The sequence below is a fragment of the Chryseobacterium salviniae genome, from assembly GCF_035819015.1.
GTDB lineage: Bacteria > Bacteroidota > Bacteroidia > Flavobacteriales > Weeksellaceae > Chryseobacterium > Chryseobacterium salviniae.
Genome location: NZ_JAYLAA010000048.1, coordinates 1 through 57,325 on the forward strand (window position 1 = coordinate 1; position 57,325 = coordinate 57,325).

Genomic DNA, 57,325 nt, shown 5'->3' on the forward strand with positions numbered 1-57,325 from the left:
TTGGGGGGGGGCGGCAGCTTCGCTGCCCCCGCCCCAAATTCTTATCCTTTCAAAGCAGCAATTTCATCCCTTAATTTTGCGGCTTTAATAAAATCCAGATTTTTCGCAGCGGATTCCATTTCTTTTTGCTTCTGCGCAATTACCTTTTCCATATCTTCGCTTGTATAGCTGGCTTTTGCTTCAGCAACTTTCTGAAGAATCTCTTTTTGAGTATATTTTTCGTCCGGGAAATCTTTCGTTCTTCCCACTAAGCTTTCAGATATTTTCTTATTTAAAGCAACAGGAACTTTACCGTGCTGTTTATTATATTCCATCTGTTTGGCCCTACGGTATTCGGTTTCATCCAGAGTGGCCTGCATAGATTTGGTAATCTTATCGGCATACATGATGGCTCGACCGTTAAGGTTTCTTGCGGCACGGCCCACCGTTTGAATCATGGATCTTCGGCTTCTTAGCATACCTTCTTTGTCAGCATCCAGAATGGCCACTAATGAAACTTCCGGTAAATCCAGACCTTCCCTTAATAAATTTACTCCAATTAAAACATCAAAAAGCCCCACTCTCAGATCCTGCATAATCTGGATACGCTCCAGCGTTTCAACATCAGAGTGAATATATCGTGTTCTGATTCCGAATTTTGTAAAATATTTAGTTAATTCTTCTGCCATTTTTTTGGTAAGAGTCGTTACCAGAACCCTTTCATCCAAATCTGCCCTTTTCTGAATTTCCTCCATTAAATCATCAATCTGATTGATCGTGGGCCTGATTTCTATAATCGGATCTAACAGACCGGTCGGACGGATGATCTGCTCAATATACGCTCCCCCGGTTTTTTCCAGCTCATAATCTGCAGGAGTAGCCGAAACATAAATAACCTGATTTTGGATTGCTTCAAACTCTTCAAATTTTAAAGGCCGGTTGTCCATTGCAGCGGGAAGCCTGAACCCAAATTCAACCAGAGATTCTTTTCTGCTTCGGTCGCCGCCATACATGGCATGAACCTGCGGAACCGTAACATGGCTCTCATCAATTACCATTAAATAATCTTTAGGAAAATAATCGAGAAGGCAGAAAGGCCTTGTGCCTGGCAACCTTCCGTCAAGATATCTCGAATAGTTTTCAATTCCTGAACAATACCCTAATTCCTTAATCATTTCAAGATCAAGCTCAGTTCTTTCCTGTAATCTTTTGGCTTCCAGGGGTTTTTCTATTGAATTGAAAAAATCAACCTGCTTTACCAGGTCATCCTGTATATTCCGGATAGCGCCATTCAATGTTTCTTTTGAGGTGACGAAAAGATTGGCAGGATAAATCTGAATCTGTTCAAAACTGGAAGTTACATTTCCGGAAACGGGATCAAAGCTCTGAATCTTTTCAATTTCATCTCCGAAAAACTGAATTCTCACCGCATTATCAGCATACGCCGGAAAAACATCAATAACATCTCCTTTTACGCGGAACGTTCCTCTTTGAAATTCATTTAGTGTCCTGGAGTATAAAGCGTTAACCAAAGAATGCAGCAGGGCTGTACGCGTTACTTTTTCCCCTATCGCTATGGAAATAAGAGATTTGTGAAACTCCGTGGGATTTCCGATACCGTAAATGCAGGAAACCGAAGCTACTATTAAAACATCTCTTCTTCCCGAAAGCAAACTTGCCGTAGCAGAGAGTCTTAGCTTTTCGACTTCTTCATTGATGCTGAGGTCTTTCTCAATATAAGTTCCGGTTGTGGCAATATAAGCTTCCGGCTGGTAATAGTCGTAATAACTTACAAAATATTCAACGGCATTTTCAGGAAAAAATTCCTTGAATTCCATGAAGAGCTGCGCAGCCAACGTTTTGTTGTGGGCCAGAACCAGCGTTGGCTTCTGAACATTCTGAACAACATTGGCTACCGTAAACGTTTTCCCTGATCCGGTAACTCCCATAAGGGTCTGGTATTTTTCACCAATTTTAATACCCTCAGTAAGCTTTTCAATAGCTTGTGGCTGGTCTCCGGTAGGTTTATATTCTGATTGAAGTTTGAATTGCATAGAAATTTGTGATCTTATTATAACAAAAATACGAAAGATATATTTGTTATTGAAAAGTATTCAATACCTCAAACTACTTATGGATGTAAATATTTCAGTAAATAAAATGCAATGAATGATAAATTAAGTATATTGATTCCATTGGCATTATTTTTCCATTCATTAGCAAAATCATTTAATCATAAAAATATGAAAATCAATAAATTTTACATTTCTGTGGTCAGCCTTTTCCTGATATTTTCTTCATGCAAAGAGAGCAAGGTTAATGCACAGCAGATGGGAAGTGACGGAAGCGTTGAAACAAAAGCGCCAAATTCTCCGGAATACAAACCTGCCTTTGCCGGACAGACAAGAATAAAGGCTGTAAAAACTTCAACGCCTTATCAGATTGAAATTTTAAGCAAGGATTTAGGAAAGCCTTGGGGAATCATCAATCTGCCTGACGGTAGACTTTTGATTACAGACAAAAGAGGTTATATGAACATTGTTTCCATTGACGGGAAACAAATCTCAAAAATTGAGGGTTTTCCAAAAGTTGATTCCAAAGGTCAGGGTGGAATGCTTGATGTAGCGTTAGATCCGGATTTTGCAACCAACAATATGATTTACTTTAGTTTCTCAGAACCTTATGAAAAAGGAAATCATACAGCGGTAGGAAAAGGAAAACTGTCTTCTGATTTCAAAACTATCTCTGATGTGAAAGTTATATTCAGAGCAACTCCAACATACGACGGCGATAAGCATTACGGCAGCAGGCTGGCTTTTGATAAAGATGGGAATTTATTTGTAAGCACAGGAGAAAGATCTGATAAGGAAACAAGAGTGTATGCCCAAAGAACGGATAATTATTTAGGGAAAATTTTAAAAATTACGAAAGACGGAAAACCGGCACCCGGAAATCCATTTATGGGCAAAGCAGGATTTAAGCCTGAAATTTATGCATATGGAATCAGAAATCCTCAAGGAATGGCTATTGACCCGAACGGAAATCTTTGGGATGTAGAAATGGGACCAAGAGGCGGTGATGAAATTAATTTAATCAAAGCCGGAAAAAATTACGGTTGGGGAGATGTCACTTACGGAATTGAATATTCAGGTGAAAAAATAAACTACGGAACTACCCAAAAAGCAGGAACCGAGCAGCCTGTTTATTACTGGGATCCGGTAATCTCTCCAAGCGGTGTCACTTTTTATACAGGTAATATTGATGAATGGAAGGGAAACCTGATGATCGGTTGCCTCAGCGGAGAGCATATCAACCGGATTGTGATGAAAGACAATAAAGTGGTTGGTGAAGAAAGGCTTTTATCAGATGAAAAAGAGCGTTTCAGGGATGTGCTGAATGGTAGTGACGGCAATCTATATGCTGTAACCGACAGCGGAAAATTATACAGAATTTCTAAAAAATAATCTTATGTAGTCTTTTATATAAAGGTTCGGGCTCAAAACGAAGTTTTGAGCCCGAACCGCTTTTAAGCTTCTTCAAGCTGAACCGTGAAATGTCTTAACAGATCCGGTTCCCAGGTTATTTTGTAACCTTTGGCAATTTCATCGCGTCTTTCATATACATTTCTGATAGCTGCTGCAATATAATCCATATGATTATTCGTATAGGTCCTTCTTGGGATCGCAAGACGTACTAATTCCAATTTTGGATAGCGGTTTTGTCTTGTTTCAGGATCTCTGTCAGCCAATAATGTCCCGATTTCTACGGTTCTGATTCCGGCTTCTTTATAGATTTCAAGTCCCAATGTTTGTGCAGGATATTCCGAGCGGTCAACTTTTGGAAGGAAATTCAGGGAATCAATGAAAACAGCATGTCCTCCGATGGGTTTCTGAACCGGAATTCCATATTCGATTAATTTATTTCCAAGATATTCTACCTGGGAAATTCTGCTTTCCAGATAAGCAAACTCAGTCGCTTCATCAAGACCAACTGCCAAAGCCGCCATATCTCTTCCGGCCATTCCTCCATACGTAATGAAACCTTCATAAATAATCGTAAAATTAGAAGCTTTTCTGAAAACTTCTTCGTTATTTAAAGCAATAAAACCTCCGATGTTTACCAGTCCGTCTTTTTTAGAACTCATCGTCATCCCGTCTCCGTAAGAGAAAATTTCCTTGCAAATTTCCTTGATGCTTCTGTTTTCCTGTCCGGCTTCTCTTTTCTTGATAAAATAAGCGTTTTCCGCAAATCTTGCTGAATCAAAAAATACTGGAATGCCATATCGGTCAGAAAGTTCTTTTACCGCCTTCATATTTTCTAGAGAAACAGGTTGACCGCCGGATGAGTTGCAGGTTATTGTGATCAGGCAGAAAGGGATATTTTCTTTAGGATACGTTTTATAAACTTCCTCCAATTTTTCAATATTGATATTTCCTTTAAAAGGATGAAGATCATTGATATCAAAAGCTTCATCTATCGTACAGTCGATAGCGTGGGCTTTTCTGAATTCAATATGTCCTTTTGTAGTGTCAAAATGAGAGTTTCCGGGCACAACATCCCCTTCTTTTACCAAAACGGAAAATAGTACATTTTCTGCAGCTCGTCCCTGGTGAGTCGGCAATAGATATTTAAAACCTGTGATCTTCTGAACGGTCTGGTGAAGCTGCTCAAAAGAACGGGAGCCTGCATAGCTTTCATCACCCATCATCAAAGCACCCCACTGTCTGTCGGACATTGCTCCGGTTCCGGAGTCGGTAAGGAGGTCAATGAAAACCTGTGAAGATTTAAGGTTAAATAAATTATAGTTTGCTTCCTTAAGCCATTGCTCTCTTTCTTCTCTTGTTGACTGGCGGATTTCCTCAATCATTTTAATGCGGAAAGGTTCCGCGTACGGTAAGTTCATGATAGTATTTTATTAGATTGTTTTGTAAGAAATTTTTATTTGAAATAATTTCAAATTCATCAAAAAGTAATGTGCTTTAAAGCCTTACTATTCAGGAGCTTTAAAGATATTGTCATCCGAGTGGAATCCTGCAACACCGCCGCTTACTGCAAATTTCATTGCAGAAGCCGCCGTCATACCCACTACCGGTTTGATGTTTTTTTCTTCCGTAACAATTACCCATCCTGAAATAGCGTAAGAATGGGGAAGGTAAACCGCAACATAATTGTGCTTTTCAACATCTGCCATTTCTTTCTGGGTGAGAAAACCGATTCTCCATATTTCAGGACTTTCGTTGGTTTTTACCCAGACAGGATGATTGAACTTTTTCTTATCTCCGACGAAGGACGACATAACGTCTTTTGTAGGAGTATAAATGTGCTTTACACCAGGGGTTTTTTCAAGAAGGCGATCCATGGCATCGAAAAAGAACCTTCCGACTACAAATTTATTTCCTAAATATCCTAAAACTGCTGTACATAAAATAGTTGAAATGAAAACAAGCCCGGGAATTTCTTTGGCTAACGACGGAATGATATTATCAATAGATGTAACCACATACCAGATTACAAACATTGTCAGTCCGATAGGGCCAATGATTACTAATCCCTGAAAAAAATTCTTCAGGAACGAATTGGCAATATTTTCAAACGTCAGCTTTTTCAATTCAAAATATAATTTATCCGTGAATGGTTTCTCCTTTTCCGTATGATTGGATGATTTTGGCTTCGTATTCCAGCCATTCTTCCCAGCGGGTATTTACTTTTTCCGGATCTCCAAGCTGTCTTGCAAATCCTATGAATGTGGTATAATGATTGGCTTCCGAAATCATTAACTCTCTGTAGAAGGTTTTAAGCTCTTCATCTTTGATGTTTTCGGTAAGTACTTTGAATCGCTCACAGCTTCTGGCTTCAATCATGGCTGCAAAAAGCATTTTATCTACAATAAGATCGTCTCTGTTGCCTCCTTTCTGGATGAATTGCACCAATTCATTGACATAATCATCCTTTCTGGTTCGTCCGAAAGTGTAGCCTCTTTTTTTAATGATTTCATGAACCTGTCTGAAATGCTCAAGCTCTTCCTGCGCAATGGCAAGAAGTTCGGTAACGATTTCAGGATATTCAGGAAGCATTGTGATCAGCCCGATGGCGTTGGTTGCCGCTTTTTGCTCGCACCAGGCGTGATCTGTTAAAATTTCTTCAATGTTTCCCTCTGCGATATTTGCCCACCTTGGGTCGGTAGGAAGTTTCAACTTAAACATAGTTTAAAATTTTGTGTAAAATTAAAATATTTTAGGATATGACAGAAGTTTATTTTCGTTGAAGATTTTCAATTAAATTCATCTTTTTTATATAAAATCTAAATTTGATGGTACTTTTTTTGTTATTGTTTTAAAACCAATTAAAAATATAAACATTATGGAAACAATCACAGCGATTAAAAGTAGAATGAGTTCTTTTCTTGCATTCGTATTTTCAGTATTTATTTCTTTTTATTCTTTTGCCCAGGATACTGCGGGAGGAGTAGTTACTACGGAAAATACAACAACTACTACTACAGAATGGTATGCTAACCCGGTTTATATTATCGGAGGGGCTATTGTTCTCATCATCATTATTGCATTAATTGCGAGAAGCGGAAAGAGAGACTAAAAACAATAAAACTGCTATTCAATAGCAGTTTTTTTTCTTATTATTTCAAGGATATTCCATCCGAAGCGGTCTATTTTCTTTAATATAATGGAAATTCCGAATGCCAGGATAATATTAATGATATAAATTAAAATCATAAGAAGCCACCAAAAGATTTTTTCTTTAAGGGGAACAACAAGAAAATATACCAGTGAAGAGCTTATACCCTGAGCGAAATAAAAAAATATGGCATTCTTACCTATATACGTCACAAAACTTTCAGAAGAAATTTTTAAACGGTTGTAAAACACAAAAAGCGTTACCAACGAAAATAACGTCCAGATAATGTATGGAATTTTCGGCGGGAATTTATTTCTGTTGATCTTATAAAATATTTCACTTCCGTAGTACCAGAACATCCAGATTAATGCAGCAGCAACACATCCATAAAGAACCGGAATCATTTTCCCGGATATTTTTTTACCCTTCATTCTGTTTCCGACCAAGAATACAGCCAGATAAAAAGCTACATATCCCACTTGTCCGTTAGGATACATTTCAGGGAAAATATTAAAAAGAAGCGTTAAAACAACGCATAATGCAATAAACCAATGGATATGTTTTGGGAAAAACTTCAAAATGAGCACTCCGAAAACCGTAAGGATAAAATAGACTTTCAGATACCAAAAGCTTCCCATCACTACAGGAAAAGTATCGGCATTGGTATATTGATGGAGATACCAGTTTCCCAGGTTTTCCCATTGTGGAACAGTGGAAATATTGTTAATTGTATATTTTGATCCGAATGTGGAATAGAAATTCTGAAGCCATTCTAAGGAAAAAAAGTTCAGCCCGAAAGTTTTAAAAAAATAATCAAGGAAAAACAGAAAAGTAACGAATATCATATATGTAATCTGCAGTTTCAGCAATCGGTACAATGTTTTTTCGATGTTTGAGCCTGAAGTAATTCCACTCAAAGCATAAAAAAGAGCCACATCAAAAACCAGAGAAAATACCCTTACTTCTGCCGGAATATAAAACTGCCCGGACCAGAAAGCCGTATGGATAAAGATGATGGATAAAGTTGCCAGTCCTTTTGCAAAATCAATATAAAGATCTCTTTTCATTCATATATTTTAATGTTTCAAAAGTAAATAAAGTTTATGAATAATCTTAAAAGAAAAGAGGCCGGAACGTGGCCTGCCTCTAAAAAAGATATATCGAAAATGAATGTTATTTTAAATTCCTGAATTCTTCAGCGGAGATTTCTCCCGTCTGTATTTTCTTCAGCTCATCAAGATACTGGCTCATGTACGCATCAAGCTCCGGAAAACGTGAGTTTTTAGCAGTTTTGTAGGTTCCGTTTAAAACTCCCTGATAATAATAAAAGAAATTATAATCGAAATCAGCAGCTGATAGGTCATACTGTCCTAAAAGAAACCCTAAACGCACAGCTGATCTTCTTTGTGGTGGTGTTCCGTGGTGTCCCGGACTATTCGTCTGATAATCGCCGATGCTTTGGGCAAACTCATATGCTGCTGCGATTTGTGTAAAGCTTGTCTGGTTGTAACCGTTTGGCCTTCTTAAATAATATCCTGCAAATCCGTCTGCTTCCAGCTCGTTTGGCCTGGCCGTAGATTCGTTTACTGAAGGAAGTCCAAAAATATATTGCAATTGGTGGCCATATTCATGGGCTAAGATCATGGCATTAACAATATCCCCGCCTTTTGATTTGGCATCATAATAAATCGCATAACCGTAATAAATTTTTCCGGTAGAATAAGACATGGCATTATACGTCGAGTTATAATTGGAAGGATCGTTTACAAAACGAAGTACGGGATTGCTTCTTCCCCACAGGCCCGCAATTTTTGTCATCTGCGAATTCATAAAATTGGTGTCTGTAGAATTTTGTAAATACGTAAGTAAAACAGCTGAAGGACTCCAATATTGATCTACATAATAACACACTTTTTCGAGTGCATTGGGTTGCTCAATTTTCAGGCTTTCGGTTTGCAGTTCCGGTTGTACAGGAGTTTCCAATGTGTCGTCGTTACAGGCTGATAAAAATAGTGCAGCCATTGCTCCCGCAAGGATGCGGAAATTAAAGTTTCTTTTCATATAAAATATTTTGGTTTGGCTAAGTTATATTATTTAACGCAAAATAATATCACTTTATTGTGATAAATTATTCAAAACATAGTTAAAATTTTAATTAAAAAGATTGGATTGAATTTGAGAAGATTAGAAAATAATTCTTATATTTGCACCTCGAAATAACTAAAAATATTATAAACAATGTTTGCAATTGTAGAAATAGCAGGGCTTCAATACAAAGTTGAGCAAGACCAGAAGTTGTTTGTAAACCGTTTAGCAGGAGACAAAGGAGGTAAAGTATCTTTCGATAAAGTACTTCTTACTGTAAACGGAGCAATCACTGTAGGCGCCCCAGCTGTAAGCGGAATCACTGTAGAAGCAGAGATCCTAGACCACGTAAAAGCTGATAAAGTAATCGTTTTCAAAAAGAAAAGAAGGAAAGGTTACAAAGTGAAAAACGGTCACAGACAATCATTAACTCAGATTCAGATTACTGGTATTACAGGATTTGAAGGAGCTAAAAAAGCAGAGAAACCTGCTAAGAAAACAACAAAAAAGGCAGATGCTGAAGCTGCTGAAAGTGCAGAATAATTGTTAAACCAAAAAACCTTAAAATAAAATGGCACATAAGAAAGGAGTTGGTAGTTCCAAAAACGGTAGAGAATCTCACTCCAAAAGATTAGGGGTAAAGATTTTCGGTGGTCAGGAAGCTATTGCCGGAAACATTATTGTTAGACAAAGAGGTACACAACACCACCCGGGTGCAAACGTGGGAATTGGTAAAGACCACACTTTGTTCGCTCTAGTAGACGGTAAAGTAGTTTTCAGAAAAAAAGCAAATAACAGATCTTATGTATCTGTAGAAACAAACGCATAATTTCAGCGTTTTATAAAAATCGGCCTCAGCAATTTTGCTGAGGTTTTTTTGTTATAATTATTAAAGAGTTATTTTTTTTCTTTAATTATTCAATTTTATGGGAAATATTTATATATTTGATAGCTAATGAAATACATTGCGTAAGCCGAAAAGCAAATAGAGTAGGCAACAAATTAAACAAATCTAATATGAAAAATCTCAAAAAATTAACAAAAAAGCAGCTGAGAACAATCGCTGGCGGAGAAGTATGTCCCGGAATAGCTACCTGGTGTTTCGAATGGTGTACATGGACGCCGTGGCAAAAAGCAAACTGCCGAAATGCTGTTATTGACACACCTTGCTCTTGCTAAATTTGATTAGGTAAAACTTCTAAGTTGATAAAATCAATTTCCTATGAAAAATTTAAAGAAAATCACAAGACAGGATCTTAAAGAATTAACAGGAGGTATTGCCCCTGTAAAAGAATGCTTACCATGCAATATTTATTGCAGTATTCCGGAAGGAGAAAGGCCACCGTGTAATATCGTCTATATTGTAGCGCATTGCAATGGCTGTAAAAATTATCCCGCCGAGTATTAATCAACAAAAAATCTCCTTTTAATAAGGAGATTTGTTTTTTAAAAGTTTACCTGGAAACCGGCCTTCACACCAAAGGTTGAAATGTCAGGACGGTCAAGGTAATTCCCCCGCCAGTTAAAATCTACCCTGAAAATCCTCAGGTTTCCGAAACCGATGTTTTCAATTCCGAAACCATATTCATAATAGATATGATCGGTAGGGGCAGAATATTTAAATCCTTCCACGTTAATCGCTTTGGATGCGTCGCTCAGTGTTCCGTAAGCACCCCTTATAAAAGCAATTTCCCTTAATTTCAATTTCTTGATTAACGGGATGAAAGAAAGGATTTTACCGTTAAAATGATGCTCCAGATGAAGCGTGGTGTAGGTGTCTGCTACAAATTCATAATAATTAAGCTGGGCAAAAGTATTCTGGGCAAGACTGTACGACTGGTTTCCCGGAATGATATTCTGTAAAGCCAGCGGAACGGTATCGAAGTTCTTTCCTGCCTCAAAATTAACCTGCAATTTTCCAAGATTTCCGATTAAAAATGGTTTATAGAAAAGGAACTGCAGTTTGTTATAATTAAAATCAGATCCGAATAACCCTTCAACACCTCTCGTGTATTTTAACACGATTGTAGGGGCTAATGTTCCATGTTCATAACGGTCGATTCCGGTTTGGGAAAACTTTGCGCCCGGTCTTGCGATCAAGCTTAACGTAAAATGTGAATCATTGGTTGTTTTTCTTAATGCGCCATCCTTATAATACATCAGGCTAAAACCGTCCGGATTGGCAGATTTAATGCTTTGCATCGTTCCGTCAAGCCTGATCTGGAAGTTTTTCCACGGTTCAATAGAAGTAAAAAGATTTGTCTGGTTCAGGGAACTCAATGAAGCGTTGTCTCCTCTCGCAAAAATGGTTGAAGAAGCAAAAGTTCTTGCCATAATTCCGTCATCATTCGTTAGCTGTACTCCCAATTGAAGAACATCCCTCCGGGTTCCTGCTCCAACGGTAAAACGGTTGACCCGGTTGAACATAAATCTTGCTTCCGCTCCGTATTTGATTTGCTGGTCTTTAAACCCGTAAGCTGTATAAAATTGTACCCTCCACGGATCATTTCTTGTAAAATAGGTTCTTGCGCCCAAACGTATCCGGTCTCCTTCCACCTCATTTTTACCGTAAACAGAGAAGATCGGACCTATGTCAATGCCCAATTTTTTTACATTGTAATAACCGGAACCCAATGTTTCGTATAGCTTTACAATCCTGTTGAATTTCGGGGTCTGCTCAAGCTTGCCAAGCATTTCATAAATTCCTTTTTCGCTTTTGGATAAAGAATCCGGTCTGGCTTTTACCCAATACTCATCGTCTTTATCAGTGAAACTATCGGAGTATTCTTCTTCTGTACGTTTAAAAATCTTATCTTCCAAAGGTTTGTTAAATTCATATTCGGAATAATCGACCGAGCGTTTGGCGATAATGCTTTTTGCGGTTTTTTTCTTTGAAAACGGAGTCATTTCAATTTCGGTAACAAACTTTCTCGGTAAAAAAGTATTTTCATCGGGATTGTCATATTCCAGTTCGGTAGAAATTCCGTTGACGAAATTAACGTTGATTTTCTGTGTTGATTTTAAAGTGGCTCCTAATACGGCATAGCTGTCTGTGTCGATATACAGATATCCCTGAAAAGCCAATACTTCCGTTCTTTTCGGAAGATATCTGATCTTGAAAGCATTTTCTCCACGTATGGAAATGGTATCTACTAAATTATAATCATAGGTGCTAAAACCCGTTTCTCCCACAGGACTGGGAAACCCGATGTCGAAATAATTCAGCGTATTGTCGTAAATATTAATGTCGCGATATAGGTTTTTTGCCGTGAGTGTCACGATTTGGTTATCCTGAAACCCGGATGTTTTCTGCGCCACCAAAAGTCTTTTTGTTCTTTTGGATGGTCTGTTTTCGCCGTAGTTTTCGTAGACGGCTTCATTCAGAAATACGGGAAGTCCTATTTTTCCGCTTGCGGTGGAATCTTTATAATCGAAAATAAATTCAAGCTTATTGAAAATTTTTCTATTCATGAAGGCGCTGTCCAGGTTGTTGGCATCAAACTGGATTTTCTCGTATTCTTTGTACGTATAGGTATCGAACTTATCCAGTCCGTTATTTCTTTTCCTGGCCCAGACTTTCTGCATGATCGCATACGCCGGGTTTTCCTTTTTGTTTTTATATTTCGGTCTTTCGTTGTGAATTACCACTTCCTGGATATCGCTTACTTTTTCCTGTGAAAGTTTTACGAAAATATTGGTGGCATTCTCAGGAGTAACATCTAAGGTTTCGAGAGCGTAATTTTTTCTAAGAAATTTTAATTTATAAATAATACTGTCCGACTGAACCATAAAACTACCGGAAGTCGTCGTAAGTGCCGGCTTATTGCTGTCGTTGATGAAAATATCAACGCCGCTGATTTCTTTATTCGTTTTGGCGTCTGTAATTTTTCCGCTGGCTGCATTTTGGGCATATACAAAATGGGAAAGGAGGAGAAATATAAAAAAGGGATAATATCGCGGTCTGTTAATTAACATTTGTTGTTTCTTCAAGCTATTGCATAAACAAAAAGTATGCAGATTTATTGTAACGGTTCAATAATATTTAAAATTTTATGTATTTAAATACAAAACTGCAAATGTAAGGAAATAATGATGTTGATCAACAATTGCATTATTATTATTTATTAAAGTGACTACTGTTGAATAAAACAAAAAAAGACCTACATTTCTGTAAGTCTTTTAGCTCCTCCTGCTGGGCTCGAACCAGCGACCCTCTGATTAACAGTCAGATGCTCTAACCAACTGAGCTAAGGAGGAATTTTCCTATTGTTTTAGTGATGCAAATATAACAGGAATATTAATATCAAACAAATTTTTGATTTAAAAATAAAGAGAATTTTCCCGTGTTGATGGGTGACGAAAGCTATATAATTATTTTTCAGGAAATTAAATTGATCTTATCCAAAATTTTATTTTCAGAATAGATAAATAAAAAAAGACCTACATTTCTGTAAGTCTTTTTGCTCCTCCTGCTGGGCTCGAACCAGCGACCCTCTGATTAACAGTCAGATGCTCTAACCAACTGAGCTAAGGAGGAATGTCCTTTGTTTTAAGTGGTGCAAATATAGGACGAATATTTATACCCTGCAAATATTTTTTTTAAAATTTTAGATTTTACAATTTCCCCGCAAAAATCTTGAAGATATCGCTTCCGAAAATCAGGATCATTAAGCCTAAAAGGAAGATCACACCGATCATCTGGGCGTTTTCAAGAACCTTCTGAGGAACAGGTTTTCCAACAATGATTTCATATAACGTGAAAAGAACATGGCCGCCATCCAGTCCCGGAATCGGAATTAAATTCAGGAAGGCCAGCCAAACTGAAAACATGGCCGTAAAGCCCCAGAATGCAGCCCAGTTTACAGAAAAATTACCTTTTGCATCTTTGTCAACGGGCATATTTTTCACGATGGCAATCGGTCCGCCCACGTTTTTATATCCCTGGATTTTGGAATTAAACATGATTTTAAACTGCTTCACCTGCATGGTAAGCGCTTCAATCGTTCTTACAAAACCTCTCGGAATTGCTTCCCCGAAAGAATATTTTTTATTGGTAACAACATTTAAAAGAACTTTTTGATCAGTTAAGATCCCTAATTTCCCGTTTTTATCAACCGCCGCTGAAAACGTTTCAGGTTTTCCGTTTCTCAGAACTTCAACAGTTACTTTTTTTCCTTTATTCTGATTTAAAACAGTTCCCACTTCATCAAAATATTGTGTCGGCTGTCCGTTGATAGCAATTACTTTATCGCCTTTCGCAAGCCCGGAAGCTTTTGACGATGGACTTGCCAATGAATCTACAATCATCGGGAATCTTGGTGTAATATATAATCTGGCTTCTTTCTGTTTCAGAACATCTGCAACACCGTCTTTATTAATCGGGAAAGTCGTTTCTTTTCCGTTTCTTAAAACCGTTACCTGATCTCCCAATAAAATATTGATGGAAGCATTTTCCAGTCTGTCGGCAGGTTTTCCGTCGATGCTCACAATTTTATCGCCATTTTGAAAGCCCATTTTTTTCCCTGCTTCCGTTACCCCGATTCCGTTGTCGAATTTTGTAAGGTCGGTGTAGGTTTCACCATTAAAAAGAGAAAGACAGGTGTAAATGAACCACGCCAGGAAAAAATTCACAGTTACCCCTCCCAGCATGATAATCAGTCTCTGCCATGCCGGCTTAGACCTGAATTCCCAAGGTTGCGCCGGTTTCTTCAGCTGTTCGATATCCATGCTTTCATCAACCATTCCGGCGATTTTCACATATCCGCCGAAAGGAAGCCAGCCGATACCGTATTTGGTCTGTTCGGGATGTTTTCTCCAGTCATTGTCCGGAAGCTTTGAAATGTCGATGGGAATTTCTTTCTTTTCGCCATTCGCTTCAATGATTTCGGTGTCCGGAAGATTTTTGGAGAGAATTTTATATTCCCATTTCCCATTAATTTTTTTCATTGAAAAAATAGAGAACCACGGATCAAAAAACAGGAAAAATTTCTCTGCTCTGGTTTTAAACCACTTTGCGGGTAAGAAATGCCCAAGCTCATGAAGAAGGACTAAGATAGAAATGCTCAATATAAATTGAAACAGTTTGATTGCTATTTCCATTAATGCTTTTGTATGTTAATTTGCAAAGGTAACAATTCTCAAAACTATGCCAAATAAAAAAGCCTCCCGAAACGAGAAGCTTTGTCATATAATGTGATGATTGTTTACAAATTAATGGAAACGCCGAGGCTGCCATTGTTGCCGACTTCTGCAAAAACCCCGATTCTCTCCGTAAAAAAGTACCGGGCTCCGATATGCGCTCCAAGACCGAAATCTTTTCCGACAACACCTACATCAATTCCGGGATAGATATCCAGTTTTTCAGGCAGCTGTAACGCATCTTTTAAATGAAAATTCAGCCTTCCGAAAACAAAAACACTGTTGTCGTTATCATTATCCTTATAATTGCTGAAATAACCATTGATTCCGGCTCCAACGGAAATAAGCTGATTCAGACCGTAATCGTAGGTTCCCGTAATTCCCGTTCCGTAACCCCATGCGCTGATTCCTGCATTGATTTTCTGATCTCCTTTTCCTGTCCAGGCCTGCGCGCTGGCTGTTGCTCCTGCAAAAATAAGCATCAGCATAAAAACCAATTTCTTCATAAAGTATACTTTTATGTTATTGTTAAAAAAATATCTGCAACAAAGATAGAACCGAAATCATCTGAAAATCGTATTTTTAATGAAGTTTTTAACATAGTTTATGAAAGTTACAGCGCTGAATTTAGATATTGTCTGGAAAAATAAAGAAGAGAATTTTAAGATCATCGAAAATGAACTGCATCTTCAGGAAGCAGATCTTTTTCTTTTACCGGAAATGTTTTCTACAGGATTCTGTATGGATGCTTCAGAAGTGGCAGACAGGAATCAGGAATCTCTTGCATTCCTGAAAGAAATGGCAAAGAATAAAAATGCGGCTTTCTGTGGAAGTGCTCCTGTGGAAGAAGATGGCAAGTTTTATAACAGGATGTATTTTGTTCATCCAGACGGGAATGTTGATTTTTACGACAAACGCCATCTGTTTTCATTTTCAGGAGAAGATAAAGTTTACTCACCCGGAAAGAAACGGGTGATTGTAAATTATAAAGGTTTCCGGATTTTACTGCAGGTGTGCTATGATCTCCGTTTTCCCGTTTTTTCAAGGAATAATGACGATTACGATATGATTCTGTATGTTGCCAACTGGCCGGAAAAAAGAGTAGCCGCCTGGGAGCACCTGCTGAAAGCAAGGGCTATTGAAAATCTTTCGTATGTTTTCGGACTGAACAGAATAGGAACGGACGGGAATAGCCTCTTTTACCAGGAAAGTTCCCATTGTTTTTTTGCAGACGGAAAAGAAATTTCTCAAAAAGAAGGAAATCTGGTTAAAGCTGAAATGCATTTAGAAGAATTAAAAAATTTCAGGAACCATTTTCAGTTTCTGAATGACCGAGATTCTTTTGAGATTATATTATAAAAATTGAGGTTAAGGCTAAGATTCTCAAACTCAGCCTTAGCCTCAACCTATTATTAAGCGTATTGTTTTAAAAGCTGGGTTAATGTATTAACATCATGAACGCCGCTTTCTTTCCAGAGCATTTCTCCGTTTTTGAAAACGGCCAGCGTAGGAACACCGCGCACTCCGTACTGTGCTGCCAATGCAGGATACTGGTCTACATCTACTTTAATGATCCTTGCGCTTTCGCCTACATTTTCTTTAACGGTATTAAGAACAGAAGACTGTACTTTGCAGGGTTGACACCATGTTGCAAAAAAATCTATTAAAACAGGTCTTTCAGAATTGATGATTTCCTGGAATTTTTGTGACATTGTTTTGGTTTTATTTAATTTAAATCTGAATTATTTTTCGTCCTGAATGGCTTTTACATTCTTCCAGGTTGTGCCGTCATAGGCTTCAATGCCTTCTTTCTTTAAGATTTCCATCACCTGATCCGCCTGGATTCCTTTGTTGCAGAAAACGACTACTTTTTTACCTTTCAGTGATTCCGTTTTTTCAGGCAGCTCCGCTAAAGGAATATTAATGGCGTTTTTTGCCGTACCTTCTGCATACTGCTCCGGAATTCTTACATCAACAAGAACGACATCCTGACTGTTCACTACTTCTTTAATATTTCTGCCAGGAAGTGTTGCTGATGAATGGGTTTTGCATGAATTAAGCATCAGTGCTAAAGCAACAAAAAGCCCGTAAAATTTAGTCATTATTTATATTGTTTTAGACTGGCATACAAAATCGGAAGTCGGAAGTTTTCCTGTTTTTTTAATTCCGTTGAATCCACCTTCTACCTCGGTAAAATTTCTGATTCCGTGGGAATTAAGGATGCTTGCGGCAATCATGCTTCGGTATCCTCCCGCACAGTGCAGGAAAAAATGCTCGGAATCATCAATCGTGTTTACCCATTCGCTGATTTCATCCAACGGCCTGTTGTAGGCATTGTCAATATGTTCGGCAGAATATTCTGAGATTTTACGGACATCAATTACTTTAGAAGTTTTACCAAACTGACCGGCGAATTCTTCAGGAGAAATTCTTTTGATTTCATCGGTTTCTTTACCGCTGTTTTTCCAGGCTTCAAAGCTTCCTTTCAGGTATCCGACAACATGATCAAAACCAACCCTGCTTAATCGGGTGATGGCTTCTTCTTCAGTGCCTTTGTCTGCAACCAGTAAAATAGGATGCTTTACGTCAACAATTAAGGCTCCCACCCACGGTGCAAAATCTCCTTTCAGTCCGATGTTGATGGAATTGGGAATAAATCCTTTATGGAATTCTGTGGGACTTCTTGTATCTAAAATCAGTGCACCGGTTTCTTCGGCGTAATTTTCAAAATCTTCAGCGAAAATTTCTGTCAATCCTTTATCCATCACAACATCCAGGCTTTCATAGCCGCCTTTATTCATGGCAACATTCATCCCGAAATATTTGGGAGGCGCTGTGAGTCCGTCCAGAACTTCTTTTACGAAAGATTCCTTGTCCGGCTGATTGAGTGCGTAATTTGTTTTTTTCTGATTTCCTAATAGATCAACGGTTTCTTTCTGCATGTTTTTTCCACAGGCAGAACCTGCTCCGTGTGCAGGATACACGGTAATACTGTCGTCAAGTGGCATGATCTTCGTTTGCAGGCTGTCATATAAAATTCCTGCAAGATCTTCCTGGGTAAGGTTAGTTGCTTTCTGGGCGAGATCCGGTCTGCCGACATCTCCCAAAAATAAAGTATCTCCGGTGAAAATAGCCGTTTCAACCCCGTTTTCGTCAATTAGGAGATAGGTGGTGCTTTCCATGGTGTGGCCGGGTGTATGAAGCACTTTTATTTTTACTTTCCCAATTTCAAAAATCTGATGATCTTCCGCAATAATAGCGTCGAATTCAGGTTGTGCAGTTGGTCCGTACACAATTGGGGCGCCTGTTTTTTTGCTAAGATCCAGATGTCCCGAAACGAAATCTGCATGGAAATGCGTTTCAAAAATATATTTTAATGTTACATGGTCTTTTTCCAGGCGATCAAGATAGGGCTTTACTTCTCTTAATGGATCAATAATTGCCGCCTCGTTTTCGGATACGATATAATAAGCTCCCTGGGCCAGACATCCGGTATATATTTGTTCGACTTTCATTTTAATTTTGTTATCGTTCTGCAAAAATCGGATATTATTTTTAAAAAATGCTATAATAATTAAAACTGTTATGATAGAGTCAATCTATATCAAAAAACTTATTCTAAAGTGTAAAAAATCTTATAGAAATATTCATTGGTATTTTCTGAAATATCATGGTCAATTTTAAATTGTATATAATTTGCTTTTTGTGATTCACCTTCCGGGTAATCAATGATATAATGAAATTTTTCATAGATATGGTCTTTGGTTTTTTTATTTTCCACAATCTTTATCATTTCATTAAAATATTTTTCAGTTTCCGGTTGCATTGGCCACTCATTCTTGTGGAGTTTATAAAACTCAACCATTTTTTCTATAGCATGCACTTCGGAATCAATTTTCATGTCATTAAATCCTGTAGATATTTCTTTTTTATCCAAATTATTCTTCAACCATTCAATTTTAGATTTTGCAGCAGCAATAGTAGCTTTCGTCATCATAGAATCTCTTTGTACAGCAGAAGAAAGCACAATATCAGGTTCATTTTTGTAAGGGAATGGTTTAATGGCTGCAATAGTAAGAATATTAAAATAGGCCTCTGTTTTTTGTTTTAATTCCAACAGCTGATCTTTCGTCATATCATCGCTTGTTATTCTGATTTTAACGTTCCATCCGCCGCATTCGTAAATTGCCAGCAGAGATTGCTTGTCAATATATTTTACACCTTTAAAAAAATCCGCCTGTCCCATTGAATTAGAAAACACCGAATAAATATAGTTCACTTTAAGCGAGTCATTAGAAAGGCTTCCGAATAAAGGCTTTAATTCAACGGCAGATCCGGAATTTTGGTTGAGAGCATAATCATAGCTAAGAAACTGATCTCTGAGAGTTTGGTTATTGATTTCTTTTTGAGGATAAATATAAATTGTAAATACCGTTTTCTTTTTTTTCGAAAGCTGCTGAATGTAGCTGATGCCAACATTCTGATTTTTTGAGTCATAAGAATGGACATTTTGTCTTTGAAATCCCGACCATAAAGAAGGAAAAACAGTTTTAGTCCATAAATGTGTGTAATCACCTGAAATGTTTAAATCTTTTGATTTATTTGTTTGAGAAAAAAAAGGCAGGGAAAAAAGATAAATAATAATGAATGCGCTTCTATACGTCATAACTGGATGTTGTTGAAAGTTATTTTTTTATTAATGTAATCAATGTTCTAAATTTAAAAATAATTAATTGAATAAAAACAGGAAACATTATTGCATATTCTCTAAAAATTTTATCTTTAATTTTAAAAAAATCAAATGGCAGATAAAACGAAATTTATTCAGGAACTTAATGCAAAATATACCCCCAAAGGAGAATATATTATTTTAGGTAAAGGAATGCTTAACGGCGAAATTATACCCGAAGTAAATGTCACCATTCCCTTGAAAACCATCAACCGGCATGGCTTAATTGCCGGAGCAACCGGAACCGGGAAAACAAAAACCTTACAGGTATTTGCAGAACAGCTTTCCCACGCAGGAATTCCATCCCTGGTTCTTGATATTAAAGGAGATTTCTCGGGGATTGCAGAGGCGGGAAAAGAAAATCCTGTCATCCAGGAACGTTATGCAAAAACACAGCTTCCGTACCATCCGCAGGCTTTCCCGGTGGAATTAATGACGATTTCAGGAGAAAGAGGCGTAAAATTACGCGCTACCGTTACAGAATTCGGGCCGATGTTGTTAAGTAAGATCTTACAGCTGAACGAAACCCAGCAAAGCATTATGGCAATTATTTTCAAATATTGCGACGATAAAGGCCTTCCTTTAATTGATTTGAATGATCTTAAAAAGGTACTTCAATACGTCACGGAAAATCCAAACGGCAAAGCGGAGCTTTCTGCGGACTATGGTTCAATCGCTTCCTCGTCATTAGGTGCAATTCTTAGATCAATCGTTGCGCTGGAACAGCAGGGCGCTTCTAAGTTTTTCGGAGAATTAAGTTTCGATGTGCATGATTTGCTGCAGACCAGAGACGGAAAAGGCGTGATTAATATTTTAAGAGTAGCGGATATCCAAAGCAAGCCTCAATTGTTTTCCACTTTTATGCTTTCATTATTTGCCGAAATTTATATGACATTCCCGGAAGAGGGCGACAGTGGCAAACCGAAACTGGTGCTGTTTATAGATGAGGCGCACCTTATTTTTGATGAATCTTCCAAAGCACTGGTTTCCCAGATCGAAACCATGGTGAAACTCATCCGTTCAAAAGGAGTAGGAATTTATTTTATTACCCAAATACCTGGAGATGTTCCGGAGGCAGTGCTTTCTCAGTTGGGATTAAAAATTCAGCATGCGCTGAGAGGCTTTACGGCAAAAGATAAAAAAGAAATCTCGAAGGCAGTAGAAAATTATCCGACCACAGAATTTTATGATGCGGCTACTTTAATCCAGAACCTTGGAATTGGGGAAGCTTTCATAACAGCGTTGGACGAAAAAGGAATTCCTACACCTTTGGTGCACACCTATTTAATTTCACCTGAATCAAGAATGGATGTGCTTAACGATGCGGAAATTTCGGAGCTCACCGGTAAATCTGCGTTAGTTGCTAAATATGAAAAGATTGTAGATAAAGATTCGGCCTACGAAATGCTGGTAAGAAGAATGGAGCAGGCTGCGGCTGCGGCAGAAGCTCCTGCAAATCAAAAAACAAAACCAGCAAAAGAAGAGCCGGGAATGGTTGAGCAGATTCTTCAAAGTAAAGCAGCCCGTACTTTTACCGGGACGCTGATGCGGGAAGGTGCAAAAGCGATTTTGGGAATGCTGGGCCTGGGTGGAAGAAGGAGATAATCTTCAGATTTTAAATGTCAATGCAGAGGATTCACATGCAACCTGATAAGATTGGCGGAATTTTTCCTATTTTAGCAGGATTGTCTTAATGAAGATATGGCATGTGTTATGTAGTTAAGATAAGTACAGTCTGTACACATTATAATTTAATCTAAAAGAAAAAGTTGTATAAAGTTTAAATGTATTCAATTATTGATATAGAAAGCAATGGTGCAGGTTACAGAAAAGAATGCATTATAGATATTGCTATTTACCGGTATGATGGGCAGAAAATTATTGACCAGTTCATCTCCCTTGTAAATCCTGAAAGTGATATCACGCCTTTTGTGCAGAAACTCACCAATATTACCCCCAAAATGGTAAAAACGGCTCCGAAATTCCACGAAATTGCACGCAGGATTGTAGAAATTACGGCTAATACTACTTTGGTGGGGCATAATATCGATTTTGATTACAGAATGCTGCGCCAGTCGTTTCAAAGGCTGGGTTACGATTTTAAAATCAATACGTTAGATACGATTCCGCTGGCTAAAAAGCTCATTCCGGATGAGGTAAGCTATTCGCTTGGAAAACTGGTTAAATCCCTCGGAATCCCTCTTACGAACCATCACAGAGCGGATGGAGATGCCCGTGCAACGCTGGAGCTTTTCAAGCTTTTAATTTCAAAAGACACGGAAAACGAAATTATTCAGAAGCAGCATGAAGAATCTAATGCTAAAACCTATATTAATAAGATAAAGGTGCTTACCCAGGATCTTCCGAATGAAAAGGGCTTTGTTTATTTCCAGAAAGAAGAAGGTAAAATTATCTTCTCAGACCACGTTCAGGATATCAACAAGTTTTCTAAAAAGGTTTTCAACTCCAAATCCAAAAAATGGGAAGAGATACAGAAGGCCGTTGAGCAGATCAATTATGAACTTACCGGAACTGATATTATTGCCAAGCTGATTCTTAACTCAAAAGGCATCAGGAAAAAAGAAATTTTACCGTTTGGCCTTTATTACCGCAATCAAAAATATATCGTCGAAAAAAATAAGCTCAATAAAGCTGAAAAGCCCATCCTGAAATTCAGGTCTTTTACCCAGGGAGCAAAAGCTGTTGAATTCATCAATAAACTGGAACAATACGCAGATGTTGAGATTTTTAAAAATAAAATTGAATTTAAAAAGCGCAGTGAGCTTTGGCTCGGGCAAGGCAGAAAACTGGGGGAAAAACTTTTTATCGTTGTCGAGAATGGGAAGGCCGTTTCATACGGATTTTACGAACTGTTCACACAAATCCAGACCCTGAGTAAAATTTCGAAATTAAAGATCGATTTACAGTACCAATCGGGTGATTTGGTGAATGAGCTTCAGCTTGCACTTCTTCGGGGTGATTTTGAAACCCTGCCATTGCCTAAATAACTGATTTTTATTAATCAACAATTTTATCCATTTTTAGAAGTAAGAAGATAAAGTATATTTTCTTCTGATAGAAAGGCTTTCAAGAGTATTGCAGCTTTTCTGCTGCCTGATTTTTTCAATAAGATATTTTAAAATTCAGTTTTTGTTAAAGTTAAAAATACTTTTTTATAAAAGGTTGGAAGATTTTTATGCTTAAAAAATTAAAATAAAAGAATAATGTTCTATGTATTTGATTTTAAATGGTAAACAATTTCTTCTTACCTTTGTATTCTTTAAATAACACAAATACGTTTTACTTTAATTAATTATGAATCCAAAAGAATTACTAAAGATTGCCAATGAATTTGGCACACCGGTGTACGTTTACGATGCTGAATCAATCAAAACCCAATACGAAAAACTTACATCATCTTTTCTTAAACACACCAAGTTCTTCTATGCTGCTAAGGCGTTGACTAATATCAATATCCTTAAATATGTTAAGAACCTGGGTGCTTCTTTGGATTGTGTATCCATTAATGAAGTAAAGCTTGGGCTAAAGGCAGGCTTTCCCAAAGAAAAAATATTGTTCACTCCCAATTGTGTAGATCTTGCAGAAATTGAAGAAGCAATGACTTTCGGAGTGCATATTAATATAGATAACATCTCCATTCTTGAACAGTTCGGAAATAAGTACGGAAATACCTATCCTATTTTAGTAAGAATCAATCCGCATATTTTCGCCGGAGGAAACTATAAGATTTCAACGGGACATATCGACAGCAAGTTCGGGATTTCCATTCACCAGGTTCGCCACATTGAAAGAGTGATGAAATCTACCAATCTGAATGTCGAAGGGCTTCACATGCACACCGGAAGCGAGATCAAAGATCCTGATGTTTTCCTGCAGGCTTTGGATATTATGCTTGAATTGTCTGAACATTTCCCGAATCTGAAATACCTGGATATGGGAAGCGGCTTTAAAATTCCGTATCAGGATATAGAAGAAGAAACCGATGTAAAAACACTAGGTAAAAAAGTGGAAAAAGTAATCGCCGAATTTTCAAAATCCACAGGAAAGAAATTTGAGCTTTGGTTTGAGCCGGGTAAATTTTTAGTGGGAAAGAGCGGTTATCTTTTAGTAAAAGCCAATGTCATTAAGCAGACGACGGCAACGGTTTTTGTTGGGGTAAATTCAGGTTTTAACCATTTGATCCGCCCGATGTTCTATGATTCGTACCATGTTATCGAAAATTTATCCAATCCAAAAGGTGCTGAACGGATTTATACCGTAGTAGGAAATATCTGTGAAACCGATACTTTTGCCTGGGACAGAAAACTGAATGAAGTACGGGAAGGTGATATTCTGGCGTTTCATAATGCAGGAGCGTATGGTTTTGAGATGAGTTCTAATTTTAATTCAAGGCTGAAACCTGCTGAAGTATTATTCTTAGACGGAAAAGCGCATCTCATCAGAAAAAGAGATGAATTTGAAGACCTTTTAAAAAATCAGATTGAAGTAATTTAACAATAGTAGGGCTCCGCAGATTTGCGGAGTTTTTTATTTCATAACTTTTTGATGATTGCAGTAACTACAATCAAATGATTACAAGACCGGAGAACTATTTATTCAGCATTCGACTTCAAAAAAGGAGTGGCCGTAATTGGTCTTCCGGGAGATGTTTCGGAGCTGGACGCAGAAGAGACAGCCACTTCCGCCAAAACCTTTAAAACAAATCCTGTAATTCGTCCGTCTGACGAAGAATTAAATCAATTAGACGGTCTGATCAAGTAACTTTAAGCACAGCAAGAAATTTTATAAATAAGCTTCATACTTGGTGTGGAATTTTTTATTTAAGCATGAGAAAGTAATATATTTGCTAATAAAATAAATCCTATGAAAGCTATTTTGTTTTTAACGGCGTTTCTTATCTCAGGCTTTGCATTTGCTCAGTTTGATGTAGAAGACAGGGACGATGATTTTATTACTGAAAATAACAGGAGTATTTTAAAAATTAATATTGAAGAACCTTTGCTGCAGACAGCCGTAAAAAATTGCAACGATTTTAAGGCCGCTTCTTTCGAGGGTGGAATTGCTGCCTACAAAGAAATCCTTAGAAAATATATGTATGTGTATCTCAATACCGATTTTTATGTGCTGAACGGCGAATTTGCCTTTACCCTTACGGTAGACCAAAACGGGAAAGTTACCGAGATTGAAGGAAGTCCCAAAGTTGCCAATAGCAGGATATTCTTTGATGATATGAAATATATTGTAAGGAGAATCAAAAAAAGCTGGGTTCCTGCAACCTGCAACGGAAAACCGGTGATATCGCAAATCAAAATCAAAATGAATTTATCTACCATCGGTACAGATGTGTAGAAAACTTATTAACCATGAAAAAATATATTCTAATGCTGCCTTTATTGCTTTTAAGCTATAAAGGTTTTTCACAGGAAACAGCAGCTGTCACTCAACAAACCTCAGAAAATTATAAAAAAGCAGAATTTCCCGGCGCAGACGATGCCTTTCGGAAACAATTTATGAATATGGTGCATGCTTATATCGATATTGCCCTGTATGCTATTCAGGGCGAGGTCACTTTTATATTTAATATTGATACCAAAGGAAAAATCAGTCAGATAGATGTACTCCCGAAATTCAGGAACAATGAAATGTTTATTGATGATATGAAATATGCGGCCAAAAAAGTAAAAAGCAAATGGACACCAGCCACTAAAAATGGTATTCCCGTAGACTCTAAATTTGTAATGAGGGTAAGTTTCAGCAATAATGTATATGATCATGATTAAAAAAACACTGATTTGTTTCACAATAATAATTTTTGCATTCTTTCAATCTCAAATTTTGGATGAATATCCTGAAAAACAGAGCTTTTATGAAGGTGGATTGGCCAACTTTTACAAAGAAAGCCATGATTATCTGGTGAAAAATAATGTTAAGGAATGTGATTCAAAAGAAATTTATCAACCCAGATTTATTGTCACCAAAGAAGGTGCGGTTAAATTAATTAAGGATTCGGATACTGCGAATATATCGAAAAATAAATGTGCCTATGATGTATCTCTAATGCTTTTAAAAAATCTCAAAAACTGGAAAGCGGCAGAAGTAAAAGGAGGAAGATTTGATGCGCTTGCAGAATTTATTCTTTATCCCAAAGATGTTATGACTAATTATAAAGAAGGATATAACGCATTAAGCTACAAAATAGCTGCCCAATACCCGGGAGGTTATGATCAACTTAAAAAAGATTTTCATGATGAATTCATGAGTTTATTTATGGATTACCATATCAATGGAGATATAAATCTTGAGTTTTATGTTGACAAGGAAGGGCATATTAAAAATCCAAGAATTTATCCACAGATTGATGACAGAAACTTTAATATCAATTTTTTACGTACGCTATCAAGACTTAAAAAAGTATGGAAGCCTGCTCTCTATTCCAATATTCCGATCAAAGAAAAAATAATTTATCAATTTAATTTTTCGACAACTTTCCATGAAAGATAATCCTGACATTCTGTCACAATTTTGTATCTTTGCAAATTCAATATGTTCAGTGTTTAATATTTTATTAAAGTTACATCACTAACAACTTTAAACCTTAGACCCTTGAACTTTAAAACCGATTTATCGTGCAGGAAAAATATATAGACGAAACAAAACAGGGTGAAGCTTTTGCTATTGCCGAAAAAGACGGGAACTCAAAGAAATTATTCTTGGAGAGCTACGGCTGCCAGATGAATTTCTCTGATTCCGAGATCGTTGCATCCATCCTTAATGAACAGGGATACAATACAACCCTTAAAGTGGAAGAAGCCGATCTTATCCTTTTAAACACATGTTCTATTCGTGAAAAAGCAGAACAGACGGTGAGAATGCGCCTTTCCCAATTCAAAAACCTTAAAAAAGAAAAACCTAATATGACGGTTGGGGTTTTGGGCTGCATGGCTGAAAGGCTGAAAACAAAATTCCTTGAAGAAGAACAATTGGTAGACTTGGTAGTCGGTCCTGATGCATATCGAGATTTACCCAACCTTTTGAAAGAAACCGAAGACGGAAGAGATGCCATCAACGTTATCCTTTCCAAAGAAGAAACATACGCTGATATCAATCCTGTCCGTTTGGGAGGAAACGGTGTGACCGCTTACGTTACCATTACCAGGGGTTGCGACAATATGTGTACATTCTGCGTTGTTCCTTTTACCAGAGGTCGCGAGAGAAGCCGCGATCCGCATTCAATCCTGGAGGAATGCAGAAGCCTGTGGGAAAACGGCTATAAAGAAATTACACTTTTAGGACAAAATGTAGACTCTTATCTTTGGTACGGAGGCGGCCCGAAAAAAGACTTCGTTAAAGCATCCGAAATGCAGAAAGCAACTGCTGTGAATTTTGCTCAGCTTCTTGATCTGGTTGCGAAAGCGGTACCTCAGATGAGGATTCGTTTTTCAACTTCAAATCCCCAAGATATGAGCCTTGATGTCTTCAGAATGATGGCAAAACACGAAAATATCTGCAAATATGTTCACTTGCCTGTTCAGAGCGGAAGCAACAATATGCTTGCAGCCATGAACAGACAGCATACCCGCGAAGAATATTTAGATTTAATTAAAAAAGCCAGGGAAATCGTTCCGGAAGTGGCTTTTTCTCAGGATATGATTGTCGGTTTCTGTAATGAAACGGAACAAGATCACCAGGATACACTTTCATTAATGAGAGAAGTAGAATACGATTACGGTTATATGTTCGCCTATTCGGAAAGGCCGGGAACTCCTGCCCATAAGAAAATGGAAGACAATATTCCTGCCGATGTTAAGCAGAGACGTTTGGCAGAAGTCATTGCCTTACAGGGCGAATTATCCAGAAAAAGAATGAAATCTTATGTGGGAAGAGTACATCAGATTTTAATTGAAGGAACTTCCAAAAAGAACGAAAATCAATGGAAAGGAAGAAATTCCCAGAATGCCGTTTGCGTTTTCGATAAACTGGAAGGACAGAAAATTGGTGACATTGTGGATGTTTTTGTTTTTGATAATACACAAGGCACACTTTTAGGGGAAACGGTAAAGTAGATTATTTGGGCAGCTTTTCCGCCTTCCGTTCCCGCTTTTTTATTTTTTTGAAAAATAAAAAGAGCTCCACTCAAGTCGGGCTGCATGAAATTCACAGGTAAAATACATTTAGAATATATTCTTCAAATGAAAGATTTACAAAATGCACAACTTTTACAAAACATTTCTTCATTACTCGATAATGCAAGAAAAAAAGTTGCTGGGGCTGTAAATCAAACCATCGTGCTTACCTATTACGAAATAGGAAGAATGATTGTACAGGACGAACAAAATGGAGAAGATAGAGCAGAATACGGAAAAGCTGTTCTTAAAGATTTGTCCTTGCACCTTACCGAGAGGTTTGGAAAAGGGTTTTCTATAACAAATCTCCAGCAAATGAAGAATTTCTATATTATCTATTCCTTGCAAATTCAGCAGAAACTGTCTGTTAAATTGCAAATAGCAGATAATCATGAAAATATAGCCTCCAATTTACAGTCTATTAATTTCAATCTTTCATGGTCTCACTATTTAAAATTAATGAGGATAAAAGATCCTAATGAAAGGAAATTCTATGAAATTGAAAGCTATAAAAATAACTGGAGCTTAAGAGAATTACAAAGACAATATGATTCAGCTTTATATACAAGGCTGTCTTTAAGCAAAAATAAAGAAGAAATCCTTCATCTTGCTGAAAAAGGGCAGGTTGTACAAAAGCCTAAGGACCTCATCAAAGATCCTTATGTACTGGAGTTTTTAGGAGTGTCTGAAAAACCAAATTATTTTATGGTATTGCCAAGTAAACAGGATTTTATTAACATTTTAAACTCAGACAATGGAAAAGCTTCATAAATATTGCCTAAGTGTATTGTTGGTAATAATCTGTACCAATATTTCGGCGCAGGTCAGCAATGACTCAGTGGAAAATGCCGATTGCCAGCATTTGTACAGGCTTTACAGCCAGATTTTTCAACAGAATCATGAAGCTTCCAAAGGATTTAGCGTTCATAAAAGATCCATACGAAATTTTGCAATCAGTCACAAAGAAAATGCTGTTGATCTTATTGGAGGAAGCTATTCTGATCAGGATCAAAAATTTTCTTTTAAAAATACATACGGAGCAGATATTGCCGAAAAGCAAAAACATCAGTTACTCCTCAACAATTTCGAAAAGAACAGTAAAGAAAATTTCTTTAACATTAATTTATATTTTAAAACTAAAGTTTCAAAAGTCAGAAATAAAGATTATTTAAGCGTGATAGGGTAATTCATTAGACAAAGTCAAATATTTTAAACTAAACCTTACAGCAAAACTGTAAAAATAATCGAAATCTTTACGTATGAGCAACGAACTTCAAAATATAAAAAACCGTTTCGGAATTATCGGGAATTTCCCGGCCTTAAACCGCGCTTTAGAAAAAGCCATTCAGGTAGCGCCTACAGACATATCCGTCCTCGTCATCGGGGAAAGCGGTGTCGGGAAAGAATTTATACCTAAAATTATTCATTCAGAATCCAAAAGAAAGCATCAGCCTTACATTGTGGTAAACTGCGGAGCGATTCCGGAAGGAACCATCGACTCGGAGTTATTCGGGCACGAAAAAGGAGCATTTACCGGAGCTACCGCCACCAGAAAAGGATATTTCGAGGTTGCAGACGGCGGAACGATCTTTCTGGATGAGGTAGGAGAACTGCCACTACAAACCCAGGTGCGTCTTTTAAGAGTGCTGGAAAGCGGGGAATTCATGAAAGTAGGATCTTCTCAGGTTCAGAAAACCAATGTGAGAATTGTTGCCGCAACCAATGTTAATATGATGAAGGCCATTCAGGACGGAAGATTCCGTGAAGACCTTTATTATCGTTTAAACACCGTGCAGATTGATATGCCGCCTTTAAGAGAAAGGAAAGGCGATGTTCACCTGTTATTCAGGAAATTCGCCATCGATTTTGCCGAAAAATACAGAATGCCGGAGCTTGAGCTGGAACCGGGAGCCGTACATTATATCGAAAACTATACATTCCCCGGAAACATACGCCAGCTGAGAAATCTGGTCGAGCAAATGACTGTTGTGGAAAGAAACAGAAACGTAACCCCGGAAAAACTTGCAGAATATATTCCGATGGAATCCCACCTTCCGATGGTGGTAAACACTCCCGGAACTCAAAAGCAGAGTGACTTCGGCAGCGAAAGGGAAATCATGTACAAAATTCTCTTTGATATGAGAAACGATATTAATGATTTAAAATCCTTAACTTCGGAACTGATAAAAAACCGCGGCACATCTGATCTCAGCAATCATGAGAAAAACCTGATCAACAGGATTTATACTCCTGAAAGCCAGCAGAATGTAGCCCCGAATTCATTGCTGTATTTTGAAAATAAAAATAATGATACACCTGTGATTCAGAATCCTACCATCATTTCCGGGCAGGATGAAAGCTATGAAGATGTGGAAGACATAGAAATTGAGGAACACAAACCGGAATCTTTATCGCTTCAGAATAATGAAAAAGATTTGATCATCAAAGCATTGGAAAAACATAAAGGAAGAAGAAACAAAGCGGCAGATGAACTGGGAATTTCCCAACGAACCCTGTACAGAAAAATAAAACAATATAACTTAGAAGAATAATAATCATGATTAGACTTAATGCAAAACCTGTCAATTTCAAATTAGGAGAATACATCAGCAACGGATACGAGTTTTACAAAGCAAATTTCGGAAGCCTGCTGGGAGCATTTCTTCTTGCAATGGTAATGTCAATCATTCCTTTTTGCGGACTTTTGGCTGTGGGAAATTTTTACAAATATTGCCGTGACTTAAGAGCCGGAAAAAATGTGAGTGCAGGAGATATTTTCAATTTTGATGATTTCACGCCTTACTTTCTGATACAGCTGGTTTTGTTCGGCGGAGTAATGCTGATTTATATTCCGATGCTGTTTATGATGCCGATGATGGCAGACCGGGATCCTTCCGCAGGTCCGCCCGCTCTCTTTGTAATTTATATGATCTTCGTTTACATAGCGATTTTAATCGTTTGTCTCAAAGGATTCTATATGCCTGCATTAATTTCTCTCGGAAGAATTATTGATATTAAAGAAGCATGGAAAATCTCTTCCGTAATGACTAAAGGGAACCTTCTTTCAATCTTTTTATATTCACTCGCTGTAGGATTTTTATCGCAGCTGGGAATCATTGCCTGCTTTATTGGTGTGATTTTTACCATACCTTTTGCGTATGCCTCTCATTACTTTGCATACGAAGATGCTATGAAGCAGGTTACTTATGATGAAATTCAGGAAATTGGTACTAAAAATGAACTTTAAAATTAAAAATATCAAAAACGGGCAGCCAAAATTCTGGCTTTTTCTGTTGTGCCTGTCTCTGCTGAATTCGTGCTATACATTTACGGGTTCATCTCTCAAAGATGAAAAAACAATTCAGATCAATGAATTTCCGAACAATGCACCTTTGGTAAATCCTACGCTTTCACAGCAGTTCTCAACAGATATTCAGAACAGGTTTTTACAAAGAACTACGTTAAAAGGAACAAAAGAAAACCCGGATATTCTGGTGGAAGGTGAAATTACAGATTATACCATCACACCAACAACCATCAGCTCCAATACCGTTAATAACCAAAATACGGGAGGAGTTGTTCAGGAATCTCAAAATAAGCTCACCATCACCGTGAAAGTGCATTATGAAAACAGGCTCCATCCTGAACTGAGCTTCGACAGAACCTACTCTGATGAAGCGGTTTTCAACAGCAATTTATCGCAGTCTGATATCGAAAGCTCTCAGGTGAAAATTGCCACCGACAGGATTATTAATAAAATATTTAACGACATTGTAGCGAACTGGTAACATGAATCATAGAGTTTTAGAATTATTAAAGACCCCAAAAAATATTCAATCGGAAGACCTCAACCTTCTGAAAGAGGAAATTAATTCTTTTCCCTATATTCAAAATATCAGAGCGTTATACTTGTATGGGGTTCATCTGTATGATAAAGAAAACTATCAAAAAGCGCTCTCTACAACAGCAGCATATACTACGGATAAAAAAATCCTTTACCAGCTGATTAACGGCAAAATCCAGCAGAAACCCAAAGCAGAAATTGTTTCGGAAACGGTGAAAGAGAAAATCATTCCCGCAGAAAATCCGCTTCAGCTTTTATTACGCTCTAAAGCATCAGTTTTTCCTTTGAAAAGAGAAGAGGAAGCTGTAGCAGAAACCCAGCCTGAAACCGTTGAAGATAAGACAGGAGAAGTTATCGAAAATGAAAGCAGTTTCGGAATTCCTCCGGAACCGAAGCCTGAAGCCAAAGAAGTTTTTGTAAACGGGGAAAGAAACAGAATTTTATTTGAAGGAGAAGAAAATTTTCTTGAAGATGAAAATGTTGAGGTGATTGATCTGGAATCTACCTTAGAATCAGGCTCCATCATTACCCAGAAATTGGATAAAAAACAGGATGCACCGATAGAAAATCAATACAATACTCAGGAAAATAAAAGTTCTGAAATTGTTGAGGCTGAAAGTTTTACACCGGGAACCATTATTGAAGAAGAAAAAATACATTCAGAATCTGAAAAAGAAGAAGTTTTAAATAAATCTGAATTAAATCTCCACGAAACAGAATCATTTCTTACGGATGTTCGGATTGCTCCAAATGAAACGGAACAAAAATCTGAAAACAAAAATACAGAATTACAGGAACAGGATGATTCTCTAAGCAATACAGAAGAAGTCACAGAATTTACTCCGGAAACAATTATCAATGAAGACAAAATTTCTTCTGAAGAACAAGAAACCCTTCAAGATGATTCCGAATTAAGCTTCCACGGAATGGAGTCTTTCCTGCCTGAGGTGAAAATACAGCCAAATACGGAAGATAAAGTATCGGAAATTTCCCAGCCGAATTTGAGCAAGCATGAAGATGAAATGCGCAGGCTGATTGAAGAGGTTGAAAGGAAAATGAAAGAAAAAGCCGCTTCCGAAAGTCCTAAAATAAAAGAAGAACCAGAAAACACAGGAAACGGCATCAGCTTTTCAGAAACCCAAAGTTTTGAGGTAAAATCTGAAGAATCAAAATCTGAGAAAGTAATTAAAGAACCTTTTGCGGAAACCAATGCTCAGCCCGAATCTTCAGAAAAACAGGTAAAAGAAATTTCAGAAGAAAAAATAATGCCTGCTGAACAAACTTCGGAGGTCAATACTTCCTGGAGGCCCATGTCCTTTGAAGCAAACCTTCCTGATTCTTTGTTAAATAAAACTGCAGAAACTGCTCAGCCTCAACCTGAAATTTCTTTAGATAATAAAACAGAAGCTATTCAAAACGAAAAGTCTAAAGAAAAGCTTCCTCAGAACGCAGATATTACCAAACCTGCTGAAAAGATAACCAAAGAAGCGGAAGGGCTTACAGGAACGAATGAAGAACGTACGGCTCCGGAAGCAGAGATTGAGAAGAAAGAAGAAGCTCCCGTAATGAATGTGTCATTCTTTGGCTCCGGATGGGCAATTCCCCACCCTGAAAAGAAAGAGGAAAAAACAGAAGAACTGGAAGAGAATAAAAAGGAAAAAGAAACCTTCTCATCTGTTGAAAATAAGAAATCCAATCTTCCTGACAGCAATGTGCAGGGATTTATCAATACATGGCAAAGCTGGCTGAAAATCGACAGATCTGAGGACACGAAGAAAGATAAAACCGAAATCAAAAATAAGGTTATTGAGACATTTATTGAAACTAATCCTAAGATCAGTCAGCTGAAGGAAGAAAGCAATTTTACCGTTAAAGAAAAAGGTGATGATATTTCCCATCTGATGACGGAAACCCTTGCTAATCTTTACTTGGAACAAAAACTTTACACAAAAGCGGTTAAGGCATTCGAAGCTTTAATTAAAAAAACTCCTGAAAAAAAGGAATATTACGAAACCAAAATTCAGGAAATTAAAGATTTCAGAACCAAAGGATAATCTATGAATGTATTGTTAATAAATGCTTATCAGATACTGACTGTTTTTCTGGCCATCGCTGTACTGTACGCAGCTGCTATTGCAATCCTTTTTAAAAACAGAGCCGGTATTTTGCATTATCTGGCATTAATCCTTTTTCCTGTGGTTGGTCCTTTAGGAATTGTTGTAGGAAATTGTACAATGAAATAAAAAACAAAACAGTGGAAATTTTCCGCTGTTTGTTTTTACGACTGTTCCGTAAAATCTTTATTTTTAGTGAATTTCCGCCATATTTTCCGTCCGAATAACAAAATACAAAGTATCATTGCAATAGCGCAGAGGCCTGCGAGAATAGGAGCAGCTATTGCCAAAAACGTCATAATTCCTGCACCGGCCGTTTCTGCGGTACCCACAACAGAGTTGCCTAAACCTCCCGTAGTTGCGGTAGATGCGGCACGAAGCCCGGCAAAACCGGAACTGATGATTGCCGCTGTTCCGCCTCCTGCAATTAAAGCTAAAGCCCATTGTGGAAATGTCCCAAGATCTACAAACTGGCTTGCAAAGAGTACAGAGCCCGCAATCGTTGCCATAGGAACTGAAATGGTATCCAGCAAATGATCTATCAAGGGAATATAGTAGGCTAAAACTTCTACAATCGTTGCAAGTCCTGTAGCGATAAGAACTGGAAGCCCTGCAAGCCACTCAAAATGTTCATTGATGGGAATCCAGTGCATATAGGAAGCAAGGCTCACGGCAAACATCGGGAGAAATACCCGGAATCCGCTTGCTGCTGCCAATCCGATGCCGATAAACGCACTCAGAATATAAGGTAGGTAAGGAACATTATCTAACATATTAATTTTCAGACATATTGTTTTTCCGAAGATACAAAAAAATAAATTCTGAAAATGTTTATTGATATCTCTATTAAACTTCAGAATTTTTCACAAAGATCATGTAAAGCTAAACGTAAGAAAAACTTTATGAGGATCATAACAACCAAGATCAGGATCCTTTTTGAGATTTGCAAAGTTTAATGAACTGCTCTTCTACCTCCTGAAATCTATCGGGCATTTCGGGAGAGACCCAGAAAAGCATGGCCATTGTCTTATCGCCGAAACTTTCTTTAAAAAGATTTTTATTGAGTCGGTAGCATTCTCTGAGCAGCCTTTTGATACGGTTTCTGTGTACAGCTTTCTTAAAAAATTTTTTTGAAACCGAAACGGCAAACTTCGTACTTTCAATAGGAGCAGCAGGTTTGTCTTTCAGGATGATGATTCTCAGATTCCCATTGCTTCTCCATTTACCTTTTTCAAAAAGCAAAGAGATCTCGTTGTTTTTTTTGAGTTTTTCGGCTCTGGGATATTTGAAGTTTGTCATTTACGACGTAAATATAAGAGAATTTAATCTTTTTTAACCAGGTAATTAATTACCTCTGCCGCCGCATACAATCCGAAAATCGCAGGAATAAAGCTGATAGTTCCGTAAAAAGACCTCTTATAATTGCTCCCGTCAGTCATTTTTAAACTTTCCTCGTTCTGAATTTCATTTGAAAAAACACAGCGGATTCCTTTATTTATTTTTTCTTTTTTCAATCTTTTTCGTACCTGTTTTGCAAGGTAGCAGTTGTGGGTTTTGCTGATATCCCTTACCATAACTTTACTGGGATCTGCTTTTCCGCCGGCTCCCATAGAACTTACCACTTTTATTTTTCTCCTTCTTGCGGCAATCAGAAGCTTCAGCTTCGGCGTTACACTGTCGATACAATCGAGGATATAATCAAATTTTCCTTCATCAAGAACCTGGTCCATCTTTTCAGGATTAAGAAACTCATTGATTTTCGTTAAATTAAGCTTGGGATTGATATCTAAAAGGCGTTCTGCCACTACTTCCACCTTATGTTTTCCTACCGTTGAATGCAAGGCGGGAAGTTGCCTGTTGATGTTGGTAATGTCTACCGTGTCGCCATCTGCAATCGTCATGTTTCCAACGCCGGATCTTGCAAGGAATTCTGCGGCAAAAGAACCGACACCTCCCAAACCGACCACCAGTACATTGGCTTTCGTAAGCTTGTCTAAACCTTCTTCCTTGATCAGAAGCTCCGTTCTTTCCAACCAGTATTTATCCATTTTTTATCGTCTCTAAATTTTCTAAAATCTGTTGATGCAAATCCTCCGGCGAAATATTTTTTATTTCCGCAACTTTTAAGTACAGATCACTGATGTCGAAATCATCATTATCGGTTTCTAAAAAGATTTTGTCTAAAGGAGCATTTTTCAAAGTATTTTGCAAAGATAAATTATACAAAACCGCTTTTCCAAAACTCAGGTAAAAATTATTTTTAAGCAGATCCCCGGCAATGCTTTCTTTTTTATTAAAACCATGAATAATCATCGGCTGTTCAGCGTACTTTTTAAAAGCAATCAGCTCATAAAATTTTCTTACACAATGAATGATTACCGGTTTTTTAAGCTCATTGGAAATCCTGATCTGTCTCAGAAAAACTTCCTCCTGAATCTTCTGGTCTGTATCGGCGAAAGAATCCAGTCCGCACTCACCAATAGCAATACAATTTTCGGTAATATTCGATTCCATCCAGCTGAATTGCTCTTCAATACAATTAATATTAATAGATTTTGGATGAATCCCGATAGAATAAGGAGTATCTGTATGAGTGCTGCTCAGATCCAGATTATAAATTCCGAAAGAAATATTTCTTTTATGATGATGAAAATCAAAAAAATCCATAGTCAAAAATACAATTAATTTGTAGTTTGCGTAAATTCCTTAAACGAACGTTTATAAGTTTGTTAAAAATTTCTTAACTTTACTCAAAAGTGCATTGTATGAAGAAAAAATTTACAGAAAAACAAATACATATTTTAGACATCGCCGAAGAGCTGATTGCAAAAAAAGGCTACGAAGGCACATCAATAAGAGACATCTGTTCCAAAGCGAATATTAATGTTGCCATGATCTCTTATTATTTTGGGTCCAAAGAAAAAATGATGTCTTATCTTTACCAATACCGGGTGCTTAAAACAAGAGAAAATTTTTCAGAGTTTGCAGACACCATTAAAGAAGGAAGACCCGAAATGCAGATGAAAGAAATTATCAAATATATTGTCACACAATTATTTAAGTATAATTATTTTCATGGGTTCGTTACCCAGGAACTACGCCATACTGAAAACCTCAAAGACGAATTGATGGATTTCTACCAGCTTTTTGTAAAAAAACTGGATGAGGTAATTAAAAAAGGCGTCACATCAGGCGTTTTTACCTTTACGCCAAAGCCTGAAGATGTTCTCACCACCATCATCGGCTCAACCTTATTTGTAATCCGCAACCGAAGTTTCTATGAACTCTATGTTCCCAATAAAAGTGAGGAAACCTATATGAAAGAAGCCGAAAAAAAAGTAAGAATGAATCTCCTAATGAGCGTTTTCGCAATTTTGGGATACGCTGCAGACTAAAATTACGTTAAATAATCATAAAAAAAAATCTATTGACAAAAAAGTTATATTTTTGCAAATTAGTAAATCGGCTGTACCATCCGAAAACTGTTGAATTTTTTATATGAAAAAATATATTTTAGGTCTTTTTGCTGTTGCAGTAGTAGCATCGTGCGTGAGCAATCAGGAAAGAGCAATGAAAAGCGCGGATAAAAACCTCATCCTGAAAACCGCCAATGATAATTTCGCCAAAAAGAAATGGAAAAATGCATTGGCTCTTTACGACAGGCTTGCCAACTTAGTGGCAGGAACGGATGACTTCCCGAATGTTGCCTTTAACACAGCGTATGCCAATTATTACGATAAGAATTTCAGATTAGCAGGAAATCAGTTTAAAAACTTTGCGGTAAATTTTCCGAAAGACCCCAGAGCAGAAGAAGCAGCTTATATGGCCGCTTTATGTTACTATGAAGGATCTATGGATTACAACCTGGATCAGTCTACCACACAATCTGCCATCACGGAACTACAGGAATTCCTGAATAATTATCCGAACTCCGAAAGATCTAAAAATATCAATACCCTGATTGATGAACTGTCTTATAAGCTTGAATTCAAAGCCTATGAAAATGCCAGGCAATACTTCAAAATGGGAGAATATAAAGCAGCTAACGTAGCGCTGGAAAACGTTCTTGAAGATTTTCCAAGTACGAAACTTCGTCCGCAGATCTACGATTATATCATAAAGGCACGTTATGAACTTGCAACAAAATCGGTTTATGACCTGAAAGACGAGCGGATAGAAAGTGCATTGGCTTTCACAAGACAGATCGAAAAAGAAATGCCCAATACCGAGCTTGCCAAAACAGCACTGGATATCAGGGAAAAGCTTGAAAAAGAAAAGAAAGATTTCGTAGTTGTGAAGAAGCAGACCGAAGCGAAAATTGCGGCACTAACGGAAAGGCAGAAAAGACTGCAGGCTCAGAATGACGAAAAAGTAAAAACGGAGCAGCAGATGAAAGATCAGGTAGAGGCAGAAAAGAAAGCAATGCAGATCCAGAGGGATAGTGCAGCGATTAATACGCCTCCGCCCGCAGCCACTTTTAAAATTCAAAGATAATTCGTAAATTTGCGAACTTAAATAAAAATAATATTCTCAAAATGAGTGTAAAAGATACAAAAGCAGAAGTAAATACCATTACTTACGATAAGGATAAGATTGAAGACAAAGTAGGCTCAATCTACGAAGCGATTGTTATCATGGGAAAAAGAGCAGAGCAGATCAATGCTGAAATCCGTACGGAACTTCACAATAAGCTTGATGAATTTGCTGTTCACAATTCTACATTGGAAGAAGTTTTCGAAAACAGAGAGCAGATCGAAATCTCAAAACATTACGAAAAGCTTCCGAAGCCAACTTCCATTGCTATCGAAGAATGGCTGAACGATGATATCTACTTCAGAAAAACTGAAGAAAGAAAATAAGAATCAATGTATTTTTTATAATGAAGGTCATAAGAAAATCTTTTCTTATGACCTTTGTTGTTGGAATAGGTTTGTAAGAAAAATTAAGTAAATTAGTATTCATAAAATTTAAATGGAATGAACCTTTCCGGGAAAAAAATTCTCCTCGCTGTTTCAGGAGGAATTGCAGCGTACAAAATTCACTTTCTGATCAGGGATTTTATTAAAAAAGGTGCAGAAGTACAGGTTATTATGACACCTGATGCCGAACATTTTGTAACCAAGCTTAGTATTTCAACACTCTCCAAAAAGCCGGTATACTCAGATTTTTACAATGACAACGGAACCTGGAACAGCCATGTGGAAATGGCGCTTTGGGCAGACGTGATGATTATTGCTCCGTGTACCGCAGGCACCCTATCCAAAATGGTTCACGGCATGTGTGATAACTTGGTAATTGCAACTTATATGTCCGCAAAATGCCCGGTTTTTATCGCCCCGGCAATGGATCTTGATATGTATGCACACCCTTCAACCAAAAAGAATCTTGAGCTGGCGGAAAGCTTCGGGCATATTGTAATTCCTGCCGAAAGCGGCGAGCTGGCAAGCGGACTGAGCGGTCAGGGGAGAATGTCTGAACCCGCAACCATTGCCCAAACAATTGAAGATTTTTTTAATGCAGATACTCAAAAAACGCTGGAAGGCAAAACCGTTTTAATTACGGCCGGACCTACCTATGAAGCCATCGATCCTGTTAGATTTATAGGAAATCATTCTTCAGGTAAAATGGGATTTTCTCTCGCAGAAGAAGCTTCCAAAAGAGGCGCAAAAGTTATTTTGATTTCGGGGCCGAGTGCTGAGAAAGCAATTCATAAAAACATTGAGCTTCATAGAGTAATTTCTGCAAAAGAAATGCTGGCAAAGGTTTTTGAATTCTATGATTCCGCAGATATCGGAATTGCGAGCGCAGCTGTTGCCGACTATGCTCCCAAAGAAGTAGCCGAAGAAAAAATTAAAAAGAATGATGAAAATTTAACCATTGAGCTGGTTAAAAATCCTGACATTCTGAAGACTATGGGCGAAAAGAAAACACATCAGTTTTTGGTTGGTTTTGCGCTGGAAACTCAAAATGAAGAAGAAAATGCCAAAGGTAAACTGGAGAAGAAAAATCTGGATATGATTGTTTTGAATTCCTTACGTGACGAAGGCGCCGGATTTAAGAACGATACCAATAAAATAAAAATATTTACCAAAACGGAAAAGAAAGAATTTAACCTGAAATCTAAAGAAGAGGTCGCTAAAGATATTCTGGATTGTATTGAAGGACAACTTTTAAAATAATATCAATTTAAATTTTTTATCTGATATTTTAACCATACAATGATCGTGCTGGCTTAATTTAGCATGCTTCTTCCAAAGCCAACCGTTTCACGATACATCTGAGGCGAAATGCTCACGTTAGCCTTGAAGAACCTGCTGAAATAATATTCGTCCTGATATCCCAATTCATATGCAATTTCTTTTACGGCTTTGTTTGTAAGGTACAGCTCCCGTTTAGCTTCAATAATTATTCTTTCAGAGATCAATTCTGTAAGGGTTCTGTTGAAATGTCCTTTTGTGATTTTAGCCAAAGCTTTAGCAGAAATATTTAAAGATTCGGCATAATCGCTTGCCGAGTGCTTTTTCTTGAAATCTCTTTCTATCGCATCTTTGAGATTTTGAAGAATAAAAGGTTCTCTTACATCAGCCGTAGCAATAAAAGTATCAGGCTGCTGTTCAGCTTTCAGTCGGCATAACGTAATTAAAAATATTTTCAGATAAGAAATTAATAGCTCATATTGAGCGAGCGCAGGATTTTGCATTTCAGCCCTCATTTGCTCAATCAGAACTTTGAGTTTTGGTGAAGCCTCTTGATTAATTTCTACAAATGGTGGTTTGTAAATATTATTAAACAATATTCCGTTGCATGCAACTTCTGCCTGATGCTTATGGATGCAGAAAAAGTCCGGGTGAAAATGCAGCGCAATACCTGTAACCTGTTTCTTTGAACGGATCATAAAAGGCTGGTATGGCGAAAAAGCAAACAGGCTGTTCCCGGTAAATTCATATTCTGAAAAATCGGCTTTTACAATGCCGTTTCCCTGAAGCCATATTAAAGAATAATAGTTGTTCCGCTGAATATGATCGAAATAAGAATCATCTTCAAATGAAAAAATTTTAAATGCCAGATTTCCGTTCTGGGGATTGATAAGCGTATGCACCATTTGATTTTCCATATCACAAATATATTATTTTAATCTACGCTCTGTTTCTTTAATCGGAAGGTCGTTAATACTGGCAAATCTTTTTTGCATGTATCCGTTATCATCAAATTCCCAAAGCTCATTCCCGTAGCTGCGAAACCATTGTCCGGCAGTATCATGCCATTCATATTCAAAACGCACCGCCATCCGGTTTTCCCTGAAACCCCATAGTTCTTTCCTGAGTTTATATTCCAATTCCTTTTCCCATTTTTGTTTTAGAAATTGCTTTACTTCCTCTCTTCCGTTGATGAAATCAGTTCGGTTTCTCCATTCGGTATCTTTCGTATAAGCCAGGCAGACTTTTTCGGGGTCTTTTGTATTCCAGGCATCTTCAGCCATCTGAACTTTTTGCAAAGCAGTTTCGAGTGTAAATGGCGGAACGGGTAATCTTTTTTCTTCCATTTCTTTAGTTTTAAAAAATGATGCTGCATTGGTGAAATGGCAGCATCATTTCATAGATTATAATTTAAATAACTTTTGCCAATGGAAAATCAATTTCTACTTTCGTTACAGCATGTAAATAATTCATTGCGGTTTTTTCTGCAACTAACAACACAAGCTCAACTACATGCGCTTTTGTGTAGCCTGCATTGATAAAAGCTTCAATAGACTCATCGGAAGCAAATCCTTTTTTTACGGTTATTTCTTTGGCGAGCTGTACCAAAACATTTAATTTGTGATCAAAAGAAACATCTCCTTTTCTGATTTCAAGGGTCTGCTCTTCTGTAAATCCGTTCATAGTCGCCAGTAAAGTATGTGCAGACTGACAGTAATGGCAGTCATTCACCTGGCTTACGATGAGATTTACAGCCTGTTTTTCCTTATTTGAAAAAGCTGTTTTAGCATTCTGAAACGTAAGATAATTTTTTAGAGCCGTTTCAGATAATGCCATTACTGCATAAAGATTGGGAACCATTCCTAATCCCTTTTTAAGATTATCAAAAATCTCCTGGTTTTCCGCAGATACTTCATCTCTTGCCGGAACTTGAAAATGTGTCATTTTTTAATGTTTTTAGGTTATATCATTATTGATGATGCAAAGTTGCCAAAGCAGAGGAAATTTTAAAATGGATTATTAACGCAAGTTGATGGACAATTTTCTCCTGTATTTTAAAGCCATGAAAAAAGACAGCGGGTTTTACCATAACTAATCACAGACTATTACCCTACAATATCAGATTTTAGCATTCAATTCCGGAGATTTTTATCGTTTGATAAGAATAATTTTAATAAATTTCCGTTCTCAATCTTTATTAGGAAAATGAAAAAATTTATAAGCATATTATTACTTCTGTTTTTGTGTAATCTCAGTTTCTCGCAGGAATTGCTGGCTACCGTTCAGGTAAATGCCCAACAGTTGGGAGGAAGCAACCAGTCGGCGTACAAAGCGCTGGAAAAAAGCCTGAAAGATTTCATCAACAATACGAGCTGGACAGGAAAAAGGCTCCAGAACTTTGAAAAAATAAAATCAAATTTCGCAATCGTCATCAGCGAAAGAGACGGAAACCGATTCCGGGGAAGCATAGTAGTTCAGGCAGTTCGCCCTGTCTATAATACGACGTATGAATCTCCGCTTCTTAATCTTCAGGATCAGCGCTTTTCTTTTGATTATGTGGAGAATGAAAACCTTATTTTTAACGAAAGACAATTTTCCGGGAAAAACCTTATTGATGTGATCAGCTTTTATGTTTATGTAATTTTAGGAGTTGATGCAGACAGCTTTCAGTCGATGGCAGGAACACAGTGGTTTCAGAAAGCACAGCAAATCGCACAAAACGGAGAATCGCAGAATACATACGACGGGTGGAAGCAGATTAATGAACCAAGAAGCCGTTCCGTTTTAATCAGGGAAATTTTGAGCCCGAACTGGAGCCAGCTGCGTGCAACCATCTATTCTTATCACAGGGCAGGACTTGATAATCTTTTTAATCAGGATCAGACAGGCGCCAAAAAAGTAATTTTTGATGCGCTGATGCAATTAAGACAATACGAAAATTCTTTCCAGCAGGCGTATTTCTTTAATCTTTTTATGGATACGAAGGCAGATGAAATTTTTAATATCTTTAATACGGGCAACAACGGAGGAATTGTTTTGGGAGATTTGAAGAATGTAATGATCGTTATTTCTCCTAAAAGCACAGAATCCCGCTGGAACAAATGGAAACAGTAATCTTCGCTTGAATCCTGAAATCTAATGTTCTATATTTGCAATAGCTAAAGTAACCGCTATTATCAATGCTTTCGAGAATATACATTAAAAATTTTGCCCTTATTGATACCCTTGAAGTATCATTACATAACGGTCTGCAGGTGATTACCGGGGAAACCGGCGCCGGGAAATCTATTATTTTGGGTGCTTTACGACTGATCCTTGGAGAAAGGGCAGATGTAAAATCGATCTCTAAAGCAGAAGAAAAAAGCATCGTTGAGACAGAATTTTCTTTAAATAACCAGTTTAAAAAATTCTTTATCGAAAACGATCTGGATTATGAGCATCAGACCATTATCCGGAGAGAAATCTTACCTTCCGGAAAATCAAGGGCTTTTATCAATGATGTTCCGGTTACCCTGGATATTTTAAAAGAATTGTCTTCTCAGCTGATCGATATTCATTCACAGTTTGAAACGTCCAATCTTTTTACGGCAGAATATCAATTTAAAATTATCGACGGGCTTTCTGAAAACAAACAGATCATTCATGATTATCAAAATGAATTTTCGGATTTCCAAAGTCTTAAAATACAGCTTAAAAAGCTTCAGACCCAGCTTGCGGAAGCCAATAAGGAAAGCGATTATAAAACATTTTTGTTAAATGAGCTTGAAGAGCTTCATCTTGATGATGTAGATTATGAAGAACTTCAGAACCAGCTTTCTATCCAGGAAAATGCGGAAATGATCTCTGATAATCTGGCTCAGGTTTTGTCAAGGTTTCATCAGGAAGAAGTTGGAATTCTGTCATTTTTTAATGAAGCTAAAAATAAACTTTCCAGAATAGCGGAAGTTTCCGGTAGTTTTGAAGAACTTAATGAACGGCTTGAAACTTCTTTCGTAGAATTAAAAGACATTATTTCAGAGCTGGAAGATGAAGCGGAAAATATTGAGGTAAATCCTGAAAACCTGTTTTTATTAATCGAATTAAATAACAGGATCAACAGTCTCTTTGTAAAGCACAATGTTACTGATGTTTCGGAATTAAAAGAAATCAGAGATCAGCTGTCAGGAGAACAGTTGGGAGCTTCGGAACTGGAATCGCAGATTGAAGAAATTCAGGCTAATATTGCTAAAAAAGAAAAAACGCTTAAGTCTTTAGCGGCTACATTATCGAAAAACAGGAAGAAAAATATTGCTGTTTTCATTCAGAAAACAGAATCTTTGCTCAAAAAACTAGGTCTTGAAAAAGCGAGAGTGGATATTGAATTGCAGGATGCTACGGATTTCAACCAGTTCGGGAAAGAAAATATACAGCTGTTATTTCAGGCTAATTCCGGATTTCCTTTAAAACCTATTCAGACCGCCATTTCCGGTGGTGAAAGATCTAGGGTGATGCTGGCTGTGAAAAAGATTATTGCCGAAAGCGACGAGCTTCCAACCTTAATTTTAGACGAAATTGATACCGGAGTTTCGGGAAAAGTAGCCGAAGAAATCGGAAATCTGATGCGCGAAATGTCTGCCGATATGCAGCTGATCGTGATTTCACACCTCGCTCAGGTTGCCGCAAAAGGAAATAATAATTATAAAGTGGTGAAGCAGGACGTTGCCGGGAGAACGCAATCTACCATTGTTCCTTTAAGTGATGAAGAGAAACTCAACGAAATTGCACAGTTACTTTCAGGAAGTAAAATTACAGAAGCCGCATTGGCACAGGCGAAAGAATTAATAGGGTAATTTTTAAAATATAAAAAAAGACTTCCGGATTTTCGGAAGTTTTTTTGTGCTTTATCCAATCTGTTTGTCATCCTGAAAGGATCTGAATTATCCCGCTGATTACACAGATTACAAATTACATAGGTCAGCTTTGCAATGGCAATATTTAATAGTAAGTTTCTTTCAGTCAGTCTTAAAATGAATTTAAATCTACTCAGATGTAAAGTAATTTAAAACAGTTTTGTTTTGACCAAAACAAAACGACAGCTCTTTAAAGCGTGTTTACATTTGAAATTTATTTTTACCATTAAGGCATTAAGCTTCTTTAGCTTAAAAAACTTAATAACAATCAATTTATTGATTGCTTAATTATAATCAGTTTAACGCACTTAAATTCTTAATGTTAATTTTAAGAATAAGCTTAGTTTATTTTAATTTAGAAAATTAAGAAAGAAGCTATAAAATGTATTAAGTAAAATTTAAAAGCACTCTTAAAGCTAAAAAACTGTAACAATTGTATCTTTATGCAAACTAATGTAAATAAAAGATAACTATGTTTGTAAAGTTCCTGAAATTAGAGTTCAAAAGTTTTTTTCGAGGAAGTTCTTTAGGAATCAACTTGGCGATGAAGATTCTTCGGTTTATCGGAATTCTTTATTTTATGGCATGCCTTGTAGGAGGAGCGTTTGGTGCATTCTTCTACATCCAGGAGGAAATGCATCAGAACCCTATACAAGTGGTTTCAAGATTTATGATTGCAGCCTGGGCGGTTGATTTGATTGTGAAATACATCTGGCAGGAATTGCCCACTCAAAACATCAAGCCTTTTCTCACGCTTAATATTTCTAAGAAGACACTGGTGAATTATATGATGGGAAAAACCTTTTTGTCTGCGTTCAGTTGGCTGAATTCCCTGTTTCTGATTACTTTTGCTATCATTGCATTGTTCAACGGATATAATGCATTGGGTGTTGTTGCTTGGCTTATCGGGATTTCCCTGTTATTTTATCTTAATAATTTCATCAATATTCTTTTTAATGATAAAGAAATAATTGCTATTGTAATCGGCTGTATTTTTACGGGCGTGGCAGCATTAGCCTATTACCATATCGTTCCTGTTCTGGAGTATTCTGAGAATTTTTTCTTTAATTTTTATGAAAAACCTTATTTCCTGATAATTTCCGTTGTGTTATTTTTGGCTTTATGGAAAATCTGTTTCAGTCATATCCGGAAAATATTTTATCTCGATCAGGGACTTGAAGCTAAAAAAGAAGTCGGGAAAACAGAAAATATCACGTTCCTGAACAAATACGGAGCCATCGGAACATTCATCAATAACGATATTAAATTGCTGAAGCGAAACAAAGTTACCAAAGGAATTGTATGGGGAAGCTTCCTGTTTCTATTCTACGGATTGCTGATGTTCTCTTCTCCAATTTATAAAACTCCGGCCATGATGATGTTCATGGGATTGTTTGTAACCGGAGGATTTCAGTTTATGTTCGGGCAGCGGGTGCCTGCTTTCGACAGTTCGTATTATCCGCTGATGATGACGCTGAATGTTCCTTACAAAGAATATTTAAAAGCAAAATGGTGGCTGATGAATATTGTAACGGGTTTTTCGATTATTCTGGCGTTGTGCTATGTCTATTTCGGATGGGATATGTACCTTACTTTTTTTGCGGCAGGAATTTATAACATTGGTGTTAATTCTCAGTTCACACTTTGGTCCGGTGCCTTCAATAAAATGCAGATCGACCTGAATGCCAAAGAAAAAAGATTCGGGCAAAAAAACAGCTTTAATATGAAATCTTTGCTGCTGCTGATTCCTAAATTATTTTTACCGATGGCCGTTTTTGGATTGATGCAGTATTTCTTTAATATTACGGCGGGAGTTATCAGCATTGCCGTTTTAGGGTTAATAGGATTTTTACTGAGAGAAAAAATATTCGATATTATCGTAAGACATTACAAGGTAGAAAAATACAGCACATTAGAAGCATTTAAAAATAAAGACTAATATGATCACAATTAATAATTTAACAAAAACATACGGCAAAGCAACCGTTTTAAATATAGAACATCTTGAAATTCCGAATGGTGAAACTTTCGGTTTGGTAGGAAACAACGGTGCAGGAAAAACGACACTGTTTAGCCTTATGCTTGATCTTATCCAGGCTACGACGGGCTGTGTAAGCATCGACGGTATCAAAGTGCACGAATCTGAAGCGTGGAAAAACAAAGTTTCCGCTTTTGTAGATGATTCTTTCCTGATCGGCTATCTTACTCCGGAAGAATATTTTTATTTTATAGGGGAATTAAGAGGGCAGAACAAGGCTTCCGTGGACGAATTTTTAAAACAGTTTCATGATCTTTTCAGCGGTGAAATTTTAAATTCCGGGAAATATGTCCGTGACCTTTCTAAAGGGAACCAGAAAAAAGTGGGCATTGTAGGAGCCATTATCGGAAATCCCGAAATCATTATTTTGGATGAGCCTTTTGCCAACCTTGATCCTTCCACGCAGATTAAGCTTAAAAACCTCATTAAAGAACTTTCAAAACAGGAAGGTGTTACGTTCCTGATTTCCAGTCACGATCTTTCGCACACCACAGAAGTTTGCAACAGAATTGTGGTGGTTAATAAAGGACAGCTGGTAAAAGATATCCAGACCAATCCGGAAACCCTGAAAGATCTGGAAAGATATTTTGCAGACCAGATTTCTAGCCCGGTAGAAAGGGTGAATCCACTTGTTTAATAGATATTAGCAATATTTCAGATTTAAAAATCATTCAACCGTATTTGTGGTACATCCATTAATTTTGTTCCGTTAAAAATTTAATTTTATGGAATTAATTGAAAAACTGAACTGGAGATATGCTACCAAAGCAATGAACGGTCAGAAAGTGCCACAGGAAAAAGTGAATAAAATACTGGAAGCTGCGAGATTAGCTCCTACTTCAAGTGGTCTGCAGCCTTTCGAAATTATTGTTATTACCAATCAGGAAATCAAGGAACAGATAAAACCTCATGCCTGGAATCAGCCGCAAATTACGGACTGCTCGCATCTGTTGGTTTTTGCAGCCTGGGATAATTATACGGAAGACAGAATCAACAGGATGTTTGACCTTACGAATGAAATAAGAGGCTTTGAAAATGAAGGCTGGGAAAACTACAGACAGATGCTGTTGGGAATGTATCCGCAAAGATCTGCTGAAGAAAACTTTACCCATGCTGCAAAACAGGCTTATATCGGTTTTGGTGCGGCAATTATCGCAGCGGCTTTTGAAGAGGTAGATTCTACACCAATGGAAGGTTTTGTTCCGGAAGAAGTCGATAAAATTTTGAGTCTACAGGAAAAAGGATTAAAAAGCGTTCTTTTACTGCCTTTGGGATATAGAGATCCTTCGAACGACTGGCTGGTAAACCTTACCAAAATAAGAAAACCGAAAGAAGATTTCGTTACGGAAATCAACTAATTATTTTACTCATAAAAATACCCTTTCAATTGCTGAAAGGGTGTTTTATTTATTATTTGAATTTCTCCGGAATAACACTGTAAAATCAGTGAGAATCAGTGAGAATCTGTGGGAGTTTAAAACTCAGCATTCGGTTTCCAATCCACCACCGCTCTTATAAATGCTTCTGCATTTTCCACAGGAATATTCGGTAGAATTCCATGTCCTAAATTGGCAATGTATCGGTCTTTTCCGAAACGGTTGATCATTTCGGTCACCATTTTTTTGATCGTTTCCGGTGTTGAATGTAATCTTGCAGGATCAAAATTTCCCTGAAGCGTCATCGTATGATTGGTCAGTATTCTTGCTAATTCAGGTTTAATCGTCCAGTCTACGCCTAATGCTGAAACAGGAGACTGTGTCATTTCTTCCAGTGCAAACCAGCATCCTTTCCCGAAAACCACCACATGCGTAATCGGGCTTAATGCTTCCACGATCTGATTGATATATTTCCATGAAAATTCCTGATAATCTGCCGGAGAAAGCATTCCGCCCCACGAATCAAAGACCTGAACGGCAGATACTCCTTTTTCAACCTTTCTTTTCAGATAAGCAATCGTGGTATCAGTAATTTTTTGCAGTAATAAATGTGCTGCTTCCGGTTGTGTAAAGCAGAAAGATTTGGCAATATCAAAAGCCTTGCTTCCTTTTCCTTCCACGCAGTAGCAAAGAATTGTCCAGGGAGAGCCTGCAAAACCGATCAATGGAATTCCGTTGTCTAATTTCTGTAAAGTCAGTTCAATGGCATCAAAAACGTAGCCTAATGTATCATTCACATCCGGAACGGCAACATTTTGAACCTGTTCCATCGTTCTGATTGGCGTATCCAGCCAAGGGCCTACAGATTCCTTCATTTTAAAATCGATTCCCATCGCCTGCGGAACCACAAGAATATCCGAAAACAAAATGGCTGCATCCAGCGGAAATCTTCGGATCGGCTGTACGGTGATCTCGGAAGCAAGCTCGGGAGTCTGACATCTTGTGAAGAAATCATATTTGTCGCGAAGGGCAATAAATTCCGGCAAATATCTTCCTGCCTGTCTCATCATCCATACAGGTGGCCTTTCTACGGTCTCTCCGCGAAGCGCTTTTAAATATAGGTCGTTTTTAATCATAATCTATTACATAAATTGTTGCCAGTGAACAATTGTATATTAGTTTTTGTTTGCAATTTCTTTTCGTATCAGCTTAAAAAGAGATAAGAGCGTATTTCCTTCGGCCGTTAAAACCGGAACAGAACTGTGTTTCCTGATTTCACAGGAAGTCGTTTCGCCGATAGATATCGGGATGAAGCCTTCCATAGAATTCTGCTTTGCAAAACTACGAACTCCGCTCGGACTAAAAAATACGACAGCATGATATTTTTCAGTTACCAACGGATTAATTTCTTCCGTATTATAAACGACAACTTTTTTGTATTTTATATTTTGCAGCGGAAGCTCATTATCCAGGACACTTATGGCAAGATTTCCACAGAAATGAAGGAAATTTTCGTGCTGGCATTTTCCCGTAATGAATTTTGAAAGGCTGGCTGCATTTTTGAGTACCTTAAAAGTTCCGAAACCATGTTTCCGTACCGCTTTTTTTGTCTTTTCTCCGACACAGTAAATTTTGTTATAGTTTTTTGCCGTAAAATCTTCATTGGGGACGAAACCGTTTTTGAAAAAAGAATCTACGCCGTTCACACTGGTGAATATAAGGGAATAGTTTTTCAGGTCAAAAGGCTGAACTTTCAAAGGAGTTGTTCGTATTACCTCAATACAGTCAACCGCAATATCGTCTCCTAATTCTTTGGATATAATATTGCGGCCTATATTTTTGGTAAATAAGATGTTCATTTTTTAGCATATAAGCCTGAAGAATAATGGAATTTTAAATCTGATTTTTAATTTCGGCCATCAGTTCTTTTCCGCCGTTCTCCAGAACAACTTTAGCAAACTTTTTCCCGAAGTTTTCCTCTTCGTTGTAAATGAAATTTTCGTCGGTTGAAATGGAGTTTTTGCCGTCTAAAGAACAAAGGGCAGCTTTAAAACGGATCTGGTCATCAAAAATTTCGGCAAAAGCTCCGATGGGAGCCGTACAGCCTCCTTCCAGGGTGTTAAGGAAGCTTCTTTCCATTTCCACGCAGATCTGGGTGTTGGTATGATTGGTGAATTTTTTTACAATTTCGTTGATTTCTGTTTTGTCTGAATGCCCTGCAACAGCAATCACTCCCTGTGAAGGTGCCGGGATTAAAAACGGGATCATTTCATAATCGATGTCCATTTTCATTCTCTTGATTCCTGCTAACGATAAAATAGTAGCGTCAAAATCTCCTTCTTCAAGTTTCTGAAACCGGGTCTGTATATTTCCCCGAATGTCCGAAAATTCAGCGTTAGGAAAATTTTTAAGCCAGAAAGCTCTTCTTCTTAAGCTGCTTGTGGCGAGCTTCAGTTCGTGCAGTTCTTTATTTTTTGCAGATTCTTTTCTGATTAAAACGTCCTGAGGAAAATCTCTTTCGAGGTAAGAAACGATTTCAATATTTTCAGGAAGGTTGGTAGGGACGTCTTTTAAAGAATGTACGGCAATATCAATTTCGTCATTTAATAAAGCGATATCAAGATCTTTGGTGAAAATCCCTGTTATCCCAAGCGCATACAGAGGCTGCGTAAGATTTTTGTCGCCGGATGATACAATAGGAACGATTTCCGTTAGATAATTGTTGTTCTGAAGGTGCCTCGCCACTTCTCTTGCCTGCCAAAGTGCCAGTGCGGAATTCCTGGTTCCGATTCTAATGCTTTTCATTGAATTCGTTGTTTGGTTGTTCAACTAATATTTCGTGCATTAATTTACTAATTTCTTCGGCTTTTAACGGATTATCGATAATATATTTTGCAAAACGGTTGGTGATTTTCTGAATCATTTTATCGGAAAGTTCCATATCCGTGATGTTTATGTACTTATTTTTTTTGTAAAAGTTATGCATTTCATTGCGTTCCATGTTCTTCAGAACCGCTTTGAAATGATGGATATTGGGTGCGAGTTTTCTCTTTTTTTCCCACTCAAGGAAATCTTTCATCAGTTCCTTAATGATTTTTTCGGCTTTCGGAATTTCTTTTTCTCTCTGCTGAATGGTTTCCTGGATCTGTTTCGAAAGCTCATCAACATCAATTAATGTTACATTTTTGTTTTCAATAACATTTTTATCCACGTTATTCGGAATTGACAAATCAATTACCAGAGTTTCTTTCCCATTCGGAAAATGGGATTTGTTGACAATAGGATGTCTTGCGCCGGTTGCTACAATCAGAATGTCAGTCTGCTTAAGCTCCTGATCAAATTCAGCATAATCAATATGAGGAATATGATATTTTTCTGAAATTTTTTCAGCAGTTTCCTGCGTTCTGTTGGCAATTTTTATTTTAGGCTGATACACGTGTTTTACGAGATTCTCAACTGTATTTTGCCCTATTTCTCCCACACCGAGAAGAAGGATGTTTTTTTCGGTAAGCCTTTTCTGGTTATTGAGGATATAATGAACTGCAGCGTAAGATACCGAAGCGGCACCGTTGGAAATCCCGGTTTCATTTTTAATCCTTTTCGAAATCTGAATAGCTGAATTGATCGCTCTCTCCAGGTATGGATTGGAATTCTGTCTTTCTTTCCGGAACCTGCTGTATGCCTTTTTAATCTGTCCGATAATTTCAAAATCGCCGATGATCTGACTTTCCAGGCCTGCCGCCACCCTGAAAAGATGCGTTAAAGCCTCTTCCTTGGTAAGAATGTTAGCGTACTGAAGGAAATCCATCAGGTTCACCCCGATTGTTTTACAATATTCTTCAGCAACCAGCAGGTAATTTGGAGAAGTTGTGTAAATTTCGGTTCTGTTACAGGTAGAAACAACAAAAGCATCCCCTAAATTTTCATTATGAATCCGGGTGACAAAATTTTTAATGTTTTCATCAAAGAACGCAAATTTGCCTCTGGTTTCTACATCAGCCTTTTCATAACTAATGGAAAGTACGGCGAAATTAGACGTCTGATGTATGTTGGAATACTGTAACATAAGCGTGGCAAATTTACATATTTTTTAACAAATTGGGTTCTGATAATGTATATGATAATTATCGTAAAAAACTATTTTGGGATGATTCTAAATAATAGAAATTTCACATATGAAAAGAAATATTAGTGAATCCAAATGTTAAAAGTTAACTAAAAATCTGATTTTTAATGTTAAAGAAAATGAGCAATTGTTTTTCGAATTTCAAAATAAAAGTTCAGGATTAAAACATTGTTCCTGACAATGGCGCTTTTGACCTTTCTTTATGTGAAATCTGGTTTAAATTACCGTCTGTAAATACTTAAAGTAAAAGTTAATAAGTCATTGTAAATTTTAATAAAATTTTAACCAAATTATATGCATGTTAAATTTCTTTAGACGTGTTAAATTTATATCTTTGTAACTCTTTAAAAAATCAGAAGTAAAAGTATGAGTTTATTCGATATGTTTACGCAAGAGATTGCGATAGACCTGGGTACTGCCAATACCCTAATCATCCATAATAATAAAATTGTTATAGATCAGCCTTCGATTGTTGCGATTGAACGTTCTACAGGGAGACCAATTGCTGTCGGAGAACAGGCAAAACATATGCAGGGTAAAACTCATGAGGATATCAAAACGATCCGTCCGCTTAAAGACGGAGTAATTGCCGATTTCCATGCTTCTGAACACATGATTAAAGAATTCATCAAAAAAATTCCTGGAATTAAAGGTAAATTTATTCAGCCTGCACTAAGAATCGTAATCTGTATTCCTTCAGGAATTACCGAAGTTGAAAAAAGGGCGGTAAGAGATTCGGCACAAAAAGTAAACGCCAAAGAAGTACGTCTGATTTATGAGCCAATGGCTGCCGCAATAGGGGTAGGAATTGATGTTCAGAAACCGGAAGGAAATATGATCATTGACATAGGCGGCGGTACTACTGAAATTGCGGTGGTTGCACTGGGAGGTATTGTCTGCGATAAATCTGTAAAAATTGCGGGTGATGTATTTACGAATGATATTGCTTACTATCTAAGAACACACCATAACCTATACATCGGGGAGAGAACTGCTGAAAGAATTAAAATCGAAGTGGGTTCTGCTGTGGAAGACCTCGATGTGGATATCGAAGATATTCCGGTGCAGGGTAGAGACCTTATTACAGGGAAGCCAAAAGAAATCATGGTTGGCTACAAAGAAATTGCGAGAGCATTGGATAAATCGATCATCAGAATCGAAGATGCGGTAATGGAAACGCTTTCTTTAACGCCGCCGGAATTGGCTGCAGATATTTATAAAACGGGTATTTATTTAGCCGGAGGAGGCGCTTTGTTAAGAGGACTTGCAGACAGATTGCACAAAAAAACAGGTCTTCCTGTATTTGTTGCGGAAGATCCGTTGAGAGCTGTAGTTCGCGGAACGGGTATTGCCCTTAAGAATATGGATAAATTCAATTTCTTAATAAAATAATTCTAACTTTTTTACGACATACATCTGAATGGGATTTTTGCTGAGATTATTTTCGAAGAATGCGCTTTTCGTCTTCTTTATATTTCTGCAAATTATTGCTCTCATTCTGATATTCTCTAAAAATGCCATGCAGAAATCCTGGATCGCAGGACAGTCTGCCGCATTGAATTCCTGGGTTTCCGGGTATATTGATGAAGGGGTTTCTTACCTGAAGCTAAAACAGATTAATGAAGATCTTGTCGCCCAGAATAAAGCATTGATGACGGAGCTTTACGGAAAACAGGGCGCTAAAAATCCTCAGTTCAGAAAAGTACACGATACGCTGGGAGGCGGGCAAATCTATACGTTTGTAGATGGTGAAATTGTTTTCAACAGTATCAACCGAAGAAATAATTATTTTACCATCAACAGAGGAAGAAGAGATGGCGTATTTCCGCAGATGGGCGTTATGGCTCCCAAAGGAATTGCAGGAATCGTGATCAACTCTACAGACAGCTATGCTTTGGTACAGTCGGTATTGAGTGTAAATAAAATCAGGATCAATGCGGCACTGAAAAATTCTGGATACTTCGGAACCCTAACGTGGAACGGAGATAATTCAAGAGTGATGCACCTTGCCGATATTCCAAAATATGTAGCCCTGAAAATTGGCGACACGGTAGTTACTGACGGCAAATCAGCGATCTTTCCTAAAGGCGTAATGATCGGTACCATCGCAGGATACTCTGTAGATAATAAAACCGGTTTCTGGGATATTTCTGTGGAGCTTAGCGAGAAAATGGGAGCATTAAGCAAAGTATATGTCGTTAAAAACCTTAAAAAGGCTGAAGTACAGAAAATTCAGGATACGATGCAATCGGTAATAAAAAAGGAAGATGATTAGCAGGACTTTATTTACGGACATATTAATCATGATTTTTCTTGTTGCATTACAAATTGTTGTATTGAACAGGATTACCCTTTTCGGGAAGTATACGCCGGTGCTTTATCCTGTATTCGTTATGTTTTATCCTTTCTTCAGAAATAAATTTCAGTTCCTGGCATTAAGCTTTCTGCTTGGGCTTTCCATAGATGTTATTCTTGGAACATGGGGGATGAACGCGTTTGCCACAACATCCATTGCCTATTTCAGAACCTTAATCTTCAGAACTTCTACCGATACTTCTACCGATTTCTTCTCATTTCAGTCCCTTCAGTGGGCGCAGTTTTTGCTGTTTCTATTCACCAGTATTTTTTTACATCAGCTTTTGGTACAGTATATAGAATTCTTTAAGCTGAGCAGATTTTTTGAAATATTATTTAATGTATTGGTAACTAGTGTAATTTCGTTTATATTTATAGTTATTTACGCATTAATATTTAAAATCAAACAAAAAGTTTGAACACACGTTATTTAAAAATTTTTTCCGTTCTTCTTGTTGTCGCTGTGATTTTTATAGCGAGGCTGGCTTATTTACAGCTGTTTACCGACCGTTATGCGCTGAATGCAGCTAATACTTCCATTAAAATTGAATACGTTATCCCACAGCGAGGCGTTATTTTCGACAGGAACGGTAAAATCATGGTAGGTAACCAGCCTGCTTATGAAATTTCCTTTACACAAGCTTTGATGAGGCCGGATTTTGATACCGTTGCTTTTTGCAATCTGATGAAAATTTCAAAAAATGATTTTATCAGAACGATTAATGCTATTAAAAAAGAAAAATATTATTCCAAACTGACTCCCATGACCTTCATGAAAAACCTCAGCCGGGAAGATATTGCAAGGGTTCAGGAGATTATATTTAAATATCCGGCATTCAGCATTGTTTCAAGGCCGCAGCGTCAGTATGAAGTTTCAACCTCCGGAAACCTTTTGGGTTATACAAGCGAAGTGAATGAAAGAGAAATCAAAAAAGATTCTGCTTATTATCTTCCGGGAGATTTTATCGGTAAAACGGGAATCGAAAAGGCTTACGAAAAAGAACTTCGGGGAATCAAAGGAATGAAGTACATTCAGAAAGATATAAAACTGCGTAATGTAGGGCCTTATAAAAACGGTTCCTTGGATAAAGATGTGGTGACCGGCAAAGATATTACCCTTACCATCGACTACGATCTTCAGAGAATGGCCGAAGAAATGCTGGTGAATAAACATGGAGCCATTGTTGCCATTGATCCAAACAACGGAGAAGTGCTCGTTGCCGCCACGGGTCCCGATATCGACCCGAATCTATTTACCGGACCTAATAAATCGAGAAACTTATACGCCTTATCAAAAGATACCATTTACGAAAATAAACCGACCTTCGACAGGTCTTTGCAGGCTGCATATCCTCCCGGTTCTACATTCAAGCTGCTCACAGCTTTAGCTGCAATGCAGATGGGAGTGATGGATGAAAACACGATTTTTCCCTGCGGTGGAGGCTTTAGTTATAGGGGATTAAGAATTAAAGGCCACGGCGGCGCAGATCCGCTTATTCCTTCGATTCAGGTTTCAAGCAACTGCTACTTTTCCTATGCCTATCTTGCTATTATCAATAAATATCCGGGAAATCCTTCAAAAGGCGTGGATGAATGGAAAAAAATCATGAGCAGCTTCGGAGTAGGTGAATTTTTAAATAACGATTTTGCGGTGGGAGCAAAAGGAAGAATTCCTACAGGAGAATTTTATGAAAAAAGAATGGAAAGTATCTTAAAAGCGAGCGGTTCCAAAAAAGATTATAAAAACTGGGATCCACTGGCTACGGGAGCAATTTTCAACGGAATGGGACAGGGTGATGTACTGGTAACACCGCTTCAACTGGCAAATTATGTAGCTGCTATTGCCAATAAAGGATGGTATTACACACCTCACGTTGTAAAAGCTATCGATGGTAAACCAAATCCTGATCCGAGATTTAAAAAGAAACACCAGACTTTGGTGAATAAAAAACATTTTGATCCGGTATTGAAAGGCATGGAAGCGGTAGTTTTGAGGGGTACTGCCCACGGATTGAAATCGAATGATTTTACCCAATTGGCCAAAACAGGTACCGCGCAGGTTCCGCAGGGAAAAGATAATTCAATTTTTGTTCTGATTGCACCTGCGGATAAACCCAAAATTGTAGTTGCTGCGGTAATGGAACACGCCGGCTTCGGGGCAACATGGGCAGGTCCTGCTGCTACGGTTATTGCTGAAAAATACATTACAGGAGATCTAAAAAGAGAACATCTTTATAAAAAAATGACCACATCCAGCTTTATGCCCGAATACAAAAGACAATGGATTGCCGATCTGAAACGTAAAGGCCTGTATAAAGATCCGGTTCTGGACTCTGTAAAGCAGAAAAGATTGGAGGACAGCCTGAAAATGGTTAAAGAGCAAAAAGCAAAACTGCAAAAAAAAATACAAGAGGAAACCAAAAATCTTAACAAAACAAAACAGGCTAAGCAATGAAATGGGCAGAAGGAATTGATAAATTAGGTCTGGGGCTGTATTTTCTGCTATGTGCTTTTGCCATTGCAAATATTTATAGTGTAGATCAGAAATTAGGAGAAAAGCAACTGATTTTCTTCTGTATCTCACTTTTTGTCGGGGTGGTAATTTTCGTCGGAAGAAGCAAATTTTTTGAAAACATGGCGGGGATTATTTATATCGGAGGAGTATTGCTCTTAATCGG

The 57,325-nt window shown here is 37.5% G+C and carries 60 protein-coding genes and 2 tRNA genes (1 of these 62 cut by a window edge); 36 read left to right on the forward strand and 26 right to left on the reverse strand.

The window, feature by feature from the left end; all coding sequences use genetic code 11:
* Positions 1-41 precede the first annotated feature (41 nt).
* Positions 42-2,033 carry an excinuclease ABC subunit UvrB gene (gene uvrB / locus SOP96_RS14820; RefSeq protein ID WP_326321706.1) on the reverse strand — a complete coding sequence of 664 codons (1,992 nt, stop codon included), beginning with the start codon at positions 2,031-2,033 and terminating at the stop codon, positions 42-44.
* 189 nt (positions 2,034-2,222) lie between these two features.
* On the opposite strand from uvrB, the gene SOP96_RS14825 reads away from it, so the two are divergent.
* Complete coding sequence (locus tag SOP96_RS14825) at positions 2,223-3,443, forward strand: PQQ-dependent sugar dehydrogenase (protein WP_326321764.1); 1,221 nt, start codon at positions 2,223-2,225, stop codon at positions 3,441-3,443.
* A gap of 62 nt (positions 3,444-3,505) precedes the next feature.
* Here the strand turns inward: SOP96_RS14825 and SOP96_RS14830 are convergent, their stop codons facing one another.
* From SOP96_RS14830 to SOP96_RS14840, 3 genes are all read right to left on the reverse strand, one after another.
* Complete coding sequence (locus SOP96_RS14830; RefSeq protein ID WP_326321707.1) at positions 3,506-4,882, reverse strand: tryptophanase; 1,377 nt, start codon at positions 4,880-4,882, stop codon at positions 3,506-3,508.
* Positions 4,883-4,969: 87 nt separating this feature from the next.
* Positions 4,970-5,587, reverse strand: coding sequence for a DUF502 domain-containing protein (locus SOP96_RS14835; RefSeq protein WP_326321708.1), 618 nt, complete (start codon positions 5,585-5,587; stop codon positions 4,970-4,972).
* A 13-nt stretch (positions 5,588-5,600) separates the two neighbouring features.
* Complete coding sequence (locus SOP96_RS14840; protein ID WP_326321709.1) at positions 5,601-6,182, reverse strand: MiaE family protein; 582 nt, start codon at positions 6,180-6,182, stop codon at positions 5,601-5,603.
* Between the two features lie 157 nt (positions 6,183-6,339).
* On the opposite strand from SOP96_RS14840, the gene SOP96_RS14845 reads away from it, so the two are divergent.
* On the forward strand, positions 6,340-6,573 hold the full coding sequence (locus SOP96_RS14845; RefSeq protein ID WP_326321710.1) for a hypothetical protein: 234 nt from the start codon (positions 6,340-6,342) through the stop codon (positions 6,571-6,573).
* Between the two features lie 14 nt (positions 6,574-6,587).
* Here the strand turns inward: SOP96_RS14845 and SOP96_RS14850 are convergent, their stop codons facing one another.
* Complete coding sequence (locus SOP96_RS14850) at positions 6,588-7,679, reverse strand: acyltransferase family protein (RefSeq protein WP_326321711.1); 1,092 nt, start codon at positions 7,677-7,679, stop codon at positions 6,588-6,590.
* A gap of 106 nt (positions 7,680-7,785) precedes the next feature.
* Positions 7,786-8,673: a neutral zinc metallopeptidase gene (locus SOP96_RS14855; RefSeq protein ID WP_326321712.1), complete on the reverse strand. Its 888-nt coding sequence runs from the start codon at positions 8,671-8,673 to the stop codon at positions 7,786-7,788.
* A 177-nt stretch (positions 8,674-8,850) separates the two neighbouring features.
* Here SOP96_RS14855 and rplU point away from each other — a divergent pair, with 177 nt between their 5' ends.
* The 4 genes from rplU (at position 8,851) to SOP96_RS14875 (ending at position 10,105) form a co-directional block, all read left to right on the forward strand.
* Positions 8,851-9,240 (forward strand): 50S ribosomal protein L21, encoded by a 390-nt coding sequence (rplU, locus tag SOP96_RS14860; RefSeq protein WP_169231544.1) that lies wholly within the window; start codon positions 8,851-8,853, stop codon positions 9,238-9,240.
* A gap of 28 nt (positions 9,241-9,268) precedes the next feature.
* Positions 9,269-9,526: a 50S ribosomal protein L27 gene (gene rpmA / locus SOP96_RS14865; protein WP_029298240.1), complete on the forward strand. Its 258-nt coding sequence runs from the start codon at positions 9,269-9,271 to the stop codon at positions 9,524-9,526.
* 188 nt (positions 9,527-9,714) lie between these two features.
* Complete coding sequence (locus SOP96_RS14870; RefSeq protein WP_326321713.1) at positions 9,715-9,876, forward strand: bacteriocin-like protein; 162 nt, start codon at positions 9,715-9,717, stop codon at positions 9,874-9,876.
* 43 nt (positions 9,877-9,919) lie between these two features.
* Complete coding sequence (locus SOP96_RS14875) at positions 9,920-10,105, forward strand: bacteriocin-like protein (protein WP_326321714.1); 186 nt, start codon at positions 9,920-9,922, stop codon at positions 10,103-10,105.
* A 38-nt stretch (positions 10,106-10,143) separates the two neighbouring features.
* Here the strand turns inward: SOP96_RS14875 and SOP96_RS14880 are convergent, their stop codons facing one another.
* The 5 genes from SOP96_RS14880 to SOP96_RS14900 form a co-directional block, all read right to left on the reverse strand.
* A complete protein-coding gene (locus SOP96_RS14880; RefSeq protein ID WP_326321715.1) occupies positions 10,144-12,672 on the reverse strand; it encodes a DUF5686 family protein in 2,529 nt (842 codons plus the stop codon).
* 208 nt (positions 12,673-12,880) lie between these two features.
* Positions 12,881-12,954: transfer RNA gene (locus SOP96_RS14885), tRNA-Asn, on the reverse strand.
* Between the two features lie 206 nt (positions 12,955-13,160).
* Positions 13,161-13,234, reverse strand: a tRNA-Asn gene (locus tag SOP96_RS14890).
* A 77-nt stretch (positions 13,235-13,311) separates the two neighbouring features.
* A complete protein-coding gene (rseP, locus tag SOP96_RS14895) occupies positions 13,312-14,796 on the reverse strand; it encodes an RIP metalloprotease RseP (RefSeq protein WP_326321716.1) in 1,485 nt (494 codons plus the stop codon).
* 104 nt (positions 14,797-14,900) lie between these two features.
* Positions 14,901-15,341 (reverse strand): DUF6646 family protein, encoded by a 441-nt coding sequence (locus SOP96_RS14900; RefSeq protein WP_326321717.1) that lies wholly within the window; start codon positions 15,339-15,341, stop codon positions 14,901-14,903.
* Between the two features lie 100 nt (positions 15,342-15,441).
* On the opposite strand from SOP96_RS14900, the gene SOP96_RS14905 reads away from it, so the two are divergent.
* Entirely contained in the window at positions 15,442-16,194 is a 753-nt protein-coding gene (locus SOP96_RS14905; protein ID WP_326321718.1) for an amidohydrolase, read from the forward strand.
* A gap of 53 nt (positions 16,195-16,247) precedes the next feature.
* On the opposite strand, the gene SOP96_RS14910 is transcribed toward SOP96_RS14905, so the two are convergent.
* From SOP96_RS14910 to SOP96_RS14925, 4 genes are all read right to left on the reverse strand, one after another.
* Positions 16,248-16,547, reverse strand: coding sequence for a thioredoxin family protein (locus tag SOP96_RS14910; protein ID WP_066438885.1), 300 nt, complete (start codon positions 16,545-16,547; stop codon positions 16,248-16,250).
* Positions 16,548-16,577: 30 nt separating this feature from the next.
* A complete protein-coding gene (locus tag SOP96_RS14915; RefSeq protein WP_326321719.1) occupies positions 16,578-16,937 on the reverse strand; it encodes a rhodanese-like domain-containing protein in 360 nt (119 codons plus the stop codon).
* 3 nt (positions 16,938-16,940) lie between these two features.
* Positions 16,941-18,350: an MBL fold metallo-hydrolase gene (locus tag SOP96_RS14920; RefSeq protein WP_326321720.1), complete on the reverse strand. Its 1,410-nt coding sequence runs from the start codon at positions 18,348-18,350 to the stop codon at positions 16,941-16,943.
* 98 nt (positions 18,351-18,448) lie between these two features.
* The gene (locus SOP96_RS14925; RefSeq protein WP_326321721.1) at positions 18,449-19,501 is read right to left on the reverse strand and encodes a hypothetical protein; all 1,053 of its coding nucleotides are present in this window, start codon (positions 19,499-19,501) and stop codon (positions 18,449-18,451) included.
* A gap of 135 nt (positions 19,502-19,636) precedes the next feature.
* Between SOP96_RS14925 and SOP96_RS14930 the strand changes: the two genes are divergently transcribed.
* The 15 genes from SOP96_RS14930 (at position 19,637) to SOP96_RS15000 (ending at position 33,795) form a co-directional block, all read left to right on the forward strand.
* Complete coding sequence (locus tag SOP96_RS14930) at positions 19,637-21,169, forward strand: helicase HerA-like domain-containing protein (protein WP_326321722.1); 1,533 nt, start codon at positions 19,637-19,639, stop codon at positions 21,167-21,169.
* Positions 21,170-21,348: 179 nt separating this feature from the next.
* The gene (locus SOP96_RS14935) at positions 21,349-22,572 is read left to right on the forward strand and encodes a 3'-5' exonuclease (RefSeq protein ID WP_326321723.1); all 1,224 of its coding nucleotides are present in this window, start codon (positions 21,349-21,351) and stop codon (positions 22,570-22,572) included.
* A gap of 307 nt (positions 22,573-22,879) precedes the next feature.
* Positions 22,880-24,079 (forward strand): diaminopimelate decarboxylase, encoded by a 1,200-nt coding sequence (lysA, locus tag SOP96_RS14940; RefSeq protein ID WP_326321724.1) that lies wholly within the window; start codon positions 22,880-22,882, stop codon positions 24,077-24,079.
* A gap of 126 nt (positions 24,080-24,205) precedes the next feature.
* Complete coding sequence (locus SOP96_RS14945; protein ID WP_326321725.1) at positions 24,206-24,346, forward strand: hypothetical protein; 141 nt, start codon at positions 24,206-24,208, stop codon at positions 24,344-24,346.
* 102 nt (positions 24,347-24,448) lie between these two features.
* On the forward strand, positions 24,449-24,934 hold the full coding sequence (locus tag SOP96_RS14950; RefSeq protein WP_326321726.1) for a hypothetical protein: 486 nt from the start codon (positions 24,449-24,451) through the stop codon (positions 24,932-24,934).
* Between the two features lie 14 nt (positions 24,935-24,948).
* Positions 24,949-25,365 carry an energy transducer TonB gene (locus SOP96_RS14955; RefSeq protein ID WP_326321727.1) on the forward strand — a complete coding sequence of 139 codons (417 nt, stop codon included), beginning with the start codon at positions 24,949-24,951 and terminating at the stop codon, positions 25,363-25,365.
* Between the two features lie 55 nt (positions 25,366-25,420).
* On the forward strand, positions 25,421-26,086 hold the full coding sequence (locus SOP96_RS14960; RefSeq protein ID WP_326321728.1) for an energy transducer TonB: 666 nt from the start codon (positions 25,421-25,423) through the stop codon (positions 26,084-26,086).
* 125 nt (positions 26,087-26,211) lie between these two features.
* Positions 26,212-27,648: a tRNA (N6-isopentenyl adenosine(37)-C2)-methylthiotransferase MiaB gene (gene miaB, locus SOP96_RS14965; RefSeq protein ID WP_326321729.1), complete on the forward strand. Its 1,437-nt coding sequence runs from the start codon at positions 26,212-26,214 to the stop codon at positions 27,646-27,648.
* Positions 27,649-27,774: 126 nt separating this feature from the next.
* Positions 27,775-28,479, forward strand: coding sequence for a DUF1016 N-terminal domain-containing protein (locus tag SOP96_RS14970; protein WP_326321730.1), 705 nt, complete (start codon positions 27,775-27,777; stop codon positions 28,477-28,479).
* A complete protein-coding gene (locus SOP96_RS14975; RefSeq protein WP_326321731.1) occupies positions 28,463-28,894 on the forward strand; it encodes a hypothetical protein in 432 nt (143 codons plus the stop codon). Before SOP96_RS14970 ends, SOP96_RS14975 begins: the two co-directional genes overlap by 17 nt.
* A 73-nt stretch (positions 28,895-28,967) precedes the next feature.
* Positions 28,968-30,260, forward strand: a complete 1,293-nt coding sequence (locus SOP96_RS14980) for a sigma-54 interaction domain-containing protein (RefSeq protein WP_326321732.1) — start codon at positions 28,968-28,970, stop codon at positions 30,258-30,260.
* 5 nt (positions 30,261-30,265) lie between these two features.
* Positions 30,266-30,955, forward strand: a complete 690-nt coding sequence (locus tag SOP96_RS14985) for a hypothetical protein (protein WP_326321733.1) — start codon at positions 30,266-30,268, stop codon at positions 30,953-30,955.
* Positions 30,945-31,496: an LptE family protein gene (locus SOP96_RS14990; RefSeq protein ID WP_326321734.1), complete on the forward strand. Its 552-nt coding sequence runs from the start codon at positions 30,945-30,947 to the stop codon at positions 31,494-31,496. The genes SOP96_RS14985 and SOP96_RS14990 overlap by 11 nt, the downstream gene beginning before the upstream one ends.
* 1 nt (position 31,497) lies before the next feature.
* Entirely contained in the window at positions 31,498-33,606 is a 2,109-nt protein-coding gene (locus tag SOP96_RS14995; protein WP_326321735.1) for a hypothetical protein, read from the forward strand.
* A 3-nt stretch (positions 33,607-33,609) separates the two neighbouring features.
* Positions 33,610-33,795 (forward strand): hypothetical protein, encoded by a 186-nt coding sequence (locus SOP96_RS15000; RefSeq protein WP_326321736.1) that lies wholly within the window; start codon positions 33,610-33,612, stop codon positions 33,793-33,795.
* A 35-nt stretch (positions 33,796-33,830) separates the two neighbouring features.
* On the opposite strand, the gene SOP96_RS15005 is transcribed toward SOP96_RS15000, so the two are convergent.
* The 4 genes from SOP96_RS15005 to SOP96_RS15020 all read right to left on the reverse strand — a co-directional run bounded on the left by SOP96_RS15005 (position 33,831) and on the right by SOP96_RS15020 (position 36,333).
* Complete coding sequence (locus tag SOP96_RS15005) at positions 33,831-34,439, reverse strand: DUF4126 domain-containing protein (protein ID WP_326321737.1); 609 nt, start codon at positions 34,437-34,439, stop codon at positions 33,831-33,833.
* A 151-nt stretch (positions 34,440-34,590) separates the two neighbouring features.
* On the reverse strand, positions 34,591-34,965 hold the full coding sequence (gene rnpA / locus SOP96_RS15010) for a ribonuclease P protein component (protein WP_326321738.1): 375 nt from the start codon (positions 34,963-34,965) through the stop codon (positions 34,591-34,593).
* Between the two features lie 23 nt (positions 34,966-34,988).
* Positions 34,989-35,714: a tRNA threonylcarbamoyladenosine dehydratase gene (locus SOP96_RS15015; protein WP_326321739.1), complete on the reverse strand. Its 726-nt coding sequence runs from the start codon at positions 35,712-35,714 to the stop codon at positions 34,989-34,991.
* On the reverse strand, positions 35,707-36,333 hold the full coding sequence (locus SOP96_RS15020; RefSeq protein WP_326321740.1) for a TatD family hydrolase: 627 nt from the start codon (positions 36,331-36,333) through the stop codon (positions 35,707-35,709). Before SOP96_RS15020 ends, SOP96_RS15015 begins: the two co-directional genes overlap by 8 nt.
* A 98-nt stretch (positions 36,334-36,431) precedes the next feature.
* Here SOP96_RS15020 and SOP96_RS15025 point away from each other — a divergent pair, with 98 nt between their 5' ends.
* From SOP96_RS15025 to coaBC, 4 genes are all read left to right on the forward strand, one after another.
* Positions 36,432-37,061, forward strand: coding sequence for a TetR/AcrR family transcriptional regulator (locus tag SOP96_RS15025; RefSeq protein WP_326321741.1), 630 nt, complete (start codon positions 36,432-36,434; stop codon positions 37,059-37,061).
* 103 nt (positions 37,062-37,164) lie between these two features.
* Complete coding sequence (bamD, locus tag SOP96_RS15030; RefSeq protein WP_326321742.1) at positions 37,165-38,160, forward strand: outer membrane protein assembly factor BamD; 996 nt, start codon at positions 37,165-37,167, stop codon at positions 38,158-38,160.
* Positions 38,161-38,201: 41 nt separating this feature from the next.
* Positions 38,202-38,525 carry a DNA-directed RNA polymerase subunit omega gene (locus SOP96_RS15035; RefSeq protein ID WP_326321743.1) on the forward strand — a complete coding sequence of 108 codons (324 nt, stop codon included), beginning with the start codon at positions 38,202-38,204 and terminating at the stop codon, positions 38,523-38,525.
* A gap of 117 nt (positions 38,526-38,642) precedes the next feature.
* Positions 38,643-39,845 (forward strand): bifunctional phosphopantothenoylcysteine decarboxylase/phosphopantothenate--cysteine ligase CoaBC, encoded by a 1,203-nt coding sequence (gene coaBC / locus SOP96_RS15040; protein WP_326321744.1) that lies wholly within the window; start codon positions 38,643-38,645, stop codon positions 39,843-39,845.
* 53 nt (positions 39,846-39,898) lie between these two features.
* Here the strand turns inward: coaBC and SOP96_RS15045 are convergent, their stop codons facing one another.
* From SOP96_RS15045 to SOP96_RS15055, 3 genes are all read right to left on the reverse strand, one after another.
* The gene (locus SOP96_RS15045) at positions 39,899-40,780 is read right to left on the reverse strand and encodes a helix-turn-helix domain-containing protein (RefSeq protein WP_326321745.1); all 882 of its coding nucleotides are present in this window, start codon (positions 40,778-40,780) and stop codon (positions 39,899-39,901) included.
* 12 nt (positions 40,781-40,792) lie between these two features.
* Positions 40,793-41,209, reverse strand: coding sequence for a nuclear transport factor 2 family protein (locus tag SOP96_RS15050; protein WP_326321746.1), 417 nt, complete (start codon positions 41,207-41,209; stop codon positions 40,793-40,795).
* 64 nt (positions 41,210-41,273) lie between these two features.
* On the reverse strand, positions 41,274-41,807 hold the full coding sequence (locus tag SOP96_RS15055) for a carboxymuconolactone decarboxylase family protein (protein ID WP_326321747.1): 534 nt from the start codon (positions 41,805-41,807) through the stop codon (positions 41,274-41,276).
* A 261-nt stretch (positions 41,808-42,068) separates the two neighbouring features.
* Between SOP96_RS15055 and porD the strand changes: the two genes are divergently transcribed.
* From porD to SOP96_RS15080, 5 genes are all read left to right on the forward strand, one after another.
* A complete protein-coding gene (gene porD / locus SOP96_RS15060; protein WP_326321748.1) occupies positions 42,069-42,977 on the forward strand; it encodes a type IX secretion system protein PorD in 909 nt (302 codons plus the stop codon).
* Between the two features lie 65 nt (positions 42,978-43,042).
* Positions 43,043-44,692 carry a DNA repair protein RecN gene (locus tag SOP96_RS15065; protein ID WP_326321749.1) on the forward strand — a complete coding sequence of 550 codons (1,650 nt, stop codon included), beginning with the start codon at positions 43,043-43,045 and terminating at the stop codon, positions 44,690-44,692.
* 532 nt (positions 44,693-45,224) lie between these two features.
* Positions 45,225-46,691, forward strand: coding sequence for a DUF5687 family protein (locus SOP96_RS15070; RefSeq protein WP_326321750.1), 1,467 nt, complete (start codon positions 45,225-45,227; stop codon positions 46,689-46,691).
* Position 46,692: 1 nt separating this feature from the next.
* Positions 46,693-47,427, forward strand: a complete 735-nt coding sequence (locus tag SOP96_RS15075) for an ABC transporter ATP-binding protein (protein WP_326321751.1) — start codon at positions 46,693-46,695, stop codon at positions 47,425-47,427.
* Between the two features lie 88 nt (positions 47,428-47,515).
* Complete coding sequence (locus SOP96_RS15080) at positions 47,516-48,148, forward strand: NAD(P)H-dependent oxidoreductase (protein WP_326321752.1); 633 nt, start codon at positions 47,516-47,518, stop codon at positions 48,146-48,148.
* Between the two features lie 116 nt (positions 48,149-48,264).
* Here SOP96_RS15080 and hemE read toward each other — a convergent pair whose 3' ends face one another.
* The 4 genes from hemE to hemA are packed head-to-tail and all read right to left on the reverse strand — an operon-like array spanning position 48,265 to position 52,232.
* Positions 48,265-49,302, reverse strand: a complete 1,038-nt coding sequence (gene hemE / locus SOP96_RS15085; RefSeq protein WP_326321753.1) for a uroporphyrinogen decarboxylase — start codon at positions 49,300-49,302, stop codon at positions 48,265-48,267.
* 39 nt (positions 49,303-49,341) lie between these two features.
* Positions 49,342-50,025, reverse strand: a complete 684-nt coding sequence (locus tag SOP96_RS15090) for a uroporphyrinogen-III synthase (protein WP_326321754.1) — start codon at positions 50,023-50,025, stop codon at positions 49,342-49,344.
* Between the two features lie 34 nt (positions 50,026-50,059).
* Positions 50,060-50,971: a hydroxymethylbilane synthase gene (gene hemC, locus SOP96_RS15095; RefSeq protein WP_326321755.1), complete on the reverse strand. Its 912-nt coding sequence runs from the start codon at positions 50,969-50,971 to the stop codon at positions 50,060-50,062.
* Positions 50,958-52,232 (reverse strand): glutamyl-tRNA reductase, encoded by a 1,275-nt coding sequence (hemA, locus tag SOP96_RS15100; protein WP_326321756.1) that lies wholly within the window; start codon positions 52,230-52,232, stop codon positions 50,958-50,960. Before hemA ends, hemC begins: the two co-directional genes overlap by 14 nt.
* Before the next feature lie 426 nt (positions 52,233-52,658).
* On the opposite strand from hemA, the gene SOP96_RS15105 reads away from it, so the two are divergent.
* The 5 genes in view from SOP96_RS15105 to rodA are tightly spaced (at most 28 nt apart) and all read left to right on the forward strand, a layout consistent with a single transcriptional unit that may run on beyond the window.
* Entirely contained in the window at positions 52,659-53,684 is a 1,026-nt protein-coding gene (locus tag SOP96_RS15105) for a rod shape-determining protein (protein ID WP_027381028.1), read from the forward strand.
* Between the two features lie 28 nt (positions 53,685-53,712).
* Positions 53,713-54,567: a rod shape-determining protein MreC gene (mreC, locus tag SOP96_RS15110; protein WP_326321757.1), complete on the forward strand. Its 855-nt coding sequence runs from the start codon at positions 53,713-53,715 to the stop codon at positions 54,565-54,567.
* Positions 54,560-55,066: a rod shape-determining protein MreD gene (locus SOP96_RS15115; RefSeq protein ID WP_326321758.1), complete on the forward strand. Its 507-nt coding sequence runs from the start codon at positions 54,560-54,562 to the stop codon at positions 55,064-55,066. The genes mreC and SOP96_RS15115 overlap by 8 nt, the downstream gene beginning before the upstream one ends.
* On the forward strand, positions 55,063-57,102 hold the full coding sequence (locus SOP96_RS15120) for a peptidoglycan D,D-transpeptidase FtsI family protein (protein WP_326321759.1): 2,040 nt from the start codon (positions 55,063-55,065) through the stop codon (positions 57,100-57,102). The genes SOP96_RS15115 and SOP96_RS15120 overlap by 4 nt, the downstream gene beginning before the upstream one ends.
* Positions 57,099-57,325, forward strand: partial view of a rod shape-determining protein RodA gene (gene rodA / locus SOP96_RS15125; protein WP_326321760.1) — the 5' portion only. 1,003 nt of this gene lie beyond the right edge of the window; only the first 227 of its 1,230 coding nucleotides appear in the window; the start codon lies at positions 57,099-57,101; the stop codon falls past the right edge of the window. Before SOP96_RS15120 ends, rodA begins: the two co-directional genes overlap by 4 nt.

Coding starts and splice junctions, on each gene's coding strand:
- SOP96_RS15065 (WP_326321749.1), top strand. CDS start 43,043: ATGCTTTCGAGAATATACATTAAAAATTTTGCCCTTATTGATACCCTT.
- SOP96_RS14975 (WP_326321731.1), top strand. CDS start 28,463: ATGGAAAAGCTTCATAAATATTGCCTAAGTGTATTGTTGGTAATAATC.
- SOP96_RS15045 (WP_326321745.1), bottom strand. CDS start 40,780: ATGGAAAATCAAATGGTGCATACGCTTATCAATCCCCAGAACGGAAAT.
- SOP96_RS14990 (WP_326321734.1), top strand. CDS start 30,945: ATGAACTTTAAAATTAAAAATATCAAAAACGGGCAGCCAAAATTCTGG.
- SOP96_RS15050 (WP_326321746.1), bottom strand. CDS start 41,209: ATGGAAGAAAAAAGATTACCCGTTCCGCCATTTACACTCGAAACTGCT.
- SOP96_RS15090 (WP_326321754.1), bottom strand. CDS start 50,025: ATGAACATCTTATTTACCAAAAATATAGGCCGCAATATTATATCCAAA.
- SOP96_RS14905 (WP_326321718.1), top strand. CDS start 15,442: ATGAAAGTTACAGCGCTGAATTTAGATATTGTCTGGAAAAATAAAGAA.
- SOP96_RS15115 (WP_326321758.1), top strand. CDS start 54,560: ATGATTAGCAGGACTTTATTTACGGACATATTAATCATGATTTTTCTT.
- SOP96_RS14840 (WP_326321709.1), bottom strand. CDS start 6,182: ATGTTTAAGTTGAAACTTCCTACCGACCCAAGGTGGGCAAATATCGCA.
- SOP96_RS14830 (WP_326321707.1), bottom strand. CDS start 4,882: ATGAACTTACCGTACGCGGAACCTTTCCGCATTAAAATGATTGAGGAA.
- SOP96_RS14980 (WP_326321732.1), top strand. CDS start 28,968: ATGAGCAACGAACTTCAAAATATAAAAAACCGTTTCGGAATTATCGGG.
- SOP96_RS14930 (WP_326321722.1), top strand. CDS start 19,637: ATGGCAGATAAAACGAAATTTATTCAGGAACTTAATGCAAAATATACC.
- coaBC (WP_326321744.1), top strand. CDS start 38,643: ATGAACCTTTCCGGGAAAAAAATTCTCCTCGCTGTTTCAGGAGGAATT.
- SOP96_RS14935 (WP_326321723.1), top strand. CDS start 21,349: ATGTATTCAATTATTGATATAGAAAGCAATGGTGCAGGTTACAGAAAA.
- SOP96_RS14850 (WP_326321711.1), bottom strand. CDS start 7,679: ATGAAAAGAGATCTTTATATTGATTTTGCAAAAGGACTGGCAACTTTA.
- uvrB (WP_326321706.1), bottom strand. CDS start 2,033: ATGCAATTCAAACTTCAATCAGAATATAAACCTACCGGAGACCAGCCA.
- SOP96_RS14925 (WP_326321721.1), bottom strand. CDS start 19,501: ATGACGTATAGAAGCGCATTCATTATTATTTATCTTTTTTCCCTGCCT.
- SOP96_RS15075 (WP_326321751.1), top strand. CDS start 46,693: ATGATCACAATTAATAATTTAACAAAAACATACGGCAAAGCAACCGTT.
- SOP96_RS14845 (WP_326321710.1), top strand. CDS start 6,340: ATGGAAACAATCACAGCGATTAAAAGTAGAATGAGTTCTTTTCTTGCA.
- rnpA (WP_326321738.1), bottom strand. CDS start 34,965: ATGACAAACTTCAAATATCCCAGAGCCGAAAAACTCAAAAAAAACAAC.
- bamD (WP_326321742.1), top strand. CDS start 37,165: ATGAAAAAATATATTTTAGGTCTTTTTGCTGTTGCAGTAGTAGCATCG.
- porD (WP_326321748.1), top strand. CDS start 42,069: ATGAAAAAATTTATAAGCATATTATTACTTCTGTTTTTGTGTAATCTC.
- SOP96_RS14900 (WP_326321717.1), bottom strand. CDS start 15,341: ATGAAGAAATTGGTTTTTATGCTGATGCTTATTTTTGCAGGAGCAACA.
- SOP96_RS15020 (WP_326321740.1), bottom strand. CDS start 36,333: ATGGATTTTTTTGATTTTCATCATCATAAAAGAAATATTTCTTTCGGA.
- SOP96_RS14950 (WP_326321726.1), top strand. CDS start 24,449: ATGAAAGCTATTTTGTTTTTAACGGCGTTTCTTATCTCAGGCTTTGCA.
- hemC (WP_326321755.1), bottom strand. CDS start 50,971: ATGAAAAGCATTAGAATCGGAACCAGGAATTCCGCACTGGCACTTTGG.
- SOP96_RS14995 (WP_326321735.1), top strand. CDS start 31,498: ATGAATCATAGAGTTTTAGAATTATTAAAGACCCCAAAAAATATTCAA.
- SOP96_RS15025 (WP_326321741.1), top strand. CDS start 36,432: ATGAAGAAAAAATTTACAGAAAAACAAATACATATTTTAGACATCGCC.
- mreC (WP_326321757.1), top strand. CDS start 53,713: ATGGGATTTTTGCTGAGATTATTTTCGAAGAATGCGCTTTTCGTCTTC.
- hemA (WP_326321756.1), bottom strand. CDS start 52,232: ATGTTACAGTATTCCAACATACATCAGACGTCTAATTTCGCCGTACTT.
- SOP96_RS14955 (WP_326321727.1), top strand. CDS start 24,949: ATGAAAAAATATATTCTAATGCTGCCTTTATTGCTTTTAAGCTATAAA.
- hemE (WP_326321753.1), bottom strand. CDS start 49,302: ATGATTAAAAACGACCTATATTTAAAAGCGCTTCGCGGAGAGACCGTA.
- SOP96_RS15055 (WP_326321747.1), bottom strand. CDS start 41,807: ATGACACATTTTCAAGTTCCGGCAAGAGATGAAGTATCTGCGGAAAAC.
- SOP96_RS15105 (WP_027381028.1), top strand. CDS start 52,659: ATGAGTTTATTCGATATGTTTACGCAAGAGATTGCGATAGACCTGGGT.
- SOP96_RS14915 (WP_326321719.1), bottom strand. CDS start 16,937: ATGACTAAATTTTACGGGCTTTTTGTTGCTTTAGCACTGATGCTTAAT.
- SOP96_RS14855 (WP_326321712.1), bottom strand. CDS start 8,673: ATGAAAAGAAACTTTAATTTCCGCATCCTTGCGGGAGCAATGGCTGCA.
- SOP96_RS14910 (WP_066438885.1), bottom strand. CDS start 16,547: ATGTCACAAAAATTCCAGGAAATCATCAATTCTGAAAGACCTGTTTTA.
- rseP (WP_326321716.1), bottom strand. CDS start 14,796: ATGGAAATAGCAATCAAACTGTTTCAATTTATATTGAGCATTTCTATC.
- rplU (WP_169231544.1), top strand. CDS start 8,851: ATGTTTGCAATTGTAGAAATAGCAGGGCTTCAATACAAAGTTGAGCAA.
- SOP96_RS14880 (WP_326321715.1), bottom strand. CDS start 12,672: ATGTTAATTAACAGACCGCGATATTATCCCTTTTTTATATTTCTCCTC.
- SOP96_RS14875 (WP_326321714.1), top strand. CDS start 9,920: ATGAAAAATTTAAAGAAAATCACAAGACAGGATCTTAAAGAATTAACA.
- SOP96_RS15000 (WP_326321736.1), top strand. CDS start 33,610: ATGAATGTATTGTTAATAAATGCTTATCAGATACTGACTGTTTTTCTG.
- SOP96_RS15015 (WP_326321739.1), bottom strand. CDS start 35,714: ATGGATAAATACTGGTTGGAAAGAACGGAGCTTCTGATCAAGGAAGAA.
- SOP96_RS15035 (WP_326321743.1), top strand. CDS start 38,202: ATGAGTGTAAAAGATACAAAAGCAGAAGTAAATACCATTACTTACGAT.
- SOP96_RS15070 (WP_326321750.1), top strand. CDS start 45,225: ATGTTTGTAAAGTTCCTGAAATTAGAGTTCAAAAGTTTTTTTCGAGGA.
- SOP96_RS14825 (WP_326321764.1), top strand. CDS start 2,223: ATGAAAATCAATAAATTTTACATTTCTGTGGTCAGCCTTTTCCTGATA.
- SOP96_RS14920 (WP_326321720.1), bottom strand. CDS start 18,350: ATGAAAGTCGAACAAATATATACCGGATGTCTGGCCCAGGGAGCTTAT.
- rpmA (WP_029298240.1), top strand. CDS start 9,269: ATGGCACATAAGAAAGGAGTTGGTAGTTCCAAAAACGGTAGAGAATCT.
- SOP96_RS14870 (WP_326321713.1), top strand. CDS start 9,715: ATGAAAAATCTCAAAAAATTAACAAAAAAGCAGCTGAGAACAATCGCT.
- SOP96_RS14970 (WP_326321730.1), top strand. CDS start 27,775: ATGAAAGATTTACAAAATGCACAACTTTTACAAAACATTTCTTCATTA.
- lysA (WP_326321724.1), top strand. CDS start 22,880: ATGAATCCAAAAGAATTACTAAAGATTGCCAATGAATTTGGCACACCG.
- SOP96_RS15080 (WP_326321752.1), top strand. CDS start 47,516: ATGGAATTAATTGAAAAACTGAACTGGAGATATGCTACCAAAGCAATG.
- SOP96_RS15005 (WP_326321737.1), bottom strand. CDS start 34,439: ATGTTAGATAATGTTCCTTACCTACCTTATATTCTGAGTGCGTTTATC.
- SOP96_RS14985 (WP_326321733.1), top strand. CDS start 30,266: ATGATTAGACTTAATGCAAAACCTGTCAATTTCAAATTAGGAGAATAC.